Annotated in this window: 59 protein-coding genes and 3 tRNA genes (1 of these 62 only partly in view); 32 read left to right on the top strand and 30 right to left on the bottom strand. The window is 63.8% G+C overall.

The window, feature by feature from the left end:
* Positions 1 to 476, bottom strand: the 5' end (the start) of a protein-coding gene (locus GRI48_RS13460) for a polyprenyl synthetase family protein (RefSeq protein WP_160677341.1). The gene continues 544 nt to the left of window position 1, outside the view; only the first 476 of its 1020 coding nucleotides appear in the window; it begins with the start codon at positions 474 to 476; its stop codon lies beyond the left edge, outside the window.
* Positions 477 to 545: 69 nt separating this feature from the next.
* Here GRI48_RS13460 and GRI48_RS13455 point away from each other — a divergent pair, with 69 nt between their 5' ends.
* Positions 546 to 854 carry a chorismate mutase gene (locus tag GRI48_RS13455; protein ID WP_160677338.1) on the top strand — a complete coding sequence of 103 codons (309 nt, stop codon included), beginning with the start codon at positions 546 to 548 and terminating at the stop codon, positions 852 to 854.
* On the opposite strand, the gene GRI48_RS13450 is transcribed toward GRI48_RS13455, so the two are convergent.
* From GRI48_RS13450 to GRI48_RS13435, 4 genes are all read right to left on the bottom strand, one after another.
* Positions 851 to 2218: a sensor histidine kinase gene (locus GRI48_RS13450; RefSeq protein WP_160677407.1), complete on the bottom strand. Its 1368-nt coding sequence runs from the start codon at positions 2216 to 2218 to the stop codon at positions 851 to 853. The two genes, GRI48_RS13455 and GRI48_RS13450, sit on opposite strands and share 4 nt — an antisense overlap.
* Positions 2219 to 2348: 130 nt before the next feature.
* Complete coding sequence (locus GRI48_RS13445; RefSeq protein WP_160677335.1) at positions 2349 to 3026, bottom strand: response regulator transcription factor; 678 nt, start codon at positions 3024 to 3026, stop codon at positions 2349 to 2351.
* A gap of 121 nt (positions 3027 to 3147) precedes the next feature.
* On the bottom strand, positions 3148 to 3453 hold the full coding sequence (locus GRI48_RS13440) for a PepSY domain-containing protein (RefSeq protein WP_160677333.1): 306 nt from the start codon (positions 3451 to 3453) through the stop codon (positions 3148 to 3150).
* 79 nt (positions 3454 to 3532) lie between these two features.
* Positions 3533 to 4258 (bottom strand): SIMPL domain-containing protein, encoded by a 726-nt coding sequence (locus GRI48_RS13435; RefSeq protein ID WP_160677330.1) that lies wholly within the window; start codon positions 4256 to 4258, stop codon positions 3533 to 3535.
* A gap of 99 nt (positions 4259 to 4357) precedes the next feature.
* Here GRI48_RS13435 and GRI48_RS13430 point away from each other — a divergent pair, with 99 nt between their 5' ends.
* Both GRI48_RS13430 and GRI48_RS13425 read left to right on the top strand, forming a co-directional pair.
* Positions 4358 to 6190, top strand: coding sequence for an ABC-F family ATP-binding cassette domain-containing protein (locus GRI48_RS13430; protein ID WP_160677327.1), 1833 nt, complete (start codon positions 4358 to 4360; stop codon positions 6188 to 6190).
* A complete protein-coding gene (locus tag GRI48_RS13425) occupies positions 6187 to 6753 on the top strand; it encodes a uracil-DNA glycosylase family protein (protein WP_337190840.1) in 567 nt (188 codons plus the stop codon). The genes GRI48_RS13430 and GRI48_RS13425 overlap by 4 nt, the downstream gene beginning before the upstream one ends.
* Positions 6754 to 6828: 75 nt before the next feature.
* Here the strand turns inward: GRI48_RS13425 and GRI48_RS13420 are convergent, their stop codons facing one another.
* Positions 6829 to 7326, bottom strand: a complete 498-nt coding sequence (locus GRI48_RS13420) for a DUF6456 domain-containing protein (protein WP_160677324.1) — start codon at positions 7324 to 7326, stop codon at positions 6829 to 6831.
* 113 nt (positions 7327 to 7439) lie between these two features.
* On the opposite strand from GRI48_RS13420, the gene GRI48_RS13415 reads away from it, so the two are divergent.
* Positions 7440 to 8012, top strand: a complete 573-nt coding sequence (locus GRI48_RS13415) for a helix-turn-helix domain-containing protein (protein WP_160677321.1) — start codon at positions 7440 to 7442, stop codon at positions 8010 to 8012.
* Here the strand turns inward: GRI48_RS13415 and secF are convergent.
* The 3 genes from secF to yajC are packed head-to-tail and all read right to left on the bottom strand — an operon-like array spanning position 8009 to position 10937.
* Positions 8009 to 8986 carry a protein translocase subunit SecF gene (secF, locus tag GRI48_RS13410; RefSeq protein ID WP_160677318.1) on the bottom strand — a complete coding sequence of 326 codons (978 nt, stop codon included), beginning with the start codon at positions 8984 to 8986 and terminating at the stop codon, positions 8009 to 8011. The genes GRI48_RS13415 and secF overlap by 4 nt on opposite strands.
* Positions 8987 to 8998: 12 nt before the next feature.
* A complete protein-coding gene (gene secD, locus GRI48_RS13405; RefSeq protein WP_160677315.1) occupies positions 8999 to 10597 on the bottom strand; it encodes a protein translocase subunit SecD in 1599 nt (532 codons plus the stop codon).
* Between the two features lie 16 nt (positions 10598 to 10613).
* The gene (gene yajC, locus GRI48_RS13400; protein WP_160677312.1) at positions 10614 to 10937 is read right to left on the bottom strand and encodes a preprotein translocase subunit YajC; all 324 of its coding nucleotides are present in this window, start codon (positions 10935 to 10937) and stop codon (positions 10614 to 10616) included.
* 208 nt (positions 10938 to 11145) lie between these two features.
* Between yajC and GRI48_RS13395 the strand changes: the two genes are divergently transcribed.
* Together GRI48_RS13395 and GRI48_RS13390 are read left to right on the top strand one after the other, a co-directional pair.
* Positions 11146 to 11222, top strand: a tRNA-Pro gene (locus tag GRI48_RS13395).
* A 308-nt stretch (positions 11223 to 11530) separates the two neighbouring features.
* On the top strand, positions 11531 to 12610 hold the full coding sequence (locus tag GRI48_RS13390) for a sensor histidine kinase (RefSeq protein WP_160677309.1): 1080 nt from the start codon (positions 11531 to 11533) through the stop codon (positions 12608 to 12610).
* On the opposite strand, the gene GRI48_RS13385 is transcribed toward GRI48_RS13390, so the two are convergent.
* The gene (locus tag GRI48_RS13385; protein ID WP_160677306.1) at positions 12607 to 13011 is read right to left on the bottom strand and encodes a response regulator; all 405 of its coding nucleotides are present in this window, start codon (positions 13009 to 13011) and stop codon (positions 12607 to 12609) included. The genes GRI48_RS13390 and GRI48_RS13385 overlap by 4 nt on opposite strands.
* A 135-nt stretch (positions 13012 to 13146) precedes the next feature.
* Between GRI48_RS13385 and GRI48_RS13380 the strand changes: the two genes are divergently transcribed.
* From GRI48_RS13380 to GRI48_RS13370, 3 genes are all read left to right on the top strand, one after another.
* Positions 13147 to 13449 carry a PadR family transcriptional regulator gene (locus GRI48_RS13380; RefSeq protein ID WP_237451973.1) on the top strand — a complete coding sequence of 101 codons (303 nt, stop codon included), beginning with the start codon at positions 13147 to 13149 and terminating at the stop codon, positions 13447 to 13449.
* Positions 13446 to 14078: a hypothetical protein gene (locus GRI48_RS13375; RefSeq protein WP_160677303.1), complete on the top strand. Its 633-nt coding sequence runs from the start codon at positions 13446 to 13448 to the stop codon at positions 14076 to 14078. Before GRI48_RS13380 ends, GRI48_RS13375 begins: the two co-directional genes overlap by 4 nt.
* 71 nt (positions 14079 to 14149) lie before the next feature.
* A complete protein-coding gene (locus GRI48_RS13370) occupies positions 14150 to 15463 on the top strand; it encodes a DUF418 domain-containing protein (RefSeq protein WP_160677300.1) in 1314 nt (437 codons plus the stop codon).
* Here GRI48_RS13370 and GRI48_RS13365 read toward each other — a convergent pair.
* From GRI48_RS13365 to GRI48_RS13320, 10 genes are all read right to left on the bottom strand, one after another.
* Complete coding sequence (locus tag GRI48_RS13365; protein ID WP_160677297.1) at positions 15433 to 15555, bottom strand: DUF2474 family protein; 123 nt, start codon at positions 15553 to 15555, stop codon at positions 15433 to 15435. The two genes, GRI48_RS13370 and GRI48_RS13365, sit on opposite strands and share 31 nt — an antisense overlap.
* Positions 15555 to 16550, bottom strand: a complete 996-nt coding sequence (gene cydB, locus GRI48_RS13360; RefSeq protein ID WP_160677398.1) for a cytochrome d ubiquinol oxidase subunit II — start codon at positions 16548 to 16550, stop codon at positions 15555 to 15557. Before cydB ends, GRI48_RS13365 begins: the two co-directional genes overlap by 1 nt.
* The gene (locus GRI48_RS13355) at positions 16550 to 17995 is read right to left on the bottom strand and encodes a cytochrome ubiquinol oxidase subunit I (RefSeq protein WP_160677294.1); all 1446 of its coding nucleotides are present in this window, start codon (positions 17993 to 17995) and stop codon (positions 16550 to 16552) included. The genes cydB and GRI48_RS13355 overlap by 1 nt, the downstream gene beginning before the upstream one ends.
* Before the next feature lie 74 nt (positions 17996 to 18069).
* Positions 18070 to 19824, bottom strand: a complete 1755-nt coding sequence (locus GRI48_RS13350) for a SulP family inorganic anion transporter (RefSeq protein WP_160677291.1) — start codon at positions 19822 to 19824, stop codon at positions 18070 to 18072.
* Between the two features lie 7 nt (positions 19825 to 19831).
* Positions 19832 to 20245: a DUF6691 family protein gene (locus tag GRI48_RS13345; protein ID WP_160677288.1), complete on the bottom strand. Its 414-nt coding sequence runs from the start codon at positions 20243 to 20245 to the stop codon at positions 19832 to 19834.
* On the bottom strand, positions 20245 to 20703 hold the full coding sequence (locus tag GRI48_RS13340) for a YeeE/YedE family protein (RefSeq protein ID WP_160677285.1): 459 nt from the start codon (positions 20701 to 20703) through the stop codon (positions 20245 to 20247). The genes GRI48_RS13345 and GRI48_RS13340 overlap by 1 nt, the downstream gene beginning before the upstream one ends.
* Positions 20700 to 21632 (bottom strand): MBL fold metallo-hydrolase, encoded by a 933-nt coding sequence (locus GRI48_RS13335; RefSeq protein WP_337190839.1) that lies wholly within the window; start codon positions 21630 to 21632, stop codon positions 20700 to 20702. Before GRI48_RS13335 ends, GRI48_RS13340 begins: the two co-directional genes overlap by 4 nt.
* Positions 21633 to 21765: 133 nt before the next feature.
* Positions 21766 to 22278, bottom strand: coding sequence for a hypothetical protein (locus tag GRI48_RS13330; protein ID WP_160677279.1), 513 nt, complete (start codon positions 22276 to 22278; stop codon positions 21766 to 21768).
* Positions 22279 to 22387: 109 nt separating this feature from the next.
* A tRNA-Thr gene (locus tag GRI48_RS13325) sits at positions 22388 to 22463 on the bottom strand.
* Between the two features lie 62 nt (positions 22464 to 22525).
* Positions 22526 to 22599, bottom strand: a tRNA-Cys gene (locus GRI48_RS13320).
* A gap of 134 nt (positions 22600 to 22733) precedes the next feature.
* On the opposite strand from GRI48_RS13320, the gene GRI48_RS13315 reads away from it, so the two are divergent.
* Positions 22734 to 23510: an acyl-CoA thioesterase gene (locus tag GRI48_RS13315; protein ID WP_160677276.1), complete on the top strand. Its 777-nt coding sequence runs from the start codon at positions 22734 to 22736 to the stop codon at positions 23508 to 23510.
* Positions 23511 to 23528: 18 nt separating this feature from the next.
* On the opposite strand, the gene GRI48_RS13310 is transcribed toward GRI48_RS13315, so the two are convergent.
* The 3 genes from GRI48_RS13310 to GRI48_RS13300 all read right to left on the bottom strand — a co-directional run bounded on the left by GRI48_RS13310 (position 23529) and on the right by GRI48_RS13300 (position 26426).
* Entirely contained in the window at positions 23529 to 24338 is an 810-nt protein-coding gene (locus GRI48_RS13310; protein ID WP_160677273.1) for a crotonase/enoyl-CoA hydratase family protein, read from the bottom strand.
* Positions 24295 to 25104: a winged helix-turn-helix domain-containing protein gene (locus tag GRI48_RS14380; protein ID WP_237451972.1), complete on the bottom strand. Its 810-nt coding sequence runs from the start codon at positions 25102 to 25104 to the stop codon at positions 24295 to 24297. The genes GRI48_RS13310 and GRI48_RS14380 overlap by 44 nt, the downstream gene beginning before the upstream one ends.
* A gap of 128 nt (positions 25105 to 25232) precedes the next feature.
* A complete protein-coding gene (locus GRI48_RS13300; protein WP_160677270.1) occupies positions 25233 to 26426 on the bottom strand; it encodes an LL-diaminopimelate aminotransferase in 1194 nt (397 codons plus the stop codon).
* 131 nt (positions 26427 to 26557) lie between these two features.
* On the opposite strand from GRI48_RS13300, the gene GRI48_RS13295 reads away from it, so the two are divergent.
* From GRI48_RS13295 to GRI48_RS13245, 11 genes are all read left to right on the top strand, one after another.
* Complete coding sequence (locus GRI48_RS13295) at positions 26558 to 28417, top strand: PHA/PHB synthase family protein (protein ID WP_160677267.1); 1860 nt, start codon at positions 26558 to 26560, stop codon at positions 28415 to 28417.
* A gap of 111 nt (positions 28418 to 28528) precedes the next feature.
* On the top strand, positions 28529 to 29356 hold the full coding sequence (locus GRI48_RS13290) for a phasin family protein (RefSeq protein WP_160677264.1): 828 nt from the start codon (positions 28529 to 28531) through the stop codon (positions 29354 to 29356).
* A gap of 188 nt (positions 29357 to 29544) precedes the next feature.
* Positions 29545 to 29925: an ATP-dependent Clp protease adapter ClpS gene (clpS, locus tag GRI48_RS13285; protein WP_237451971.1), complete on the top strand. Its 381-nt coding sequence runs from the start codon at positions 29545 to 29547 to the stop codon at positions 29923 to 29925.
* A 58-nt stretch (positions 29926 to 29983) separates the two neighbouring features.
* The gene (locus GRI48_RS13280; RefSeq protein WP_337190838.1) at positions 29984 to 30436 is read left to right on the top strand and encodes a DUF427 domain-containing protein; all 453 of its coding nucleotides are present in this window, start codon (positions 29984 to 29986) and stop codon (positions 30434 to 30436) included.
* 87 nt (positions 30437 to 30523) lie between these two features.
* Complete coding sequence (lptF, locus tag GRI48_RS13275) at positions 30524 to 31750, top strand: LPS export ABC transporter permease LptF (protein WP_160677260.1); 1227 nt, start codon at positions 30524 to 30526, stop codon at positions 31748 to 31750.
* Between the two features lie 6 nt (positions 31751 to 31756).
* Complete coding sequence (gene lptG, locus GRI48_RS13270; protein ID WP_160677257.1) at positions 31757 to 32857, top strand: LPS export ABC transporter permease LptG; 1101 nt, start codon at positions 31757 to 31759, stop codon at positions 32855 to 32857.
* Entirely contained in the window at positions 32854 to 33033 is a 180-nt protein-coding gene (locus tag GRI48_RS13265) for a hypothetical protein (RefSeq protein WP_160677254.1), read from the top strand. Before lptG ends, GRI48_RS13265 begins: the two co-directional genes overlap by 4 nt.
* Positions 33034 to 33087: 54 nt before the next feature.
* Positions 33088 to 34443, top strand: coding sequence for an IS1380-like element IS1247 family transposase (locus GRI48_RS13260; protein ID WP_006473457.1), 1356 nt, complete (start codon positions 33088 to 33090; stop codon positions 34441 to 34443).
* A gap of 310 nt (positions 34444 to 34753) precedes the next feature.
* Positions 34754 to 36001, top strand: coding sequence for a cytochrome P450 (locus tag GRI48_RS13255; protein WP_054588491.1), 1248 nt, complete (start codon positions 34754 to 34756; stop codon positions 35999 to 36001).
* Between the two features lie 52 nt (positions 36002 to 36053).
* Positions 36054 to 36623 (top strand): GNAT family N-acetyltransferase, encoded by a 570-nt coding sequence (locus tag GRI48_RS14535; protein ID WP_337190837.1) that lies wholly within the window; start codon positions 36054 to 36056, stop codon positions 36621 to 36623.
* A gap of 76 nt (positions 36624 to 36699) precedes the next feature.
* Positions 36700 to 36957: a hypothetical protein gene (locus tag GRI48_RS13245; RefSeq protein WP_160677248.1), complete on the top strand. Its 258-nt coding sequence runs from the start codon at positions 36700 to 36702 to the stop codon at positions 36955 to 36957.
* A 76-nt stretch (positions 36958 to 37033) separates the two neighbouring features.
* Here GRI48_RS13245 and GRI48_RS13240 read toward each other — a convergent pair whose 3' ends face one another.
* A complete protein-coding gene (locus tag GRI48_RS13240; protein WP_160677245.1) occupies positions 37034 to 38125 on the bottom strand; it encodes a fatty acid desaturase family protein in 1092 nt (363 codons plus the stop codon).
* Between the two features lie 120 nt (positions 38126 to 38245).
* On the opposite strand from GRI48_RS13240, the gene GRI48_RS13235 reads away from it, so the two are divergent.
* Together GRI48_RS13235 and GRI48_RS13230 are read left to right on the top strand one after the other, a co-directional pair.
* Entirely contained in the window at positions 38246 to 39424 is a 1179-nt protein-coding gene (locus GRI48_RS13235) for an N-acetyltransferase (protein WP_237451970.1), read from the top strand.
* Positions 39425 to 39558: 134 nt separating this feature from the next.
* Positions 39559 to 39990: a response regulator gene (locus GRI48_RS13230; RefSeq protein WP_160677242.1), complete on the top strand. Its 432-nt coding sequence runs from the start codon at positions 39559 to 39561 to the stop codon at positions 39988 to 39990.
* 263 nt (positions 39991 to 40253) lie between these two features.
* On the opposite strand, the gene GRI48_RS13225 is transcribed toward GRI48_RS13230, so the two are convergent.
* Positions 40254 to 40991: a cyclic nucleotide-binding domain-containing protein gene (locus GRI48_RS13225; RefSeq protein ID WP_160677239.1), complete on the bottom strand. Its 738-nt coding sequence runs from the start codon at positions 40989 to 40991 to the stop codon at positions 40254 to 40256.
* Between the two features lie 152 nt (positions 40992 to 41143).
* Between GRI48_RS13225 and GRI48_RS13220 the strand changes: the two genes are divergently transcribed.
* On the top strand, positions 41144 to 41938 hold the full coding sequence (locus GRI48_RS13220; protein WP_160677236.1) for a response regulator: 795 nt from the start codon (positions 41144 to 41146) through the stop codon (positions 41936 to 41938).
* An 83-nt stretch (positions 41939 to 42021) separates the two neighbouring features.
* Here GRI48_RS13220 and GRI48_RS13215 read toward each other — a convergent pair whose 3' ends face one another.
* Positions 42022 to 43695, bottom strand: coding sequence for a CHASE domain-containing protein (locus GRI48_RS13215; protein ID WP_237451968.1), 1674 nt, complete (start codon positions 43693 to 43695; stop codon positions 42022 to 42024).
* Between the two features lie 183 nt (positions 43696 to 43878).
* Between GRI48_RS13215 and GRI48_RS13210 the strand changes: the two genes are divergently transcribed.
* From GRI48_RS13210 to GRI48_RS13200, 3 genes are all read left to right on the top strand, one after another.
* A complete protein-coding gene (locus GRI48_RS13210) occupies positions 43879 to 44058 on the top strand; it encodes a NepR family anti-sigma factor (RefSeq protein WP_160677233.1) in 180 nt (59 codons plus the stop codon).
* Positions 44058 to 44669, top strand: a complete 612-nt coding sequence (locus GRI48_RS13205) for a sigma-70 family RNA polymerase sigma factor (RefSeq protein WP_160677230.1) — start codon at positions 44058 to 44060, stop codon at positions 44667 to 44669. The genes GRI48_RS13210 and GRI48_RS13205 overlap by 1 nt, the downstream gene beginning before the upstream one ends.
* 62 nt (positions 44670 to 44731) lie before the next feature.
* A complete protein-coding gene (locus GRI48_RS13200) occupies positions 44732 to 45958 on the top strand; it encodes an AI-2E family transporter (protein ID WP_160677227.1) in 1227 nt (408 codons plus the stop codon).
* Positions 45959 to 46045: 87 nt separating this feature from the next.
* Here the strand turns inward: GRI48_RS13200 and GRI48_RS13195 are convergent, their stop codons facing one another.
* Positions 46046 to 46657, bottom strand: coding sequence for a superoxide dismutase (locus GRI48_RS13195; protein ID WP_160677224.1), 612 nt, complete (start codon positions 46655 to 46657; stop codon positions 46046 to 46048).
* A 180-nt stretch (positions 46658 to 46837) separates the two neighbouring features.
* Here GRI48_RS13195 and glmM point away from each other — a divergent pair, with 180 nt between their 5' ends.
* The 3 genes from glmM to thiD are packed head-to-tail and all read left to right on the top strand — an operon-like array spanning position 46838 to position 49223.
* On the top strand, positions 46838 to 48175 hold the full coding sequence (gene glmM, locus GRI48_RS13190) for a phosphoglucosamine mutase (protein ID WP_160677221.1): 1338 nt from the start codon (positions 46838 to 46840) through the stop codon (positions 48173 to 48175).
* A complete protein-coding gene (locus GRI48_RS13185) occupies positions 48175 to 48399 on the top strand; it encodes a DUF1272 domain-containing protein (RefSeq protein ID WP_160677218.1) in 225 nt (74 codons plus the stop codon). The genes glmM and GRI48_RS13185 overlap by 1 nt, the downstream gene beginning before the upstream one ends.
* Complete coding sequence (gene thiD, locus GRI48_RS13180) at positions 48396 to 49223, top strand: bifunctional hydroxymethylpyrimidine kinase/phosphomethylpyrimidine kinase (RefSeq protein ID WP_160677215.1); 828 nt, start codon at positions 48396 to 48398, stop codon at positions 49221 to 49223. The genes GRI48_RS13185 and thiD overlap by 4 nt, the downstream gene beginning before the upstream one ends.
* Here the strand turns inward: thiD and GRI48_RS13175 are convergent.
* A complete protein-coding gene (locus tag GRI48_RS13175) occupies positions 49205 to 50080 on the bottom strand; it encodes an LOG family protein (protein WP_160677212.1) in 876 nt (291 codons plus the stop codon). The two genes, thiD and GRI48_RS13175, sit on opposite strands and share 19 nt — an antisense overlap.
* A gap of 179 nt (positions 50081 to 50259) precedes the next feature.
* Between GRI48_RS13175 and GRI48_RS13170 the strand changes: the two genes are divergently transcribed.
* Positions 50260 to 51963, top strand: coding sequence for a hypothetical protein (locus GRI48_RS13170; RefSeq protein WP_160677209.1), 1704 nt, complete (start codon positions 50260 to 50262; stop codon positions 51961 to 51963).
* A 327-nt stretch (positions 51964 to 52290) separates the two neighbouring features.
* Here the strand turns inward: GRI48_RS13170 and GRI48_RS13165 are convergent, their stop codons facing one another.
* Positions 52291 to 52656, bottom strand: a complete 366-nt coding sequence (locus tag GRI48_RS13165) for a PRC-barrel domain-containing protein (RefSeq protein ID WP_160677204.1) — start codon at positions 52654 to 52656, stop codon at positions 52291 to 52293.
* A gap of 252 nt (positions 52657 to 52908) precedes the next feature.
* On the opposite strand from GRI48_RS13165, the gene GRI48_RS13160 reads away from it, so the two are divergent.
* Positions 52909 to 53574, top strand: a complete 666-nt coding sequence (locus tag GRI48_RS13160; RefSeq protein WP_160677201.1) for a CPBP family intramembrane glutamic endopeptidase — start codon at positions 52909 to 52911, stop codon at positions 53572 to 53574.
* A 101-nt stretch (positions 53575 to 53675) separates the two neighbouring features.
* On the opposite strand, the gene GRI48_RS13155 is transcribed toward GRI48_RS13160, so the two are convergent.
* Positions 53676 to 53876 carry a hypothetical protein gene (locus tag GRI48_RS13155; RefSeq protein WP_160677198.1) on the bottom strand — a complete coding sequence of 67 codons (201 nt, stop codon included), beginning with the start codon at positions 53874 to 53876 and terminating at the stop codon, positions 53676 to 53678.
* Positions 53877 to 54303: the final 427 nt, after the last annotated feature.

Raw genomic sequence — 54303 nt, 5'->3', positions numbered from 1 at the left:
TCCGCGATGACAGCGCTGGCATTCGACAGGATCTTGAGCACCTTGAGGCTGCCGTCCTCGGTCATCAGCTCGAAAGCGCGGCTGAACAGGAAATCGCCGACCAGGATCGTCGCCGGATTGCCGAACACGATATTGGCCGCCGTCTTGCCGCGCCGCAACTCGCTACCGTCGACGACATCGTCGTGCAGCAGCGTGGCCGTGTGGATGAACTCGACTGCCGCCGCGAGCTTGTGGTGGCGCGCACCATTGTAGCCGACCAGTTCCGCACCGGCGAGCGTCAGCATCGGGCGCAAGCGTTTGCCGCCCCCGGAAATCAGGTGGCCGGCCAGTGCCGGAATGAGCGGAATTTCGCTCTGCATCCGGTCGAGAATCACGGCGTTGACCGAGTTCATGCCATGCGCCGTCAGCGCCAGCATCGGGTCGAGCGACGGTGGCCGGTCGCTTCGTTGCGGCAGGGGGACGATATCCGCACTCATCGTGGCGACGGCCATGGGGACATGCGAAGCGCTTGGCAAGCCGTCAATTACTGCTAGCTAGCGTGCGACATGACCCACGCTCCCGAAAATCGAACCGCGCCCGACGCGGTGCTCGCCGGCTATCGCAAGAGCATCGACAACATCGATGCGGCGCTGGTGCACATGCTTGCCGAACGGTTCCGGATCACCCAGGCGGTCGGAGAGTACAAGGCGAAGGTGGAATTGCCGCCCGCCGATCCCAACCGCGAGAAGAACCAGATCGAACGGCTGCGCAAGCTTGCGGAGGAGGCCGATCTCGATCCCGAGTTCAGCGAAAAGTTCCTTCGTTTCATCATCGAGGAAGTCATCCGCCACCACGAACGCGCGCGCGGCGGCTAGTCGTCGCCGGTGTCCGCGTCGTCCGGGGCGGGTCCGCGCGGCAACGTCAGGATGACCATCAGGCCGCCCAGGTCCTCGCTCTCGTCGAGCACGACCGACCCGCCGTATATTTCCGCGACATCGCGCACGATCGCCAGGCCGAGGCCCGTGCCCGGCTTGCCCGTATCGAGCCGGGCGCCGCGATCGAATATCCTTGTGCGCTCGTCGGGCGGAATGCCGGCCCCGTCGTCCTCGACCCAGATTACGCAATCCTCTGAAGCCGGCTCCGCATCGACCGTCACGAATACGCTGCCGCCCCCGTATTTCGCCGCGTTCTCGATCAGGTTGCCGAGAATCTCGTCGAGGTCCTGTCGCTCGATCCCGACGCGCGCCTGACGATTGCCGGCAATGTCAAAGCGGCCTTCGGGATAGAGCCGCTCGACCGCCCGGCGAACCGCCTCGGCGCTTTCGCACACCGGCGTCGATGCAAGGCCCACGGCTCGCCTGCCGACCGCGCGAGCGCGGGCGAGATGATGATCGACGTGACGCTGCATGGTCCGGGTCTCGCGGATGACCGCCGCGCCGAGATCGGGGGAGTTGGCGGTAGCCGCGTTGGTCAGCACCGTCAGCGGGGTCTTGAGCGCGTGCGCGAGATTGCCGGCATGGGTGCGCGCCTCTTCGGCCTGGCGCTGCGAATGCGCCAGAATGCCGTTCAATTCCTCGACCAGCGGTTGCACTTCGAGCGGCAGCGGATCGGTGATACGGTTGGTCCCCTTGCTGCGCATGTGCTGGATTGCCGCGCGTACGCGTCGCAACGGCGACAGGCCGTACCAGGTCTGCAGCATCGCCATCATCATCAGGCCGAGCGCCAGGATCGCGAAGCTCCAGACGAGGATCGAGCGTATTCGAGCGAGCTGCGCGTCCAGTTCGCCACGCGCGGAGGCAACGGCAAAGGTCCATCGCGCATCGCTGTCGGGCAGGATGACGCTGCGCTCGACGATCCGCAGCGGCTCGTTGTCGATCTGGCCGCTATCGTAGAAATGCGGTTCGTTGTCGAAGTGGTCGCCGCGCAGTTCGAGCGGACTGTCCCACAAGGACCGGGAGAGAGCCGGTTCGAGCGAGTAGGAGGAGTAGCCTTCGCGCCCGTCGGCGCTGATCTGGTAATAGAGGCCGCTGTTGGGCTCGAGAAAGCGCGGCTCGCCGATCGGCCGGTTGAAATAGACTTCGCCGTCCGGACCGATCTCGGCCACCACGAGCATCGCGTTGAGCAGATATTCGAGCTGGTCGTCGAAATTGTTCTCGACCATGCGGGTCAGGGTCCGGTCGAGAGCGAAACCGCCGGCCAGGAGCAGGATGCCGATCCACCCCGCCGCTATGAGCATCATCCGGTTGGCAAGGCTGCCACGGCGCGACAGCGGCGAGCCTAGCGTCGCAGGTTCGCCGTCCGTCTTCTGCGGCGACACCCCGCCGCCCGCGGATGCATCCACGGAAGCGGCAAGCGCGTCCTTCGCGTCGTTACGCCCGGGGCGCTTCGTCGGGGTCGTCGAGGCTGTAACCGAGGCCACGGATCGTCGTTATCACTTCAGCGCCGAGTTTCTTGCGGATGCGGGTGACGAAGACTTCGATCGTGTTCGAATCACGATCGAAATCCTGGTCGTAGATATGTTCGATGAGTTCCGTCCGGCTGACGACTTTGCCCTTGTGGTGCATCAGGTAGCTCAGGAGCTTGTACTCCTGCGCGGTCAGCTTGACCGGCTCGCCCTTGAGCGTGACGCGGCCGGAGCGCGTGTCCAGCCGGACATCCCCGGCAGTCAGTTCGGAGGAGGTATTGCCCGAAGCGCGGCGGATCAGCGCCCGCAGTCGCGCGATCAATTCCTCGGTCTGGAAAGGCTTGGCGAGATAATCGTCCGCGCCCGCATCGAGGCCCGCGACCTTGTCCGACCAGCTGTCGCGCGCGGTCAGCACAAGCACCGGGAACTTGCGGCCTTCCTTGCGCCACATGCCGAGCACCGTGAGGCCGTCGATTTCGGGCAGACCGAGATCGAGGATCACGGCATCGTAATCTTCGCTCGCGCCGAGATAATGTCCGTCCTCGCCATCGGTGGACAGGTCGACCGCGTAGCCGTTCTGTTCGAGGGTCGACTTGAGCTGCTGGCCGAGCGTGGGCTCGTCCTCGACAATCAGGATTCTCATTTAGGCTTTACCCCTGCCTCGCGCGCCCGAATATCCGGACGCGGCATTTCGTTCATGTAGATGAACGCGTCAACCTGAACGAAGTTTCTCGCCGCTTGCGGGAAGCCCGCCGTGGAGACGATCAACGGCTGCGGCGCAGGATGCGGCCGGTCCGCGCGTCGACGTCGACGTACATCACCCGGCCGTCGCGGATGAACTTGAGGCGGTAGGCCATGGCCGTCGAATCATAGGCCGGACCGAGATATTCGGCGCCGCCCATGCTCGGCAGGACGCGCTTCTCGATCTCGCGCAGCGGCAACACGTTGCCGGCGCGCATTTCCTTGCGCGCTTCGCCCTGGTCCGATTTCGAGGGCTGCGCGATCGCAGGCGCGACCGCACCGCCCAAGCCGAGAGCGACAGCGAGAGAAAAGGCGGCGAGGGACTTCATGACGACCTTGTGACTAGTCGCAGTCCATTGAACAAGTTCTGAATGTCCCTGGTCGCCTCCCGTTCAGCTACCTGACCTTTCAGTTTACCATTTCGTATTTCACGCCGAGCGTGACGGCGGTACCGACTTCGCCGGGTTCGATCGGGGTCTTGGCCTCGGCCCGCACGGCACTGACCGCGATCGCGTCGCCCGACACAGGCATCGGCCCGTAGCTCTGGAAAGTCTCGGAAACCTCCAGCAGCCGCACGCCGCGGTAGCCCGCCATGCGCGCGAATTCCTCGGCCTGCAGCTTGCCGCGCTGGAAGGCGTTCTTCCTGGCCACGGCCTTCGCTTCCATGTCGTTCTCGAGCATGAAATTCGGACCGTAGATGTTGTTGGCTCCCGCCCCGACCAGCGCGTCGAGCACCTCGCCGGCGCGCTTGAGAACGCGCAGCTTCACGTTGACCTGGTTGGTCACGTCGTAGCCGACGAAGGTCGGCTGCTGGCCGTCGTTGCGATACTGGTACTGCGCGTTGAGGTTGAAGTTCGACGTCTGGATGTCCTTGCGAGCTATGCCGAGCGAGCGCAGCTTCTCGATCAGTCGGTCCATCTGTTCCGCATTCTGGCGCACGGCCTCCTGCGCGGTTTGCGCGCGCGTGGTCACCCCGGCGCCAACCTGCGCCACGTCGGGTGTGCTGCGGACGATTTCCTGGATGCTCAGTTCGACAACCGGATTGGCAACCTGCATCTGGATTTCCGCGGCCTGGGCAGCAGCCGGCAAGGCCATGGCGCTGGTTGCGAGCAATACGAGAGCGGGACGGATCATCTGGTAACTCCTGTTGTTTGCAGCGCGGCTGCACGTGGCGCGATTACGCACGGGTGAACCGGCTTGTTCCGCAGCGTTCCTGCCACTACTTGCGCGGCCATGGCACAGCCCCCCATCCTCAGCCTCGAAGGCATCGCCCTGCAGCAGGGCGGCAAGTGGCTGTTCGGCGGCGCCCCCGGCGACGAGACACGCGATCCGCTCGACCTCCACATCGGCCCGCGCGACAGGCTTGCGCTGATCGGACGCAACGGCGCGGGCAAGACCACGCTGTTCCGCCTCATCAAGGACCGGATCGAGCCCGATCGCGGGATGCGCAAGGTCAAGCCCGGGATGCGGATCGTGCTGCTCGAGCAGGATCCCGACTTCACCGGCTACGAGACCCTGATGGACTGGGCGCTCGCCGAAAATCAGGGAGCGGGCGAGCATCCGCCCCAGCCGCACGAGGTCGAAGCCATCGCCGGCCAGCTCGGCATCGAAATGGCGACACCATGCAAGGGCGCGAGCGGTGGCGAGAGACGCCGCGCGGCCATAGCACGCGCGCTCGCGCAGGACCCCGACCTGTTGCTGATGGACGAGCCGACCAACCATCTCGATCTCGCCGCGATCGACTGGCTGGAGGACTGGCTGACCCGCTACAACGGCGCCTTCCTCGTCATAAGCCACGACCGGACCTTCCTGAAGCGGCTCACGCGCGCGACACTGTGGCTCGACCGGGGCAGCATGCGGCGCAAGGAAGTCGGCTTCGGTGGCTACGAGGCGTGGGAGGAACAGGTCTACGCCGAAGAAGCGCGCGCTGCCGAAAAGCTCGACGCCAAGCTGAAGCTCGAAGCGCACTGGCTCGAGCGCGGCGTGACCGCCCGGCGCAAACGCAACCAGGGTCGCCTCGAAAAGCTGTGGCAGATGCGCGAACAGCGTGCCGCGATGATCTCGGGCGGCGGGACGGCCAAGCTGAAGCTGGCGACCGAAGAAGATTTCAAGTCGAAGTCGGTCATCGTCGCGGAGAACATCTCCAAGAGCTACGACGATCGCACGATCATCAAGCCATTCTCTCTCCGCGTCCAGCGCGGCGACCGGATCGGCATCGTCGGCGCAAACGGCGCGGGCAAGACCACGCTCCTGAAGATGCTGACCGGCGAGCTGGAGCCCGACAGCGGCAGCGTGACGATCTCGAACAAGCTGACAGGCGTGATGATCGACCAGCAACGCAGCCTGATGGCACCGGACAAGACCGTCCGCGACGTGCTGGCCGAGGGCGGCGACTGGATCGACGTCCAGGGGCATCGCAAGCATGTCCAGGCGCACCTGAAGGACTTCCTGTTCGATCCCGGCATCGTCGATACCAAGGTCGGCATCCTGTCGGGCGGGGAACGGTCGCGGCTGCTGCTGGCGCGCGAATTCGCGAAGGCTTCGAACCTGCTCGTGCTCGACGAGCCGACCAACGACCTCGACCTCGAGACTCTCGATCTCTTGCAGGAGGTCATCGCCGATTACGAAGGCACCGTGTTGCTGGTCAGCCACGATCGCGACTTCCTGGACCGGACAGTTACGATCACGCTCGGGCTCGACGGGACCGGCCATGTCGACGTGGTCGCGGGCGGATACGAGGACTGGGCGAAGAAACGCCGCGAGCCGACGCAGCGCAAGGCCGCGTCCGGTTCCGACGCGGCCAAGCCCTCGCCACCCCCGCCTCCGGCGCCCAAATCCTCCAAGCTCTCCTACAAGGACCAGCGCGACTACGAGCAACTGCCCACCCGTATCGAGGAACTGGAAGCTGCCATCGTCAAGGGCGAGGCGATCCTGGCCGATCCCGGTCTCTACACCGCCGATCCGCAGAAATTCGCCACCATCTCCAAGGGAGTGGAGAACGCCCGCGCCGAGAAGGACGCGGCCGAAGAACGCTGGCTGGAGCTCGCAGAGCTGGTCGAGGGGTGAGCCTTCACCGGCGGATCGCTGCCTGCACGGTGTGCGCCGAACATCTGCCGCTCGGCCCAAGACCCATCGTCCAGTTCTCGGCAACCAGCCGTATCGTCGTGATCGGCCAGGCTCCGGGCCGCATCACCCACCACTCGGGCATCCCTTTCGACGACAAGGCGGGGGAGCGGCTGGCCGACTGGCTCGGCGTCGATTTCGACACGTTGCATGATCCGGCCCGTATCGCGATCGTGTCGATGGGCTTCTGCTATCCGGGCAAGGCCTCGGGTGGCGACAAACCTCCGCGCCCCGAATGCGCGCCGAGGTGGCACCAGGCGATCTGGGACGAACTGCCCGAGGACCGGTTGACGCTGTTGGTCGGAGCCTACGCGCAGACCGCCTACCTGCCCCAGACCCGACGGTGGACCATGCGCGAACGGATCGAGCGTCATGCCGAGTTTCTGCCGCGCTTCCTGCCCTTGCCGCATCCGGCATGGCGCAGCACGCTGTTCATGCGCGACAATCCCTGGTTCGAGGCCAAGGTCCTGCCTGAATTGCGCCGCCTCGTTTCCGAACGCCTGTAGGGGCGCGGCAGGATTCCCCACCGGCTAACCCGTCGGGATGGAGCACATGGAGCGCGGTCATTACAGCAAATCACCTCACCCGCCGATGCGGTAGAAATCCGCCACCCGGTCCAGCGCGATCCTGAGAACCAGCTTGCCCGAGCGCGCCGGCCATTCGAGCGATTTTTCCGCAGCCGGCAGACCTTCCCCGGCGCAGACCACGCGCCACAAGATGTCCGACAGTCCCTTGCCCGCTTCGGCGAGCGCGGCATCGAAACGTTCGCGCGCCGCCATCTGCCGTTCGGTCGGCGTCAGGCCCGCTTCGCCCCCCTGCCCCCTGATTCGCACCGGGTCCCAGCGCATCGTCACGCTCGGCCCCAGTTGCGCGCGCTCGTAATCGGCGCGCAGCCGCTCGCCCCCGTCGAATTGCCGGTCGGACAAATGGCCGCGCGCGTGCAACCAGGTGAGCGGCGATTCCGCGAGGTTGATCGTCACCGACCGCGTGCGCTTCTTTGCCCCGCCGCCGGCGCCCCTGCGCGGCCCTTCGCTGGTCAGTTCGCGTTCGACGAGATGGCGGTTCGGGCGGTCGGTCATGGCGCATGGCTCCTGTCACTGGCGGGAGCGGGCGCTTGCCAAAGCCGATCGGGTGTAGGAAAGAGAAACCAGATAGGTTAGTTCGCTGTTCGAGCGAATACGAGGGGCCGACGATGATCAATCGCATCCGCGACATCCGCAAACAGAAGGGCATGACGCTCGCCGAACTGGCCGAGGCCTGCGATCCGCCGACCACGGCGCAGACGATCGGCCGGCTCGAAACCGGCATGCGCAATTTGTCGATCAAGTGGATGGACCGGATCGCCGATGCACTGGGCGTCGATGCCGAGGTACTGGTTCGCTCGGAAAGCGCAGGCCACCCGCAGGTCGTGGCGCAGCTCTACGCCGCCGGGCCCGAGGCGCTCGACACCCCGCGCGACGCGATCCTCGCCACCGATCTCGGCAGCGAGGGAATGCTGGTCGTGCTGACGATCGAGGAAAGCGTCGGCGAATTTCGCCCCGGCGACCAGCTGTGGCTGCGCCAGATCGATCCGGCAGACGCCGGTCGTGCGATCAACCGCGACGTGCTAGTGCCGCGCACCGGCGGGCGGTTCGCCTTCGGGCGCCTGATCGACCGGCAGGGCTCACTCGTAGGAGTGCTGCCGCCCGGCTCCGGGCAGAAGCAGCAGGTGGTCGATGCGCCCGCCTGGATCGCGGTCGCCGAAATGCTCGTCAGGAAGCTCTAGGCCTCGCCGCGGGCAATCCGGTCCTGCTGATCGGCCTTGCTCTCGCTCGGGACGAAACTGTCCGACTTGACGCCGAGCCAGATCAGGATCGGCGCGGCCATGTAGATCGAGCTGTAGGTACCGATGAAGATACCTAGCACGATCGCGGCAACGAGGCCGAACAGGCTTTCCGGCCCGAAGAACAGCAGCGGGATCAGCGCGACGAGCAGCGTCAGCGACGTCATCACCGTACGCGCCAGCGTCTCGTTGACCGAAAGGTCGAGCAGTTCGGCCAGCTGCATCTTGCGGTACTTCTTCAGGTTCTCGCGGATGCGGTCGTAGACCACGATGGTGTCGTTCAGCGAGTAGCCGATGATCGCAAGGATCGCGGCGATGATCTGCAGGCTGAATTCGAGCTGGAACAGCGCGAACATCCCCAGCGTCAGCGAAACGTCGTGGACCAGCGCGAACAGAGCGCCCACGCCGAACTGCCATTCGAAGCGGATCCATATGTAGAGCGAGATCGCCGCCATCGCGGCTAGCAGTGCGAGCATCGCCTTGTCGCGAAACTCGCCCGCGACCTTGCCCGAGACCGTGTCGTTGCCGTCCCGTCTTACCCCGGGATAGCTGCCTTCGATCTCGCCGATGACCCGATCGCCGATCGCGGTCGCCGCGCCGGGGGTGTTCTCGACCTCTTCGGGCAGCGGTACGCGGATGGAAACCTGGTTGGCATCGCCGAAACGCTGGATGACCGGGTCGCCGTAGCCGAGCGCACCGATCTGCTGGCGCAGGTCCGCAATGGGCGCTTCCGCCCGCTCGGTGAAGGTGACGCGCACTTCCTGGCCGCCGGCAAAATCGACGCCGTAATTGAGGCCCTGCGTGAACACGAGGCCCCAGCTGGCGGCCATCAGCAGCAGGCTGACGACATAGAAGGGCACCCGCCAGCGCAGGAACCGGATGTTGGTGTTCTCGGGAACGAGCTTGAGCAGACGCATGACCTTGCCCCCTTACACGTTGATTTCTGTCGGCCGCGCCCTGCGCAGCCAGCCGGCGACCCACATGCGGGTGAGCACGACGGCGGTGAAGACGGAGGTGAACAGGCCGATGATCAGCACGACGGCGAAGCCGCGGATCGGGCCCGAGCCGAAGATGAACAGCAGCACGCCGGCAATAAAGTTGGTGACGTTGGCATCGTAAATCGCGCGGCTTGCCTCGCGGTATCCGTTCTCCACGGCTGCGACCACGCGCCTGCCGCGCCTGCGCTCCTCGCGAATACGCTCGTTGATGAGCACGTTGGCGTCGACTGCTGCACCGATCGTGAGCACGATACCGGCGATGCCCGGAAGCGTCAGCGTGGTGTTCATCACCGCCATGATGCCAAGAAGCATCAGCACGTTGAGGACCAGCGCGAAGGTCGCATACACGCCGAAGCGGCCATAGACGGCGATCATCAGCAGGATGACCAGCACCGAGCCGATCGCCATGGCGACGAGGCCCTTCTGAATCGAATCCGCGCCAAGGTCGGGGCCGACGGTCCGTTCCTCGACCACGGTCAGGTCGACCGGCAGAGCACCCGAACGCAGCGAAATCGCCAGCGCGTTGGCGCTTTCGGTCGTGAAGCTGCCCATGATCTGGGCGCTGCCGCCCAGGATCGGCTCGTTGATGTTGGGTGCCGAAAGCACCTTGTTGTCGAGGATGATCGCGAACGGCTTGTTGACGTTCTCGCTGGTCAGCTTGGCGAATTTCGCCCCGCCCTGCTGGTCGAACTGGATGTTGACCACGGGCTCGTTGTTGCGCTGGTCGACGCTCTGCTGGGCGTTGACGAGCTGGTCGCCCTTGATCCCGCCGAGACGCTTTACCGCGATCGACGTGCCTTCGAACGGCGATCCCTCGACATAGGGAAAGATCTGGCTGCCCGGAGGGGCAATGCCCTGCGCTACGTCGGACGGCAGCGCGTTCTGGTCGACGAGCTTGAATTCGAGCTTGGCGGTCTGGCCGAGCAGGGCCTTGAGCTGGTCGGGGTCCTGGAGACCGGGAACCTGCACCACGATGCGGGTATCGCCCTGGCGGATGATCGTCGGCTCGCGCGTGCCGAGCGCGTCGATACGCTTGCGAACGACCTCGGTCGCGCTGTCCATCGCCTGGGTGACGGCGTTCTCGATGCCGCTTTCGGTGGGGACGAGGACGATGCGGGTCTCGTCGACCACGCTCATGTCCCATTCGCGCACCAGGCCGGTGCCGTTGATCGAGGGCAGCAGCAGTTCGCGGACACGGTCTACGTCGCTGGCGTTCTCGACCATGAAGCTGAGGCGGCCGCCGCGCGTGGAGACGTCGCCGATGCGAACCCGCGGTTCGGCGTTGCGCGTCACCGAGCGAACGGTCTCTTCCATGTTTTCCAGCCGCTGCGCGCCCACCTGCGAGGCGTCGGCCTCGAGCAGGATGTGGCTGCCGCCGGCAAGGTCAAGGCCGAGGTTGACCTCGGGATCGGGCAGCGATGCGGGCCAGCGCACGCCGGCGATCGAGGAGAGCGAGGGAATGGCGGCGGAGATCAGCACCAGCGTGATGATCCACAGCCAGGCTTTCTTCCAGGTCGGAAAATCTAGCATGTCGGTCGCGCTGGGCTCAGTCGTTGGCCGCCGGGGTGCCGCCCGGGGGAATGATGTCGCCGATCGTCGACTTGACCGCCTTCACGCGCACGCCCTGTGCCAAGTCGATCTCGGCATAGTGATCGTCGACCTTGGCGACCTTGCCGACCAGTCCGCCGGCGGTGACGACCTGGTCGCCCTTCTTCAGGCCGGCGACCTTGGCCGCATGTTCCTTCTGCCGGCGCATCTGCGGACGGATGATGAGGAACCAGAAGATCAGCACCATGCCGACGATCGGCAGCCACTGGATCCATGCGGGCGGTGCATCGGCACTGGCCGCGGCGGCGAGGAAATCGAGCATGAGGTCTGGCCTGTAATACGTGAACCGGTGAGCCGGGAAATGTGTCGGCGGGCGGGCTTTTCAAGCCACCCGTGGCACTCGCCATCGGCAATGGTGCGCGCGCCTAGCACCGATGCGGGCGCAGGGCAACGCAGCTTGGTACGGGATGGACGCGGCGCGCTTGCCTTGCGCTGAACGCGCCCCTATAGGCCCGCGCATCCACTGGTCTCGGGACGTGGCGCAGTCTGGTAGCGCACTATACTGGGGGTGTAGGGGTCGCTGGTTCGAATCCAGTCGTCCCGACCAGTGGTTTCAATCCCTTACCCTACATCGTGACTTCGCTTGTCTCGGCGACTGCGCGTAGCAAGCGCGGCACCCAAGCGGCGACACGATGACCGCTCCATCCGAGCGATGTGTCAGGCCGACAGCGTCTTCTTCATTGATGAACCCTTGATCGGACGCCAGTTCTGCACACTACCCTTTGTTTATTGCCTGTAAGTGCGCGCTGTGGGACATCACGCGCGGAGCAAACGAGCAGTCGAACGGAACTGGCAGTCGGCCTTTGCTGAAATCGAGCGAATGTTCTCCGATAGCGTAAAGGCGTGAGATCTCAGATGAGTCCGGCAGCAATTAGGCGCTTTCAGCTTGGCAGGGTCGGCACTGCCGAAGAGCGGGACACCCTTCCGCTGGGGGAGGAACGCGCCCTCCAATCGGCGGGAGCCGCATTTCATGCGCTGGCGGATACGATGCCGCAAATCGTCTGGTCCACATTGCCGGACGGCTCGCATGACTACTTCAACGCGCGTTGGTACGAATTTACCGGCGTACCGGAAGGCTCGACCGATGGAGAGGGCTGGGCCGGCGTTTTTCACGAGGACGACCAGCCAGTAGCCTGGAAGCACTGGTCTCACAGTCTCGCCTCTGGCGAACCTTACGAGGTCGAGTACCGCTTGCGCCGCCACGATGGCGAGTACCGCTGGATGATCGGCAGGGCACTTCCCATCGTCGATGAAGCCGGAGTGATCCAGAGGTGGATCGGCACGTGCACCGACATCGAGGATCAGAAGCGCATCTCGCTTCAAAACGAAGTGCTGAGCCAGGAGCTAAGCCATCGTATCAAGAATATCTTCGCTATCATTTCCGGGTTGATCAGCCTCACTGCCCGAACGAGCGAAGCTTTCGCGGAACCGGCCAGCAAGCTGAAGGAGCGCATTGCCGCGCTCGGAAGGGCGCATGAATTCGTCCGCCCGCACACCGAGAAATCGCGACCATCGGTCGGTGAAGTCACGCTGGCTGCATTGCTGGAGACGATCTTCGAGACCTATCCTGCATTCTCGGAAGGTCGGATCGAAATCAGCGGGCCACAGATCGAAGTCGACAGCAAGGCCGCGACGCCGGTAGCCCTGGTATTTCACGAGCTGGCCACGAACTCCATGAAGTACGGCGCGCTCAAGCACGACCATGGCCACGTCCGGATAGATATCGAGCAGAACGAGAACGAGGTCGCGATGCGATGGGCGGAGACTGGCAGCGCGGGCAGGCCGGATGAAGAACCGGAACCCGGCTTCGGTACCCGCTTGATCGACATTGCCATCAGGCAGCAACTCGGCGGCACCTTCCAACGAAAGTGGACCGACGACGGCATGACGCTCGACATGCAGGTCAAGCGAAGCCGTATCGCCGCAACGGGCTAGGATTGGTCGAAAAGGCGAAGCTGCTCCGGTGGACTGGGATTTTCCCCTCTGCGAACAGCCATCAGGTAATTCAGTACGTCCTTGAGAATGGTGAGACTGACCGGTTTCTCGACCGCTCCCAAGGCTCCGTCGACGCCATCTCCCAGTTGAGCAGGGTTTGCCGTTACGAAAATCACTTCGGCACCGAATTCCTGGGCCAGGCGCGCACCGACGACCGGTCCGGTCGCACCATCGGCGAGATTGACGTCGACCAGGGCGACATCGATTTCCGCCGACGCACGCGAAAGCGCGGTTTCGAGGTCGTCGGCGGTACCGACGCACTCATGACCGAGATCGCGCACGACCGACTCCATCTCCATGGCGATCAGGAACTCGTCTTCTACGATGAAAACTCTGGTCATGGGGCCTTCGGATTCGGGGTTGTCGGGTTATCATTTGACATGACGATGGTGAGCGTCTCGGGTTCCGACGCTCTGCCCGAATTTGCTCGCAAAAACAGGATTGCGCCGATAACTCTACATATGTAAGAGAATCGAATGGTTCGTACCCGACGCCCCTCCCCGCAGATGCTCGCAGTCCTCGCAGCACTGTACGATCAGGCCCCGAAAACCATTCACGGATACGATTTGATGCAGCAGACCGGGCTGAAGTCGGGCTCTCTCTATCCGATCCTGATGCGGATGAGCGACCAGGGTCTCGTCTCCTCGCAATGGTGCGAGCCCACTGCGCCGGGGCGGCCTCCGCGCCATGCCTACCGCCTGACGGCAACCGGCCTCGCCCTCGCGCGCGAAGTCAGGGCGGATCCGGGTTCGTTCGGGCTTTCGGGCGCACGGGCATGAACGGCTCGATCGCCGGTGCAGTCATGAAGCTCGCCATGGCGGGCCTTGGCACCCATCGCAGCGAATGGGCAAAGGCGATGCGCGCCGAATTCGTCATGGCGTCGCAGGCTGGCGAAGGACTGTCGTTCGCATTCGGCTGCCTGGTGGCTGCGTGGCGTGAATTGCCGACATCCGAGGAAGGCAGGCTCGCGCTTTCGCGCTACACTTTCTCGCTCGGGTTGCTCCTGCCAGCCGCGGCTATCTTGCTGACGGGCCTGTGGTTCGGCTACCCCTGGGTAGAGCCGCCCTACGCCGATGGCATCGCAAGCTTTGCCAGGATGCCGACCGGGCAGACGACGACCCTCAACGCGGGCAATGCCTTCGCAATTCCGTGGCTGGCGATCTTGCTGCTGCTGCGGGTGGCAGGCCTGGTCCTGGTGGCATGGTTCGCGGTCGAGGCCGAGTGGGACAAGGCTGCGGCCATCCAGCGCGCAGGCGCGGCGGCGACCATTACGCTCACGCTGCTTGCCGGCATCGTCGTTGCGGACTTCACCTGCATCATCCTGCCGACATTCGCCCTCGGCATCGAGGTACTGGCGACCGTCATGCTGCGCCGGTGGCACGAAGGCCCCCACCGCGCGGTGGCATAGGCGGTTTCGATCTGGTCGCGCGCGGCGACGCGTGCGGCAATCCCCCAAGGGCAGCAAGGAGTGACGGCACGATGATCGAAAACCAAGTCGAAACCCTTGCCGAGCCCATCTCGGCGTCCGACAACCAGCGGCTGCCGAGCCTCGATTTCATTCGCGGAATCGCGGTGATGGGCATCCTGGTCGCCAACATCGTTGCCTTCGGCCAGCCGCTGTCCGCCTATATCTGGCCCGGCGGATTCCTGACTGACCACGGGACGGTATCGAACTGGCTGTGGGTCGCCCAACTGACCCTGATCGACGGCAAGATGCGCGGCCTGTTCGCGCTGCTGTTCGGGGCAGGCATGATCCTGTTTCTCGACCGTGCCCGGACGCGGAACAGTGGCCGCTGGCTCCAGGCCCGGCGCCTCGTGTGGCTGTTCGCCTTCGGCTACGCGCATTTCCTTTTCATTTCGAAGACCGACATCCTGACCGTGTATGCAACCTGCGGCCTCATCGCCCTGCTGTTCGTGAACTGGCGACCGAAGACGCAACTATGGGTCGGTATCGTGATCTACCTGCTCGGCGCGGTGAAGGATGTCGTGGTCTGGGGCAGGATGTATGCGATATCGTCAGGAGGCATGGCGGAGGCGCCGGGTGGCATGTCGGACATGGCCGCCGAAATGCGCGAGGCCGGCCTCGCCGACAGTCAGCTCGAAACCGCACTGATCCAGGCTGGCGATTACGGCGGCTGGGTGGCGCATAACATCGCCGAGCACTGGTCGCAGCCGCTGCTGTCGTGGTTCCAGAACGGGCTGGAGATCATCCCGTTGATCCTCATCGGCATGGCGCTGTACCGGCTCGGGCTGTTCGACGGACGGCTGGATCGGCGCCGCCAGGCGCGTTGGGGCTGGGTCGGTCTGCTCGTGGGGCTCGCAGCGACGCTGGCGATCGCACTGTGGACGCTCGGCGAGGGTCTCGACTACCTGGCCGTGCTCTGGTCGTACGATGGCACGTCGAGGGTCGCCAGCCTGCCGATGGTCTTGGGGCTCTCAGCACTGCTGGCATTATGGGGACCGCACGCCAACGGCTGGCTCGGCACCCGGACTGCGGCGGCGGGCCGGATGGCGTTTTCGAATTACCTCGGCACCTCGATCCTGATGCTGTTCGTCTTCCACGGCTGGGCTCTCGGACTGTTCGGCGAACTGACCAGGCCGGCCCTCTACGGCGTGGCGCTGGCGACCTGTGCGATAATGCTCGCCTGGTCGAAGCCTTGGCTCGCGCACTACCGCTTCGGCCCGCTCGAATGGTTGTGGCGCTGCCTGACCTATGCGCGCGTATTTCCGATCCGACGCAACTCGCCCGGATCGCACGAAGTTCAGGGCGCGAGCCACCAGCGCAGCGCGTAGGCCACCGTGCCCAGCGCAGCGACGCTTACCGCCCAGATACCGGCCATCCACAAGAGCCGCTGCCACAGCGGCGACGGGGACGCATCGCGCATCAGTGATACCCCTCGTCGCCGACCTTGCCGCGGAACACCCAATAGGCCCAGGCGGTATAGGCGATGATCAGCGGCATGGTGATCGCCACGCCGACCAGCATGAACATCTGGCTGCTCTCCGGTGCGGCCGCATCCCAGATCGTGATGCCCGGCGGCACGACATAGGGCCACATCGTCACGCCGAGACCGGCCATCCCGAAAAAGAACAGGGCGATCGAAAGCCAGAAGGGCTTGCTGTGCCGCTCCACCGACAGCGCGCGCAGCAGGGCAACCGCGACCACCGCTGTCAGGATCGGAACCGGCGCGGCGAACCAGATTTCCGGCGCGGTCAGCCAGCGCGACGCGTATTCGGCATTGAGGAACACGTTGTAGAGCGACACCGCGCCCATCAGCGCAAGCGTGGTCCAGGCGGCCCGCTTGGCCAGCGCGCGCGCATGATGCTGGCTCTCGCCGTCGAGCTTCCAGACGAGCCATGTCGCGCCCAGCAGCACGTAGCCCGCCACCGTGCCGATGCCGGTGAGGAAGGTATAGGGCGTGAGCCAGTCGAACCAGTCGCCGGCATAATCACGCCCCTGCACCTCGATCCCCTGCAGCAGCGCACCCAGGATCATTCCTTGCGCCATGGCGGCGACGAGGCTGCCGGCAGTGAATGCGAAATCCCAGTATCGGCGGTGCCCGGGATCGCGCCAGCGATACTCGAACGCCACGCCGCGGAAGACGAGGCCGAGCAGCATCGCGATCACCAGCGGATAAGTCGCTGGCAGGATCACTGCATATGCGAGCGGAAACGCGGCGAAGAGCCCGCCCCCGCCCAGCACCAGCCAGGTCTCGTTGCCATCCCACACCGGCGCGATCGAGTTCATCGCCCGGTCCCGCTCCGGCCCGACCTCAAATGTCGGGAAGAGAATGCCGATGCCGAGGTCGAAGCCGTCCATGACTACGTAGGCGAAGACGGCAAACGCGATGATGAAGGCCCAGATTACCGTGAGGTCCATCATTCTGCCTCCTCCCGGTTACGGGGCAGCTCGTCCGGATCGCCCGGGTTCTGCGTCGGCCCGGGCGTGATGCCGGCGGTACGGATCGGCCCTGTGTCGCCGCGCTTGACGCCCTTTTCGCCGGTGTGTGGCACGCCGCGCATCAGGTGGAGGATGTACCACACCCCTGCCCCGAACACCGCGAAATAGACCACGACGAAGGCCAGCAGCGATGTTGCGACGGCAGGCGCGGCGAGCGGACTGGCGGCATCGTCGGTCCTCAGCAGGCCGTAGATGACATAGGGCTGGCGTCCGACCTCGGTCGTGATCCAGCCGGCGATGACCGCCACGAAACCGCTCGGCCCCATGACCAGCGCGGCGCGGTGCAGCCAGGTCCAGTCGTAGAGGCGCTTGCGCCAGCGCGCGACGAGGCTCCACAGACCCACGCCGAGCATGGCGAAGCCCAGCCCGACCATCACGCGGAAGCTCCAGAACACGATACCGACAGGCGGCTGCTCGTCCTCGGGAATCGTGTCGAGCCCGGCGAGAGGCGCGTTCGGATCGTGCTTCAGGATCAGGCTCGATGCCTTGGGAATCTCGATCGCGTAGCGCACCGTCCTGCTCTCGCTGTCGGGTATGCCGAACAGGATCAGCGGCGCGCCATCCGGGTGCGACTGGAAATGCCCCTCCATCGCCATCACCTTCTGCGGCTGGTGCTCGAGCGTGTTGAGGCCGTGCATGTCGCCTGCGAAAATCTGCACCGGCACGACCAGCGCGGCCATCCACATCGCCATCGAGAACATCGTGCGGGCGTGTTCGTTCGCGCGGTCGCGGAGCAGGTGCCACGCCCCCACCCCGCCGACAACGAAAGCGGTGGTGAGATAGGCGGCGAGCACGGTGTGCACGAGCCGGTAGGGAAAGCTGGGATTGAACACGATGTCCCACCAGCTGCCGCCGGGCAGGAACTGGCCGTTCGCGCCCATTTCGAACCCGGTCGGCGTCTGCATCCAGCTGTTGACGGAAAGGATCCAGAAGGCGGAGACGAAAGTCCCGAAAGCGACCATCAGCGTGGCGAGAAAATGCAGCTTCTTGCCGACTTTCTCCATCCCGAACAGCATCACTCCGAGGAAGCCGGCCTCGAGGAAGAACGCCGTGAGCACCTCGTAAGCCATGAGCGGGCCGATGACCGGCCCCGCCTTGTCGGAGAACACCGACCAGTTCGTCCCGAACTGGTAGGACATGACGATTCCGCTGACGACGCCCATGGCGAAGGCGATCGCGAAGATCTTGAGCCAGTACTTGAACAGGTCGAGATAGAGTTGCTTGCCGGTCTTCAGCCACAACCCTTCGAGAACCGCGAGAAAACTCGCCAGCCCGATCGAGAACGCCGGGAAGATGAAGTGGAAGCTCACCGTGAAGGCGAACTGGATGCGGGCCAGTACCAGGGCGTCTAGCTGATCGAACATGGTGCGCGGACCCTAGCGCATGGGCATGGCTGCGGCCATTGCGTTGCACGCAACCGCGGTTGCGCTCGCCAGGATCAGATCAATCCGCGTGCCATGTCGCCCGGCTCGCTGCGATCCCGGCCATCGTCGGCCAGCGCGTGCGCGAAGGCGCGTGCTTGCGAAAGCCACACCTGCCCGCCCAGTTCCTCGACGAAATGGGTGCGTTCCAGCCGGTCCATCACCGGGCCCTTCACCTCGGAAAGGTGAAGCTTGATTCCGCCATCGGACAGCCGGTGGTTGATCGCTTCGAGGCTTTCGAGACCGGAAGCGTCGATTGCGTTAACCGCGCTGCACATCAGGATGACGTGCCGCAATTCGGGGTGCTCGGCGACCTGCTCCATAACGAATTCCTCGAGCCAGTGGGCGTTGAGATAGGTCAGGCTTTCGTCGATGCGGAGCGAGAGCACGTGCGGCGCGGTGAAGACCTTGTGCCGCGCGATATTGCGGAAATGCTCGGTCTCCGGCACGCGCCCGACGATCGCGGCGTGCGGGCGGCTCGCGGCCCACAGGTAGAGCAGCAGACCCACCGCGACCCCGGCGATAACGCCGAGTTCCACGCCCGCCAGCAGCGTGATCGCGATTGTCGCGGCGTGGGCGGCAAAGTCGGCCTTGGAATAACGCCACAACTGGCCCGGCGTCTTCATGTCGACCAGGCTCAGCACCGCGACGATGATGGTGGCGGCAAGCGTCGCCACCGGCAGCGAATACAGCAGCGGCGTGAGAAACAGCGAAGCGAGCGCGATGCCCACCGCGGTGAAGGCTCCTGCCGCAGGCGTTTCCGCTCCCGCGTCGAAATTGACTGCCGACCGGGCAAATCCCCCGGTGACCGGATAACCGCCCGAGAAAGCACTCGCGATATTGGCCGCGCCCAGCCCGACCAGTTCCTGGTCTGGCGAAATCCTCTGGCGGCGCTTGGCGGCCAGCGTCCTGGCGACCGAGACACTTTCCACGAAGCCGATGATCGAGATGAGAAGCGCCGGAACCCACAGCTGGCCGATCAGCGCCAGGTCGGTCGACGGCATGGCGAAAGGCGGCAAGCCCTGCGGCACTTCGCCCACCAGCGCGACTCCCTTCGCCTCGAGGTCGAAGGCGATCGCGCCGAGGATGGTGAGCATCACGGCCACCACTGGCCCGGCCTTCGCGACGATATCCGCCACGCGCGGCGCAAGCCCCAGTCGTTGCAGCGCGGGCTTCGCTCCGGTGCGGACCCAGAAAAGGAACAGGGTGGCCGGAATGCCGACCGCCAGCGTCCACGGGTTCGTATCGCCGATTGCGCCCGCCAATGCGCCGAGCATGTCGGGCCAGTTGTCGCCGCCCGCTTTCACGCCAAGGATGTGCTTGAGCTGGCTCGTCGCGATCAGCAGTCCGCTCGCCGTTATGAAACCGCTGACGACGGGGTGCGAGAGGAGATTGGCGAGAAACCCTGCGCGCAGCAATCCAAGGACAGCGAGCATCACGCCGGACAGCGCCGCCAGCGTGATCGCCGCCTCCAGGTATTCGGCCGTTCCCTGCGCGGCCACCGCCCCCGCGGCGCTCGCCGTCATCAGGCTGACCACCGCGACCGGCCCGACTGCGAGCGTCCGGCTGGTCCCGAAGATCGCATAAGCGACCAGCGGCAGGATCGAGGCATACAGCCCGACCACGGGCGGAAGCCCCGCGAGCAAGGCGTAGGCCAAGCTCTGCGGGATCAGCATGATGGTGACGATGATTGCCGCCACCAGGTCATTGGTCAGAACGCCGGTATTGTAAGTGCGCCCCCACTCCAGGATCGGCAGGTAGCGCGCGAGCATGGCGGCGTCAGTTGCCTAGCGTCGTCTTGTGCAGCAGGACGCCTGCCGCCATCGCGGCGACGAAGATCGCAGCGGGGACGAACGCCGTGGCAAGCGAGGCGATCGCCGGGCCGGGACACAGGCCGGCCAGCGCCCAGCCGACACCGAACATCGCCGAGCCGCCGATCAACCGCGCGTCGAGATCCTTCGTGCCCGGCAGGCGGAATTCGACATCGAGCAGCGGCCGCGCCATTTGCTTCTGGATCGCCCAGGTCACCGCCATGACGAGCACGGCGCCGCCCATGACGAACGCCAGCGTCGGATCCCAATCGCCGAACAGGTCGAGGAAGCCGCGCACCCGGAGCGGGTTCATCATGCCGGACAGGGCCAGCCCGAAGCCGAATAAGGCACCGGACAGCAGCGATAGTAAAAGTCTGCCCATCACCACCCTCCTCCGAGCGCATTGACCAGCGCGACCGTCGCGATGCCGGAAACGATGAAAGTCCCCGTCGCCACCAGCGATCGGGGCGAAAGGCGCGACATTCCGCACACGCCATGCCCGCTCGTACAGCCCGAACCCAGCCGCGTGCCGAAGCCGACCAGCAGCCCGCCTGCGATCAGCCAGCCAAAGCCCGGAGGAAAACTCGCCTCAACAGGGCCGATCGTCGCGCTGAAGGCGAGCGCCCCGACTACCAGACCGGCCACGAACAGCGCCGCGATCGGCCACGGCGGGCTACCGCGCTCGATCCCGGACGCGCGCGCGAACATGCCGGACACGCCCGCGATGCGGCCGAGGCCCAGCAGCATGATGGCCGCCGCGAGCCCGATCAGCAGCCCGCCGAGAAAGCCCTCGACCGGCTGCGCTTCGGGAAACCCCGGCAAGGCGAACCCGGCGATCATACCGCGTTCACCGGTATCTTGATGTAGCTGACACCGTTGTCTTCCGGCTCTGGCAGCCTCCCGCCGCGGATATTGACCTGTACGCTCGGCATGATGAGTGTCGGCATGGCCAGTGTCCGGTCGCGGCTGGTGCGCATTTCGACGAACTGGTCCTCGGTGACGCCGTCTTTCACGTGGACGTTCTCCTCGCGCTGCTGCTTCACGGTCGTTTCCCACGCGTAGTCGTCACGCCCGGGTGCCTTGTAATCGTGGCACAGGAACAGCCGCGTCTCGTCCGGCAGCGACAGCAGGCGCCGGATCGAGCGGAACAACTCGCCCGCATCTCCGCCTGGAAAGTCTGCGCGAGCGGTGCCGAAGTCGGGCATGAAGATCGTGTCGCCGACGAAGGCCGCATCGCCCACGATGAAGGCCATGTCGGCCGGCGTGTGGCCGGGCACGTGCAGCGCGATGCCCCCGAGCTTGCCGATGGCGAAACTCTCGCCGTCTTCGAACAGGTGATCGAATTGCGATCCGTCGCGTTCGAAATCCGTGCCGGCGTTGAACAGCTTGCCGAAGACTTCCTGGACCCGGATGATGTCCTTGCCGATCGCGAGTTTGCCGCCGAGCCGCTCCTGCAGATAGGGCGCGGCAGAAATATGATCGGCGTGGGCGTGCGTCTCGATCAACCATGTGACCGTCAGGTCGTTCGTCTTCACATATTCGATGATGCGATCGGCCGAGCCATTGGACGTGCGACCGGACGCCGCCTCGAAATCCAGCACCGAGTCGATGATGGCCGCCTCGCCTGTCGCGGGATCGCTCACCACGTAGGTGATCGTATTGGTCGCTTCGTCGAAGAAACCGGCGATCGTCGGACGCAGGGTCGCGTCCGCCGCAGCCTTGCGGACCTGTTCGGCTGCCTGGTCGCGCGCGGGGTCGGTATCGGTCACTGCAGCCTCCAATCCTGTCGGCCCTCAATGTAGGGCTGACCTGCCTTGCACTCAAGGATGCGACCCGCTGAAAGCCGCTCACCTACTCACAACACGTCCGGCGCAAAGGATTTTCCTACTGGCCGGCAAATGGTTAGCAGGCCCTTGCCTGCGCAGCGTTGCCGATGGCGACCGCATTGTCCGTCGAGCCCATCCGGCCAGCGTCGCTTGCCGAGCCGATGGCCACCGATCCGCCAAAGGATTCCGCCTGGTAGCCGCCGGAGAAAGAGCCTAAACCGCTCGCCTGGGCTGAGGCGCCGAGCGCGGTCGACTGGGCCCCGTTGGCCTTTGCGAGCGCCCCGAACGCGCTTCCCTGCGCCAACAGCACATCGGCATCGTAGCCGACTGCCGTACCGTTTGCCGCGCTGACGCCCGCGGCTGCACCGATCGCGGTGGATTGCAGGGCCAGCGTGGCGGTGGAGGCACCGGTTCCGCAGGCGAGCGAAGAATCCGTCCCGCCGGAACTTGCGCCGCCATCGCCGTCGGCGATATCGCTCGGGTCGTTGTTCTCGTCGAGAATACACTCTTCCGCCTGCACCGCCTGCGGCGCGAACTGCGCGGCAATGGCCAGAACCAGCAGTCCGGCAGGCACATATCTCGATCCCATTTCTCGGCCTCCCGCGGCACCCTTCCGAAGACCCGGAAAGCAAGGCCCGACATTAGGGACGGCTGTGTGAGATAGCGTTAAACGCTTGAAATGTATGATCAGGATCGAGTGGTGCCGCTTACTGGACTCGAACCAGTGGCCCCATCATTACGAATGATGTGCTCTACCAACTGAGCTAAAGCGGCACTCTCGTCTTTCCGCCCCTATCGGCACTGCAGCGCGGCTGCAATCCCGATCGTCGGGGTGATGGAGGCCCGAGCCGGAATCGAACCGGCGTGCAAGGATTTGCAGTCCTCTGCGTAACCACTCCGCCATCGGGCCTCATCCCGTACGCCCCATCGGACCGCACGGCGGAAAGGCCCCCTAGCGATTCTCGATTGGCATGGCAATCGCCGGTTGGGGCCTTACGTTACGTCAGTCTGGACGCGGCCCGAATGGTCGCTATGCCCGGCTGCATGAACCCGAGTAATCTCATCGAACCGATCCCGGGCAAGGATGGTATGGTCCACCTGCCCGACGCAGAGAACTGGATGCAGGGCCGTACCCTGTACGGTGGCGCATCCGCGCTGGTCGCATACACCCATGCCACGCGGTCGCTGCCGGACCTGCCGCCCTTGCGCGCGGCGCAGATCGGCTTCGTCGCGCCGGTCGGCACCGACCTCGATATGCGGACGGCGATCGTACGCGAAGGCCGCAACGTGACGCAGGTGCGCACCGAACTGTTCAGCGAAGGCAAGCTGGCGCTGACGGCACTGTTTCTCTTCGGCGCCGCCCGCGAGCCCAATGCCGTCCACCCGTCCGATGCGCCCGCCGACTGGCCGGGGCCGCCCGAGGATGGCGAGCCTGTCGCGCCGCCCGCGCAGAAGCATTTCATCGGCAATTACGAGCTGCGGCGTGCGCAGGATCATCAGGGACCGGGCTATCCGGAAGTGCGCCGGTGGATCCGCTTGCGCGATGCGGGCGATCTCGATCCGATGTCGCACCTGGTACTCGTCGGCGATACGCTGCCTCCCGGCGCGATGCGGGCGATGCAGCGGCAGGGCCCGCTCAGTTCGATCAACTGGTCGTTCAACGTGCTCGACACCGAGCCTGCCACGCGGGACGGCTGGTGGCTCGCCGCGAACACCAGCCAGCATGCCGACGCAGGCTATTCGAGCGAGCGGCTGCGTTTGTGGAATGCGGACGGTAGACTGATGCTCGACGGGATGCAGGCGGTGGCGATCTTCGGCTGATCGCCACCGGCCAGCCGGTTACACGTCGGTGTAGTTGGCCTTGCGCTTCTGCATGCCCGCCATCACCGCCTCGATCTGGTTGGGCGAGCGCATGATCGCGTGCTGTTCGCGGCTCTCTTCCATCAGGAGGTGATCGGTCTTCTCGTCGAACATCGCATTGACGAGCCGTTTCGAACCGCGGATCGCATGCGGATTGCGATCGGCGATCTCGGTCGCGATGGCGGTTGCCCGCTCCAGCGGGTTTTCCTCGACGTGAGTGGCGAAGCCGTATTCGCCTGCTTCGACCCCGCTGAATTCGCGATTGGTGTAGATCAGTTCGCGCAGGACATCGTCGCGCGCCGTCCCGCGCCACAGGGCAAAGCCACCCATGTCGGGGACGAGGCCCCACTTGAGTTCCATGATCGCGAGCCGCGCATCGGGCGCGACGACACGGATATCCGCCCCGCTTGCGATCTGGAAACCGCCGCCGAAGCAGACGCCGTGTACCGCCGCGACCACCGGGACCGGCAGCTTGCGCCACTGCATGGCGACCTGTTGCGCGCGATTTGCATTGCCGTGAGTGCGATCGACGAGTGTCTGGCCGCCTTCGGTAGTCCGGTCGTCGGAAAAGTTCGACAGGTCCAGCCCGGCGCAAAAGCTGCGGCCTTCGCCCGACAGCACGACCGAGCGCAGGCCCTTCATTTCGTGCAAAACCTGGCCGGCTTCGATCAGCCGATCGAACATTTCGTTGTCAAGCGCGTTCATCTTGTCCGCCCGGATCAGGCGGACTTGCGCCACCCCGTCGTCACCGAGATCGATCGTTACCCGTTCGTTGGGCTGCAGCTGCATGTGTCTCTCCACTGGCAAATTCGCGCGTATCGTTGCCGATGCCGCGGAGCCTGTCCAGCGCTTGTTCGCGCGCTGCGCCGAATGCGAAGAACGACGAGCCGCCGTCCGCCGCCAACCGGTAGCCGCCGCGTGGATCGGTCACGATCAGCCAGCATGCGCGGGAGATTGCGAGCTTGGACCGCAGGCGCGAAATATGAACTTCGACCGAGTTGGTTTCCGGGTCGTGATCGATGCGCCAGACATCGGACAAAAGCTCTCGTCGGGTGACCCGCTGGCCGGGCGTTTCCGCAAGCCGCCACAAAAGGGCGAATTCGCGGGGATGGAAGCCAAGCCATTGTCGATCGATGCGCCCGTCACGGTGGAACAGGTCGAGCGTGACGGGGCCGGCCCGGCGATAGCGCTGCATGGCCGACGCATTTTCGGCGATGCGCAGCGCGCGTGCGGCGAGTTCGACCATCGCGACGTTGATCGGCAGGACCTCGCCATAACCGTAGGCGAGCAGGGCCGCACGATCGTCCGGATCCTCGACGCCGATCACGATCGTCCAGCGCCGGTCCGACAGGTCGCGCCAGTCCACCGGGCGGCTGGCGGCGCGCCAGTCGAGCAGCACCGGGCATTCGGCGCTGTCGATGACGGTTCCGCGCATCTTCAGGGTTTCGGGATCGGGCAGCTCGTCGCTGTCCCCGAGCAATTCCCACCCGAGATAGCGCAAGTCCCACCTGGCCGGAGGACAAACCGATTGAGACAACCATTGGAACTGCGTCATGTGTGCCCCTTCGCAATCCCCACCCGCGCATATCTGATGCACATTCGAGTAAATTCTGGAATCAGGAAGAACACCTAAGCAACCCCCGTTGTTCGCGGCCAAGGGCCGCCCGCGTCACGCCGTCAGGGTCATGCCGCCTCGCTGCTGGCTGTCCCGAGAAACCGCTTTATGTTGCGGGCGGCTTGGCGCAGCCGCTGCTCGTTCTCGACCATGGCGATGCGGACGAAACCCTCCCCTTCTTCGCCGTAGCCGACTCCGGGAGCGACCGCTACATGTGCATCGGTAAGCAGTTTCTTGGAAAACTCCAAGCTTCCCATATCCTTAAAGCCATCCGGCAAGGGTGCCCAGGCGAACATCGAGGCCGGTGGAGGCGGAATATCCCACCCCGCGCGGCCGAATGCCTCGACCATCACGTCGCGGCGCTTGTGATAGAGCTTGCGGTTGCTTTCGACCATGTCCTGCGGGCCGTTGAGCGCAGCCGTCGCCGCTGCCTGGATCGGCGTGAACGCGCCGTAATCGAGATAGCTCTTCACCCGGGTCATGGCGGCGATCAGCTGCCGGTTGCCGACCGCGAAGCCCATGCGCCAGCCGGCCATGGAATAGGTTTTCGACATCGAGGTGAATTCCACCGCGACTTCCTTGGCGCCCTTGACCTGCATGATCGACGGCGTCGGATTGCCGTCGAAATACAGTTCGGAATAGGCGAGGTCGGAGAGGATCCAGACCTTGTTCTCGCGCGCCCAGGCGACCAGCCGCTCGTAGAAGGCGAGGTCGACCACTTCGGCGGTGGGGTTCGACGGGTAGTTCACCACCAGCACGCTCGGGCGCGGGACGGTGAAGGCCATCGCGCTTTCGAGCGCCTTCCAGTAATTTTCATCGGGCGTCGTCGGTACGGAGCGGATGGTCGCACCCGCGATGATGAACCCGAAGGTGTGGATCGGATAGCTCGGGTTGGGCGCGAGCACGACGTCGCCGGGCGCGGTGATCGCATTTGCGAGGCTTGCGAGCCCTTCCTTGCTGCCCATGGTGACGACGACTTCGCTCTCGGGATCGAGGTCCACGCCGAACCGGCGTCCGTAGTATTGCGCCTGCGCACGGCGCAGACCGGGTATCCCGCGCGACTGCGAATAGCCGTGAGCGCTGGGCTTGGCCGCCACTTCGCACATCTTGTCGATGACGTGCTGCGGCGGCGGCTGGTCCGGATTGCCCATGCCGAGATCGATGATGTCCAGCCCCGCCTGGCGCGCCGCGTGCCGCATCGCGTTCACTTCGGCGATGACATAAGGCGGCAGTCGCTTGATGCGGTAGAAATCGGTGTCCATCGGATCCTTCTTCGGTTGGGCCTGCAACACCCGAAAACAGGGCAGGACACAATTTCTAAGGCATTAGCGGTCGCGGGCAAACGCCTAATTCGCTATCGCTTTCCCAAGCAAAGCAATTTTCGAGGCAGCGCATGGCAGACCGGACCGACAGCACGACCACGATGGAAAGCCCGTTCGCGGCATTCTTCGACATGCAGGGCGAGGCGATGCGCGAAATGTTCGGCGACGTGTCCCCGCAGGACGCCTTCGCCGGGACCGACTGGTCCTCGGTCGCGAACCGGCTGCAGGCGCTGTGGCTCGATTTCGTGCGCGAACAGTCTGCACAGGCGATGGGCAGCAATCCGTTCGACCCCGCGCAGTGGATGACGCTCGCCAAGGGGCTGAGCCAGGCGGACCCGATGGCCGTGTTCGCCGCCAACCAGAAGCTCGTCCACGATTCGGTCGACCTGTGGCAGAACGTGCTGGGCGCGGGCATGACCGGTGCGAAGACGCGCGAGGCTGACGAGGCGCCGGCCCTGCCGCACAAGGATCGCCGGTTCGCCGATCCGGCGTGGCGCGACCATCCGGCCTATGCGCTGCTCCACCAGACGTATCTCATGCTGGCGGAATATTTCACCACTGTCGCGCGCGAGATGAGCGGCGTCAGCCCCGAGCACAAGCAACAGCTCGCCTTCGCCACGCAGGCGCTGGTCGATGCGATGAGCCCCGACAATTTCCTGCTGACCAATCCGGTCGTTCTCCAGCGAACGATCGAGACCAAGGGCGACAATCTGGTCAAGGGCATGAAGCACCTGATCAACGACCTGCAGAAAGGCCAGCTCACGCACACCGATGCGGATGCCTTCACCCTTGGCGAGAACCTGGCCGCGACGCCCGGCAAGGTGGTCCACGAGACACCGCTCTACCAGCTGATCCAGTATTCGCCGACGACCGACAAGGTGCTGGCGACGCCGATAATCATCTTCCCGCCCTGGATCAACCGCTTCTACATCCTCGACCTGACCCCCAAGAAGAGCTTCATCCGCTGGGCGGTCGAACAGGGGATCACGATCTTCGTGGTCAGCTGGAAGTCGGCCGATGCGAGCATGAAGGACGTGATCTGGGACGATTACATCCGCTCGCAGATGGAGGCGATCGACCACGTGCGCGCGCGGCTGGACGTACCCGCCGTCCACACCATCGGCTATTGCGTGGCCGGAACGACCCTGGCCGCGACCCTGGCGATCCTTCATCGCCGCGGTGAGCAGGACAAGGTCGCCAGCGCGACCTTCTTCACCGCCCAGGTCGATTTCGAGAAGAGCGGCGACCTCAAGCATTTCATCGACGACGGGCAATTGTCGGCGATCGGCAAGCTCTCCAAGGACGGCTATCTCGACGGACGCTACCTCGCGGCGACGTTCAACGCCTTGCGCGGCAAGGACCTGATCTGGAACTATGTCGTCAACAATTACCTGCTGGGACAGGATTACCCGGCGTTCGACCTGCTCCACTGGAACGGGGACGTCACCAACCTGCCCGCGAAATGGCACAGCGATTATCTGCGCGACCTCTATCGCGACAACAAGCTCGTCCAGCCAGATGCGCTGAGCGCCGACGGCACGCCGATCGACCTGACGCTCGTCGAAACTCCGGTCTTCATCCAGGCGGGCAAGGAAGATCACATCGCACCGGCCGAAAGCGTCTGGCGCATGACCCGACACTTCAAGGGCGACACGACCTTCATGCTCGCGGGCTCGGGCCATATCGCCGGCGTCGTCAATCCGCCGGAAGCCGGGAAGTACCAGTACTGGGTCGGGGACAGCAGTGCGCCCACCCTAAAGGCCTTCGTCGATGGCGCGACCGAGCGTCCGGGAAGCTGGTGGCCGCACTGGCTGGAATGGCTCCATGCCCTCGACGATGCGACCGTGCCGGCGACCGGCAAGCGCAAGCCCGGCGGCAAGGGCGACACGGTCATTGAGGATGCTCCCGGTCGCTACGTAAAATCGCGTTAAGCTGCTGAAAATACTGCTCATCCCGGTTTATTGTGCAGTGCACAAAAAATCCTTGACTTCGCAGTTGCAATGCCTATTTTGTGCAGTGCAACAAAGACTGCGAGGACTACCATGGCTGACGAAGCCAAGAGCAAGATCGATGCCGCGACCGAGAAGGCCTATGCCGAAGCCTCGGCTGCTACCAGTGGCAAGGCTGCACCGGTAACGGCGCCCGATAAGGCTCCGGTAACCCCGGCTGCCAAGGTGGAAGAAGCCAAGAGCGAGCCGGCCCCCAAGGAAGCCGTCGCGAAGGCTGCCAGCAAGACCGTCGCGAAAAAGCCCGCCCCGAAGAAGGCGAAGCTGAAGGCGTCGACCGCGAAGAAGCCGGTCGCCCGGAAACTCGCGGCTCCCAAGAAGAAAAAGCCGGTCGCCCGCAAGGCTGCGCCCGCCAAGGTAGCTGCCAGGAAGGCCGCCGCCGCTCCCAGAACCAATACTCTTACCGAATTGAAGGACACCGTCATGGCCAAGACCAACACCAAGGATTTCACCAAGACCGTCAAGGAAACCGCTGCCGACATGCAGGCGAAGATGAAGACCGCCTACGACAAGGGCTCGGAATACGTTGCGGAAGCCGTCGAATTCAACAAGGCGAACCTCGAAGCCATCGTCGCTTCGGGCAAGGTTCTCGCCGGCGGCATGCAGGACATGGCTCGTGACGGCGTCGAAGACACCAAGGCCGTGTTCTCGACCTTTACCGCCGACGCCAAGAAGATGGCTGCCGTGAAGTCGCCGACCGAGCTGTTCCAGCTGCAGGGCGAGCTGGCTCGTCGCAACTTCGACGCGATGGTCGCTTACGGTTCGAAGAACACCGAGAAGATGATCAAGCTCGCCAACGACGCTTTCGCGCCGGTTTCGAGCCGCATGAGCGTTGCCGCCGAGAAGATCTCGAAGGCCGCCTAAGCGCTCAAGAGTTTATATCGCCCGGGGCTTCTCTCTCTCCCATTGCCCCGGCGATAGACAAGGACGGGTCGGATGCTTCGGCGTCCGGCCCGTTTCTCGTTTCAGTGCGACAGACAGGCGTTGGCGGAACTTTAACCGCATGCTGGCACCTTGCGAAACTGCCATTCCTTACGATATTGCCCAGCAAGATGACCTCCACAATTCCGATCCTCGATGACGTCCACCTGCTGCCCGTGCTGGCGGCGGGACCGGATTCGGACGATGGGGACGGGGATTCGCAGGTCGGCATCGCGACCAAGACGCGGGCCAAGCCCAAGAAACCGAGCCAGTACAAGGTCCTGTTGCTGAACGACGATTACACACCGATGGAATTCGTCGTGATGGTGCTCAAGCGTTTCTTCCGCATGGATCTCGAGCAAGCGACGCGGGTAATGCTGCATGTCCACCAGAAGGGTGTCGGCGTGTGCGGCGTGTTCCCCTACGAGGTCGCGGAAACCAAGGTGAATCAGGTGATGGACTGTGCGCGGGACAACCAGCACCCGCTGCAATGCACGCTCGAGAAGGCGTGAACCGATCCGACAGCCGCACCATCCGCAGCCCGATCCTGTCGGCGAAGGGCAGGAAAGCGTGTGGGATTACCCGCGACCGGCCATCGCCGAGCCGACCGACCGCCACATTCTGATCCGCCATCGCGGCGCGACCATCGCCGATACCATGGGTGCCTGGCGCACGCTCGAGACGAGCCATCCGCCGACCTACTACCTCCCGCCCGATGGCATCGCGATGGACCTGCTCGTGCCCAACCCGCAGCGCAGCCTGTGCGAATGGAAGGGTCAGGCGCGGTACTGGGACGTGAAGATCGACGGCGAGATGCTCGAAGCGGTCGCCTGGTCGTATCCTGATCCGACCCCGGCCTTCCGGCCGATCGCAGGATTTATCGCCTTCTATCCCGACCCGTTCGACGAGTGCCTCGTCGATGGCGAGCAGGTCGTACCGCAACCGGGCGGTTTCTACGGCGGATGGATCACCAGCCGCGAGGCGGGCCCGTTCAAGGGCGTGCCGGGCAGCCGTTTCTGGTGAAAAACGCGGTCTTGCGTCTCGGGGCATGACCCGCCACGATTTTCCCGCTATCGAACCGGCAAAGCTCGCGGCCACAAGCAGACATACGTGACATTCCTCCCAGCCATCGACCGGTATATCCTGCGCCTCACGATCGTGCCGATGCTCGGCGTGTTCGCGCTCGCCGCGTCGCTGCTGACCCTGGAGAAGCTGTCGCGCCTGCTCGACTTCGTGGCGGTCGAGGGCGGACCCGTGGGCGTCGTCTTCCAGATGCTCGCGACGCTTATTCCCGAGTATGCGAGCCTCGCCATCCCGCTGGGACTGCTGCTCGGAATATTGCTCGCCTTCCGCAAGCTCGCGACGACCAGCGAACTCGACACGCTGCGCGCCGTCGGCATGAGCTATGGCCGCCTGCTTCGGGTGCCCTACATGCTCGCCCTCGTGATGATGGCGATCAACATCGCGCTGGTCTTCTACGTCCAGCCGATAAGCCGCTACACTTACGAACAGCTGGAATACGATCTGCGCTCGGGCGCACTCGGCGCCTCGATCAAGGTCGGCGAATTCACGACGCTCAAGGACCGGATGGCGTTGCGGATCGAGGAAAGCGAGGATGACGGGCGCAAGCTCAAGGGCATCTTCGCGCGCGTCTCCAACGGCAAGGGCCAGGTCCTGTCGATCTCCGCTCGAGAAGGCGCGTTCCTTGCCACCACGGACAGCCCGGACACCATCATCCTGCGGCTGACCGACGGTACGATCGTGCAGGATACCGGATCGGTAACGCCCCGCGTGCTCAGTTTCACCCGCCACGATCTGCCGATCGACCTGCCCGCAATCGAGGCCTTCCGCGCGCGCGGCGATGCCGAACGCGAATACATCCTCCCCGAATTGCTCAGGATCGGCTGGGACCGCGGCGAGACCCCGATCAAGCGCGATGCCAGCCAGGCGAGTTTCCACTTCCGGCTGGTCGAGGTGGTGATGATGCTGCTGATGCCGTTGCTGGCGGTGGCACTGGGCATCCCGCCCAAGCGATCGACCAGCGCGCTCGGCGTTTTCGTGTCGATCGTGATGGTGGTCTCCTATCACAAGATCAACCAGTATGCCGAAGACCTCGCCGCGCTGGGCCGGTTCGATCCGGTGCTTGCGCTGTGGATACCGTTCTTCGTGTTCGCCGCACTGATCTTGTGGATGTACTACCGTGTCGCCCATGTGCCGGGCGGCCAGGCGATCGGCGCGCTGGAGACGGCGTTCGCCAAGCTCACCAAGAAGCTCAAGGCGATCTTCCGGATGAGCCGCCGCCGTCGTCCGGCGCTTGCCCCGGCACCGGCCGAGTAGCGCGCCATGCAGCTGGATTTCTTCCCCTCGCGTACGCTCACGCTGTACCTGGCGAAAATGTTCGCGGTCCGCATCCTGGCGGTGCTGGTCATGCTGGTGATCGTGCTCGCGATGCTCGACCTGCTTTCCAACAGCGGCAAGATCCTCGAGGTGCCGGGCAATACCGATAGCGACCTGTGGCGTTACGCGGGCTTGCGCGTCCCGCAGCTGATCCAGAGCTTCCTGCCCTATTCGGTCCTGCTCGCGACGCTGATCACGCTGGTGACGCTCAACCAGAACAGCGAAGTCGTCTCGATGAAGGCGGCGGGGCTTTCCGCCCACCAGGTGCTTGCCCCGCTGTTGCTGACGGGCCTCGTCGTGGCCGGCCTCAACTTCGCTTTCAACGAGCGGGTCGTGACCCGCGCCACCGCGACGCTCAAGGCGTGGGAGGCGAACGAGTTCAGACCGATCGCGGAAGAAGCCTCGGGTCCGCAGGCCAATGTCTACCTGAGCGACGGGACGGACGTGATCACGGCAGCCGCGCTCTCGGGAAGTGGCGAGAACACGGTGATGACGAACGTCACCTATTACCGCCGCGCGCCGAGCGATCTCATTACCCAGCAGGTTCGCGCACCGCGAGCGACCTTCGCGGCACCCGGCTGGCGCCTGGAAAAGCCGCGGGTGTTCGACGTCGAGACCGCGACCGAGCGCGAAGTTGCCAGCCTGGTGGTCGCCAAGGGTGTGACGCCCGCCCAGATCGAACTCGAAAGCGTCGATGCTGACACGCAGGACTTCTGGCAGCTGTCCCGTTCGATCGCCGCCTACGAGGCGGCCGGCCGGCGCACCAGCGAATTGCGGGCCAAGTGGTGGCACAAGCTGTCGGGCCCGCTGTCCTCGGTACTGATGCCGCTGCTCGGGGCGATTGCGGCTTTCGGGCTCGCTCGATCCGGCCAGGTCTTCGTACGCGCGTTGATCGGCATGGCGCTGGGTTTTGCCTATTTCGTCGTCGACAATGCCGCGCTCTCGATGGGCAGCTTCGGCGGATATCCTCCGCTGCTCGCCGCATGGGCGCCGTTCCTGCTGTTCGTCCTGATCGGCGAGACCGTCCTGATCCGGACCGAGGAATGAGCGACTTCTCGATCCGGCTGGCCCGTCCGGCCGACGGCGATGCCTTTCACGAGGTCGAGCAAGATGCTGCGACGCTGCTGAGCGAGGAGCCCTCGCTGAGGGGCGTACCGCTTCCGCCCGCCGAAAGCGCCGACAACCCACATTTCCCAAGTAAGGCGCTGATTTCGCTGTCCTGACCATTATATTTCCTATATAAAACATGGTGTTGAAGGCTGCGAGGGGCGCGTTTCATGGATCACCCAGAGGGTGCGGGCTTGCAACGGGCAGATCGGGTGGATTTCGACCCTCGCGTGCGGCTGGAATTTCGCGGCACGCAGCTCAGTTCCGACGGCGGCCTTCTGGTGATGCGCGAGCTTGATGACGCGCTCGGGTTGTCCGATTTGGCGTCAGCGGCGCTGCGCGATACTCGCTCTGGCAAGAACACGGTCCATCGGCTCGACGGCCTGTTCCGGCAATCAGTCTTTGGGCGGCTGGCCGGATACGAGGATGTCAACGACGCCAACCGTCTCGCCTGCGATCCGGTCATGCGCCAAGTTGTCGGCGGCAGAGCGGTCGATGCACAAGCGGCCTCGGCATCGCAGATGGGACGGTTCGAGACCGAGACGCTGGCTCTGGCCGGGAACCGTGCCGCGCTGGCCGACCTGAACGGGCAATGGATCGACCGGTTCCATGACCGTAACGGGCTGAAGTACATCGTTCTGGACATGGACAGCTCGGTCAGCCCGACCCATGGCGACCAGGAAGGGTCCGCCTGGAATGGCCATTTCGACTGTAGCTGCTATCACCCCAACTTTCTGTTCAACCAGTTCGGGATGCTGGAACGCTGCGCCCTGCGCCATGGCAACGTCCACAGCGCCGATGGCTGGCGTGATGTTCTCGACCCCGTCATTGCGCGCTACGCGGAGCGCGACCTTGGTGGCAGGTTCTTCCGGGCCGATGCTGCCTACGCGATCCCGGCGATCTATGAGCGATTGGAAGAAGCGCGGTTCTTCTACGCCATTCGGCTGCCCGCAAACGCGGTCCTCAAGGACAAGATCGCGCATCGGCTAACGCGCCCTGTCGGGCGGCCGTCACTGACCAAGGTCAAGCGGTTCTTCGAGGAATTCGAGTATCAGGCGGCGTCCTGGGACAAGGAACGCCGGGTGATCGCCAAGATCGAATGGCATCCGGGCGAACTGTTCCCGCGTGTCGGCTTCATCGTCACCAACCTGCCGATGGAGCCGGACTGGGTGGTGCGGTTCTACAACCAGCGCGGCACCGCCGAGCAGCACATCAAAGAGGGCAAATACGCCTTTCGCTGGACGCGGCTGTCGTGCCGGAAGTTCCGCGACAATGAGGTGCGGCTGCAACTGCACGCCCTGGCGTACAACCTGGCCACCTTCTTGCGCTGCATCGAGCTGCCCGAGGCCATGGCCGACTGGTCGTTGACCAGCCTGCAACTGAAGCTGATCAAGATCGGGGCACGTGTGGTCCGTCACGCCCGCACCATCACCTTCCAGCTGGCCGAGGTCGCTGTCACCGGCACGATGGTACGCGCCATCCTCGCCGCTATCCGCCGATTGCGAGCGCCACCGCTATGCGCATGATCGCGATCCACGCTCAAACTGAACGAAAGCGGCTGGACAGATCTGTCCGCTGCGCTGAAAAACGCCGCCCCTGGGCAAGGAAACAGCGGCTTCGCGGTCTGATCCGTCCAGATCCAGCAGTCTGCGCGACCGCAGGTGCCGCTTGCGGCAGAAAATCCTTGTCTAGCGCTCGGATACAGGCGATCTTCACCTCAAACGCCACGCCACTTGGGGAATGCAGGTATAATTGTCTTGTGCTTCCGGTCCGGGATCGCGTAAAACGGCAGCCAAACGCGGCGTGATCGCATTAACTATTTTCAGGGAGACATTCATGAACGAGCAGTTGCAAGGGGCTACAACCCAGACGGCAAGCGCCCAGCCGCTGTTCAACCCGCTGTCTCCGGACTTCATCCGCGATCCCTATCCCTCCTACGACAAGCTGCGCACGCACGCGCCGGTGCTGCATCTGCCGGCGCTGAACGGCTATCTCGTCAGCCGCAATGCCGACGCGGCGCTGGTGCTGCGCGACAAGCGGTTCGGCAAGGATTACGTCACCCGCATCACGCGCCGCTTCGGGCCGGAAGCGCTGAACGAGCCTGTTTATCGCGCGATGGGCCGCTGGATGCTGACGCAGGATCCGCCCGACCACACCCGCCTGCGCGGCCTTGTCGTCAAGGCGTTCACGGCGCGCCGCGTCGAGGACATGCGTCCGAAGATCCAGGCGATCGTCGACGACTCGATCGACCGGGTGATCGGGCAGGGCCGCATGGACCTGATCTCGGACTTCGCGTTCCGCCTGCCAGTCATCGTCATCTGCGACATGCTCGGCATTCCGGAGACGGATCGCGAAATCTTCTTCAAGCGCGAGCGCACCGGCGGCCGTCTGCTCGATCCGGTGCCGCTGTCGCGCGCCGAGATCGACGAGGCCAATGCCGCGCACGCCAATTCCGAAGCCTATTTCCAGCGGCTGTTCGATCTGCGCCGCCGCGAGCCGGGCGACGACCTGACGACTCAACTGGTTCAGGCGGAAGAGGCCGGCAGCAAGCTCAGCAACGAAGAGCTGACCGCGAACATCATCCTGCTGTTCGGCGCGGGTCACGAGACCACGGTGAACCTGATCGGCAATGCGCTGCTGGCGCTGCATCGCAATCCGGACCAGCTCGAACTGCTGAAGTCCAACCTGTCGCTGATGCCGAACGCGATCGAGGAATTCCTGCGCTACGACTCCTCGGTGCAGCTCACCTACCACGTCGCGATGGAGGATGTCGAGATCGGCGGCGTGAAAATTCCGCAGGGCGACAACGTGATGTGTCTGCTCGGCTCGGCCAATCACGATCCGGCTGTCTATCCCGATCATCCGGATCGGCTCGACATCACGCGGCCGAACGTGCGGCCGCTGTCGTTCGGCGGTGGTATTCACTTCTGCCTCGGCGCGCAGCTCGCGCGGCTCGAAGCCGAGGTCGCGCTCACGACGCTGCTGCGCCGGATTCCGAATCTGCGCATCGACGACGTGGAAAATCCGAAGTGGCGGCCGACCTTCGTGCTGCGCGGCCTCAAGGAGCTTCCGGCCAGCTGGTGAATGCGCGGCCCGGCGAAGCGCCGGGCTGAAATCCGCGTGACTCGCCTTTGCGATGTGGCATAACGTGCCGCGATCAAGCGGAGCGCGCGAGCCATGCCTGTCATCGACCGGATCAAGGATTTCCAGAACGATCTCGTGGCGATCCGCCGCGATATTCATGCGCATCCGGAAATCGGCTTCGAGGAAACCCGCACCAGCGCCATCGTCGCCGACCTGCTGGAGACCTGGGGCATCACCGGACAATTACCGGGCGATGATCAGGCGGGGCAATTGCCTGTCTGCCACGGTGAGCGACGAGGTGATCGGTTTTGCGGCTGCCGGCAGGTGCGGTCGCGAACTGCATCTCCACGAACTCAGCGTCGCGCGGGCGCACCAGGGCAAGGGGATCGGCGCCACCCTCCTGCGGGCGCTGGCGATCGATGCGCGCAACTGCGGGCTGCGCGCGATCACGCTCAACACCTTCCGCGATATCGCCTGGAATGCGCCCTTCTATGCGCGGCAGGGGTTCGTCGAGATCGAGAATTTCGAAGGCCGCGAACACTTGCGGGATTCACACGATGCGGCGGTCGACCTGGGCATGCCCGGCGACCGGCGATGCGCGATGATCAAATTTCTCGACTGAGATACGATTTCATTTGGAACTTCCGCGAATCAGTCGTATTTGCGTGCCACATTCCTGCCACAAAGGAGCTTTCGGCATGAAAAAGTTTGTTCTCCCCCTCGCAATCGTCGGCCTTTCGCTCGCGGCTTGTGACCAGTCGGAAACCACCGTCGAAGGCGACACCGCCGACATGCCGGCACCGACCGCCACCGAAACCGCAGTCGTCACCGACACCGTCGAAGTTCCGGCTGAAGGCGCTGCTGCCGACGGTTCGAGCGTTACCGTCGACGGCGCCGACGTCGATGCGACCGTCACCGAAGAAGGCGTGACCGCCACGGTCGACACCGCGAACTGATTTTCGCTTTTCGCGAATTTCAAAGGGCCGTCCCACAAGGGGCGGCCCTTTTTGCATGCGCCCGGAAGCTATCCGATCAGACGCGTCGACCCATGGTGCTGCGACCGATCCGGTAGACCAGCGCGACGAGACCGGGGTGATTGGCGCTCTGATAGGTCGAATCGATGCCCAGTTCGCGGACCAGGCGGCGGTGCGCTTCAGGCAATGAATGATAGGGCATCGAAGGCATGAGATGGTGCAGCGCGTGGTAGCGCAGGCCCACCGGTGCCCAGATTTCGGCATGCATCCCCGGCGGCGGCACATTCACCGAATCGAGGAACTGCGCGGTGACGGTCATCGCCTCGCCCTCGTTCTCCCATAGATGCGCGACCAGCGTGCGCAGCTGGTTCAGCACGGCGGTCAGCGACAGAATCGCCAGCGCCACGGCAATCGGCTTCCAGCCCAGCATCACCGCCCCGCCGATGAGCGTCCACGACCAGACCGCGCCACCCAGCTCCTGCCAGAATACGCGCGGCTTCAGCTCGCCCTCGGGCGGGCGACGGCGGAAATCGGGATTGATCGAAAGCGCCGAGAAGCGCTGCCACGTCAGTCTGCGGACTGCCGGCACGAGCGCGCCCAGCGGAACCAGCACGGCAAAGCGAAACAGCAATGCGACAGGCGCAAGCAAGGCGATCAGGACGAACAGCGGCAGGCTGTAGGGCTTCATCAGCGCAAGCGGCAGATATTCCGGATCTTCCACCGTACCGTATTGCGTACGCTTGTGGTGCAGGGTGTGCACGCCTTCGTACATGAAGGAGGGCGTCAGCAGGGGAATGCCGATCAGCAGGTTCCAGCCGAGCCGGAACCCGGGCAGCGCGTCGCGGTGGATGTGGGTGAGTTCGTGAATGAACATCAGCGCGCGGTAGAAGGCGAGCGAGGACACCACCCCCAGCACGATCATCAGCGCAGTGCTCTCGACCACAATGGCGCCGACCAGTGTGCCATAGGCAAGTGCGGCGGAAACCAGCAGATCGGTCCAGTAGATCGAACCGCGCGCCTCGGCGAGATCCTTGGTCAGGTCGCGCGCGGCACGCAGCAGCGCCTTGTCGTCGCTGGCAAGGAAATCGAGCCGCGTGGCGCGCGGTGGTGCAGCTGCGACGCTGCTGGATAGAGTTTGCGGACTGTTCATAGATAGTGTCCCGAAGCGGCCCTTATCGCACTTTTGCCCGGCAGGCCAAACGGTCCTGTTGGCAAGAGTGATCGACTGGCTTGCTTGACTTTGCCCGCCTGCCGGAGTGTGGGCTAATCCATGCTGAACGAAGGATCCGGCATGAGCGACAGCCAGATAGTGATCGAGCCCGTCTCCGGCAAGAAGGGCCGCAAGCGCTTCGTCGACCTCGGTCGCCGTTTCTCCGAGCGGTTGGAGCATTTCGTCCCGCAATTGCGCTCCGAACAGCTCGAGCTCCTCGATCCGGACAAGAACCCGTTCTTCCAGCATGCCGAAGTGCAGCTGTTCATCGCGACCCGGGCGGGCCGCGACGTCGGCAGGATTTCCGCGCACATCGACCACGTGGCGCTCGAAATGCCGTCCGAACAGGGTTTCGGGCCGGGCACCGGGCTGTTCGGCTACTTCGATGCGGAAGATGCCACGATCGCTTCCGCCTTGCTGGCCCGGGCAGAAAGCTGGCTGCGCGAACGCGGCATGGTGAAGGTTCTCGGGCCGATTTCCCTCTCGATCTGGGAAGAGCCGGGTCTTCTGGTCAAGGGCCAGGACCATGCGCCCATGATCATGATGGGCCATCATCCCGCGCACTACCAGGGCTGGATCGAGGGCGCAGGCTACGAACTGGCGAAAACCCTGTTCACCTACGACGTCGACATCACCGATGGCTTTCCCCCGCTGATCCAGCGGATCGTCCAGTCGGGCGAACGCAATGCGCGCATCACCATCCGCCCGGTCGACAAGTCCCGCTACGAGGAGGAAGTGCGGACCGCGCTCGAGATCCTCAACGATGCCTGGTCGGGCAACTGGGGTTTCGTGCCGTTCACCGAGGCGGAAATCGATTACGCTTCAAAAAAGCTGAAGCCGATCATCCACCCCGAACTTGTGATGCTGGCCGATCTCGACGGGGTGCCGGTCGCCTTCATGATAACCCTGCCGGACATCAACGAAGTGCTGGTGAAGATCGACGGCAAGCTCTTCCCCTTCGGCTGGGTAAGGATGCTGCGCTGGCTCCGCAAGCCGGTCGGAAAGCACATGCGCGTGCCCTTGATGGGGGTGCGGCGCGAACTGCACAACTCGCGGCTCGCCAGCCAGCTGGCCTTCATGATGATCGAGCATATCCGCAAGAACGCGGTCCGCGAATTCGGCACGGTCAGGGGCGAGATCGGATGGATCCTCGACGACAACCAGGGGATGATCGCCATTGCCGATGCCATCCAGAGCAAGGTGAACCGGCAGTACAACATCTACTGCAAATCGCTCTGAGCCGGCTCGGCAGCAGCCCCTTGTTGCATTCCTGCATCCCCGGGAACTGAAAGCGCAGGGGGCGGGAACTTCCCGCCCGTCCGATCCGTTCGGGGACACGTCGGCAGCTGAGGTGCCGGCACTGCGGACGAGACATGGCAAAAGCAAAGAAATCGGATCTCAAGGGCGCTGCACCGAAACGGGTTCTGGTCGTCGAGGATGATGCCATCCTCGCGCTGGCACTCGAGGACGAACTGCGTGCGATCGGAGTGGCGGACGTCGAGATATGCCATTCTACCGAGGATGCCTTGCGCGCCTTGCGGGCGGAGAAACCCGATGTACTGGTTCTCGACGTGCACCTGGCCGATCGCAACGACGGTTGGGCCATAGCGGAACTGGTCGATCATATCGGGCCCAAGCCGCCGCGGATCATTTTCTCGACCGGTGCTCCGGGCGATATTCCTGAGGCGATTGCACAGCTCGGCGCGATCATGGAAAAGCCCTACGATCCCACGCAGCTTGCCCGGCTGCTCCTGGAGCCCAAGCGCGTCGGGATCATCTCCCGCCTGCGCGCTTCGCTAACCTGACGAACGACAAGCGACGCAATGATTGGAGCGCGGTCCGCGCGTCCAATTCGCGCGCCATATTTACGCGAGTCTTGGCATAACAAGCGTCACCCAAGAAAAAAGGCCTCCGTTCTTTTGAACGGAGGCCTTTCGGGATCGTATCACCAGCCGTTTGGACGGGAGGGGGGGTCTCGGCGGTGACATAAGGAAAATGTTCGACATGAAATCGGGTTCCCGACCGATCGAAAATTTTTCTGAAGCTCGTGGTTCGGGTGTATTCGGCCTCAGATGAAGGGACGGTTGTTCGTCCCCGCGCGCTGGTATTGCGCGTAATCGCAGGCGGCATCGACGTCGGGCACGCGCAGGTTGCCCGGCTTCCACACGATCAGGCCTTCGCGCTCGAGCGAGCGCAGTGTCCGGTTCGTGTGAACCAGCGACAGGCCGAGCATGTCGGCAATCTGCGCCTGCGTGATCGGCAGATCGAGCGAGTTGTCGTCGCCGGCCATGCAGGTATCGAGCGCCCGGTCGATGAGCCACACCGCGAGGTATGCCACTCTCTCCTTCGCCGATCGCTGGCCCAGCGCCACGAGATGTTCCTCGAGCGCAGTTTCTTCCTTCGCCGCAAGCCAAGTAAGATCGTAACCCAAGTCCGTGTGCGATTTTATGAGCGCCTTGAAATCGCCTCGCTCGAAAACACACAGGCGTACGTCCAACAACGCCTCGACGGAATGCATGACTGCATCGTCGAAGGCGCCCTGCAGGCCGATGAGATCGCCGGGAAACATGAAATTGACGATCTGGCGTCGGCCGTCTTCCAGGGTCCGGTAACGGATCAGCACGCCTTCCAGCACGGAGTGCAGGTGATGCGTTTTCTTGCCCTGTTCGAGAATGATCGAACCGCGCTCTGCAGCGATATCGCCCTGCTTGTATTCCTGGATGTAGGCCAGTTCTTCCGGAGTGTGTGCGCGAAGACCGCTACACTCCTGAAGCGGGCAGTCCTTACATGCGACCGTTGATTTCACCTTGCTCCCCCATTCCCGGACAGGTGTTGATGTTTGGTCGGCAGCGTCAGCCGAAAAATCGATTTTTGTCAAATTGGCCCGGGAGGTGTAGCGGGCGGAACCAAGTAATCCGGCGGGCGTTCCATGCGCGCTATCTCAAGGGAAGGGTTTATATGTCGCTCGGCGATCAAGTCGCATCCAATCTCCCCTATCTTCGTCGCTACGCGCGTGCCCTGACCGGCTCGCAGGCGACGGGCGATGCCTTCGTGCGCGCAACGCTGGAAGCGGCTCTTGCCGACAGCGATCTGAAGGCTTCGCTCGAAGGGGGCCGCGTGCCGCTCTATCGAGCCTTCAACAAGGTCTGGGCCAGCGCCTATCTCGAAGTCGAGAGTGCCGGCGACGGCAGCGGTGGCCACGAAAGTGCTGCGCAGGACCGCCTGCGGATGATCACGCCGCTCAACCGCCAGGCCCTGCTCCTTACCACGCTGGAGGATTTCTCCATCGACCAGGCCGGCGAGATCATGGACCTCGCCCCGTCGGAAGTCGAAAGTCTGGTCCAGAACGCGGTCAGCGAGATCGATCGTGAATCGGCGACCAGCGTGCTCATCATCGAGGACGAACCGCTCATCTCGATGCAGCTGGAAGACCTGGTGAAGGGCCTCGGCCACGACATCTGCGGCACCGCGGCAACGCGCACGCAGGCCCAGGAAGTCGTCGCCAACAACACGCCGGGCCTCGTGCTTGCGGACATCCAGCTTGCCGACGGTTCCTCCGGTCTCGATGCGGTCGACGATATCCTGGCGATAGACAGTGTCCCGGTTATCTTCATCACCGCCTACCCCGAACGCCTGCTCACCGGCGACCGGCCCGAGCCGACCTATCTGGTGACCAAGCCGTTCCAAGAAGCGACGGTTCGTGCAGCGATCAGCCAGGCACTGTTCTTCGGATCGAGCCGACCGCTGGCCTGATCCGGCTCAACCGGCACATTATTGCAGAATGCAGAACGGGCGGTCCGCTGGGCCGCCCGTTTTTTATCGGTTCTATCGGAATGTCATCCCGGCCTGGAAGCCTGCTCGGGCCGCGCCCGGATCGCGAACGCGCTGCGCCGACGAAGCGGGATCAGCAGCTTGCAGGAAACGCCTTGGGGCGCGAAGACGAGCTCCACGGGATGCTTGAGTTCGTGTGCCACGATCTTCTCGAGCAGGTCGGTGCCGAAGCCGCGCGAACTCGGCTGCGAGACTTCCGGTCCACCGCTTTCCTGCCACAGCAGTTCGATGAGGTCGTCGCCCACTTTCTTCCAGTGAACCTGCACCTGTCCGCCCGCCTGGCTGAGCGCGCCGTACTTGACCGCGTTGGTGGCCAGCTCGTGCAGGGCCAGGCCCAGGGACAGCGCGTCGTTCGGCGCCACCGCAACATTGGGACCGCTGCACACTATCGCATCGCTTGAGCCATGCTGGTAGGGCAGCAGTTCGGCATCCACGATCTGCCGGACCCGCGTGGTCCCCCATTCCGATTGCGTCAGCAGGTCGTGCGTGGCGGAGAGCGCCCTGATCCGGCCTTCCAGCCCTTCGGCATATTCGTCCACGTTGGTCGCGCGGCGCCGGGTCAGCGCGGCGATAGATAGGACGTTGGCAAGCGTATTCTTGACCCGGTGATTGAGCTCGCGGGTAAGCGTGTTGCGGATCGAGTGCTGCTCTTCGAGCCAATCGAGAGCTGCGCGGTCTTCCAGCGCCTGCTGCGTCATCAGCCTTGCCACAAGCATCAGCAGGCTCCCGACGGCGAGGCCGAACAGCAGGGTCAGCATCGAAATCAGCGACAGCGACGCGTTCTTGGCCGATTCGACGACGAGCAGCATCGGGCGGTTGGCGACGGTCACGTCTTCGATCAGCGTCCGGCCACTACTGAATTCGCTCGGCAGTTCCGCGAGCAGGCGATCGGGCAATACCGCCCCGTCGTAGAGCTTGACCCCCATCCGGCCCCTCGTTTCGAGTTCGAGCGCGGAATCGAGAAATTGCTGGGCGTTGAAGGGGCTGTAAATGAAGCCTCGCAACCTGCGCTCCATGCCAGCGCCCTGGAACACCGGCATGTAGATCAGGAAGCCCGGGGCCTTGCCTTCGCCTTCCTGCAGCAGGACGATCCGGCCGGTGGCGGTCGGGGAAACCGTCCGCATCGATTCGTCCATCGCGGCACGGCGGGTCGGCTCGGAATACATGTTGTAGCCGATCGCGCGCAGGTTTCTCTGGGTCGCCGGCTGGAGATAGGTGACCGGCACGATGCGCCGCGTGGCGGCATCGGGCCGGGGCCGTATGGCTTCCAGCGCGACTCCGAAGCTCGCCATCTCGGCGCGATAGCTGGGCAGTTCGTCCGGCGTGATGGCGCGCGCCCACCCGATGCCATCCGAACCGCGAAAATCGGAATCGAGGCGCAACTCGTCGACGAAACTGCCGAACAGGCCCGGGTCGACCCGATCGGTCGTGGACAGCAACGCTGCGCCGGCACGAAGGTAGGAGGAACTGCTCGCCGCGCGCCGTTCCAGCGCGGAGGCTACTGCCTGGCCCGTTTCGCGCATCGAGGAGAGTTCGCGCTGGCTTTCCGCCCGCTCGATTACGAACACGCTCAGGATCGCGATCGCCATGACCAGCAGGAAGATTCCGACCGGGACCGCGCGCGGATAATCGACGAGTAACCGTCGCGATTTCCGCTCCGAGAGATCCTGGTGTTCCAAACGTTGCCCCGAAAGTGTGATACCGTCAGAAGACGGCGTATTGAACGACCGCGATAGGCGAGGCCGGTTGATCACCTCAGGCAGGGAACCATATAGGACGCGCATCGTTCCCCACACACTCACGGGATCGTAAAGGTGCGTCCTTCCGGGCACATTTACAAAACTAGGAAACGCGTAACCGCTATGAATGGCGAAACCGAAGGTCGTGACGAGAAAGCTGGACGGGTGCAGAAACACAGCAAGAACGGGTCTGAAAAACCTGGCTGGGCCAATGGCCTTCGCCAGCTGTACGATACTGTGGTGAACGAACCGCTCCCCGACAATTTCAAGGATCTGCTGTCGAAACTGGACGACCAGGACTGATGGCAAAACATGAACGCACGGCCACCGACAAGGCCGACTTCAAGCGCGAGTTGACCGATGTGGTCCCGCACCTGCGGGCCTTTGCCCGCGGCTTGTGCGGACGCGCCGACATGGCGGACGATCTCGTTCAGGAAGCATTGCTCAAGGCGTGGGCCGCCCAGGAACGGTTCGAACCCGGCACATCCATGCGCGCCTGGACCTTCGTCATCCTGCGCAATGCCTATCTGACGGATATGCGGCGCAACCGCTTTCGCGGCGAGTACGACGAGAACGTCGCCGAACGCATCCTGACCGCTCCGGCAGGGCAGGAGGAGCCGATCCACCTATCCGACATGCACCGCGCGCTGCTGACGCTGCCGGCCGAACGCCGCGAGGCGCTGCTGCTGGTGGGCGCAGGCGGTTTCTCCTACGAAGAAGCGGCGAACATCTGCGGTTGCGCGGTCGGCACGATCAAGAGCCGGGTCGGGCGCGCGCGTGCCGCGCTCAACTCCATGCTCGACGAGGGGTCGATTCCGCAGCGCTCGATCGACGACCAGGGAGCTCACCGGGCGATCCTCGAGGAACTCGACGAAGTGGCGATGGGCAACGGGCAAGCCGCCGCGCGCGACTGAACGGCAGGCTTGGTCGGGGACCGCTTGCCGTGAACCTTCCGGCGAGGCATTAGACAGGGGACATGAGCGACATCGACCTGCCCCCTGCTCAAGCGACCGCAAGCGATGCAGGTGATGCCGCGAGCCAGCGCGCCGGGCGCAGGCATGCCTTTGCCGAGCAGGAGCTGCGCCTCATCTCCGCGTTGGTCGTGATCCTCGGCCTCGGACTGTTCTTCGCGCTGCCATTCGTGCTGTCGATCGGCTCGGTCGTGTTCCTGCCGCTCGTCACTGCGCTGATCCTGACGATCGTGCTGTCTCCGCTGGCCGACAAGCTGGCTGGCTGGGGCCTTCCCAACGTGCTCGCCTCGCTTGCCGCGCTGCTGTTCTTTTTCGCGGTACTGTTGCTCGCGCTGGCGCTGATCCTGCAACCCGCCATGACGCTGATCGACCAGCTGCCAGCGATGGTCCAGCAGGTTTCCCAGCGGTTTGCCGAGTTGCGCAACACCTTCAGCTGGGTGGAGGACATCAACCGCGAGCTGGCCGAGCTGATGGGATCGGAAGATTCGCGCAAGGTCGTGCTCGAAGGGCCGAACATCCTGCAGGAGCTGGCGATCGCCACGCCCAGCGTGCTGCTGGAAGTCCTGCTGACTTTCCTCATGTCCTTTTTCATGATCGAGGGGCGGGTACGGGTCCGCCGCCACCTGATGCTCGACCGTGCATCCTTCGGAACGTCGATCAAGGCTGCGCGCGTCGTGCGCGAAGTGCAGGACCGGGTCGCATCCTACATCCTCACCGTCACCTGGATAAACGCCGGAGTCGGCGTGGTCGTCGCCCTGGGAGCCTGGGCGCTCGACGTCGATGCACCGGTGATGTGGGGCGGGCTTGCCGCGATCCTCAACTTCATTCCCTATATCGGGCCGTTCGCCATGATCGCCCTGCTGACGCTATTCGGGGTGGGCACGGCGGAGACGGCCTTGCTGGGCCTCATTCCGGCCCTTGCCTACCTGTCGCTGCACACGATCGAATCGAACGTGATCACCCCTTCGATCCTGGGTGCGCGGTTCACCATGAACCCGGTGCTGATCCTGATCGCGTTCAGCTATTTTACCTGGGTCTGGGGCGTGTTCGGCGCGCTTCTGTCGGTCCCGATCCTGCTGACGGTGACCGCGCTGTTCGATCATATCGGTCGACCGAACCTCATCGGCTTCATCTTTGGCGAGCCGCTGTTCGGTAGCCACCCCTTCGCCGATACTCCCGACGAACTGATCGCCGAGGCCGAAGCGGAAATCCAGGGCCAGACAGCCGCCTGAAAATCCGCCGCGTCGCGTCCCAATAGCAATAGGCCCGCCCCGCATCGATGCGGAACGGGCCCTTGCGATTTATAATCTTCGATCAGCTCAGGACGGGTATTTCCACGTCTCTCCGCGAGCGAGGTTTTCCGAAGCGAAGCTCCAGTTCAGATTGTTTTCGATGACCGCCTTCAGATAGGCCGGCCGGGCGTTCTGGTGGTCGAGGTAATAGGCGTGCTCCCACACGTCGAGCACCAGCAGCGGATTGAAATCGCCATCGGCCAGCGTGTCGGCATCATGGCTTTCCTCGATCGAGACCTTGCCGTCCTTCTCGGCGAGCCAGACCCAGCCGCTGGCGAAGTGGCCGCCGCCACGATCGGCGAGCTTGCTGTTGAAATCCTCGATCGAGCCAAAGGCTTCTTCGACCATCGATTTCAATTCGCCCGACGGGTGCGATTTCTCGGCTGCAAGCGAGTGCCAGTAGAAGCCATGGTTCCATACCTGGGCCGCGTTATTGAACAGGCCCTGCTTCGATCCGCGGGCCTTGGCGATGACCGTTTCCAGATCGTCGTCGGCCATGTCGGTGCCTTCGATGGCGGCATTGGTCTTGTCGACATAGGCCTGGTGATGCTTGCCATGATGATAGGACAGCGTCTCGGCGGAAATGGCCGGATCCAGCGCGTCCTTGTCGAATGGCAGGTCGATCAAACTGAAACTCATGAGATATCCCTTTTCTTTGTCCACCGGTGTGCGGGTTCGATAATTCAATGCATGGGCGGCCAAATCGTTGCAAGCCGCGCCGCAAGCGCTGCGGCTTTCGCGCCGACCTCTTCCCTTTGGCGGGATATGCCGCCACAAGCGCTCCGCAAGCGGCAGGACACAACAAGGAACGCCTGAAGGATGGGACGCAAGTTTTTCGGCACCGACGGCATCAGGGGCCGGACGAACGAGGATGTCATGACCGCCGAACTCGCGATGCGGGTCGGCCAGGCGGCGGGCGCGCATTTTCGCCGCGGCGATCATCGCCACCGGGTGGTGATCGGCAAGGACACGCGGCTTTCGGGCTACATGATCGAAAGCGCGCTGGTCGCGGGCTTCACCAGCGTCGGCATGGACGTGGTTATGACCGGCCCGCTGCCGACACCGGCGATCGCACTGCTGACGCGCGAGATGCGGGCCGACCTCGGCGTGATGATCTCCGCCAGCCACAACCCCTATTCGGATAACGGGATCAAGCTGTTCGGCCCCGACGGGTTCAAGCTGTCCGACGATGCCGAAATGGCGATCGAGACACTGATGGAGCGCGATCCGGAACTCGCCCCGGCGGAACAGATCGGCCGTGCGCGGCGGATCGACGATGCCTCGGGCCGCTACATCCACGCGGTCAAGCAGTCGGTCGGCGCCCATGTCCGCTTCGACGGGCTTAAAGTGGTGCTCGATTGCGCGAACGGGGCGGCTTACCAGGTGACCCCCGCGGCGATCTGGGAACTGGGCGCGGAAGTCATTCCGATCGGCGTCACCCCCAACGGGACGAATATCAATCGCGACGTCGGCTCGACCTCGCTCGCTGCGATCAAGGCGAAGGTGGTCGAGGAAGGCGCCGACATCGGCCTCGCGCTCGACGGTGATGCCGATCGTCTGATCGTGGTCGACGAGAAAGGTCAGACGGTCGACGGCGACCAGATCATGGCCCTCATCGCCACGCGCATGGCGGAAAAGCGCGAGCTGTCCGGCGCAGGAGTCGTCGCGACGGTCATGAGCAATCTCGGCCTCGAACGGTATTTGCGCGGCCTCAACCTGGCCCTGGTCCGCACCAAGGTCGGTGACCGCTATGTGCTGGAGGAAATGAAGCGCGGTGGATTCAATGTCGGGGGTGAACAGTCGGGTCACATGATCATGCTCGATCACGGCACCACCGGTGACGGCACGGTCGCGGCGTTGCGCGTGCTCGCGAGCCTGGTGCGCGAGGGCAAGCCCGCCAGCGAGCTGCTCCACCTGTTCGACCCGGTCCCGCAACTTCTCAAGAATGTCCGCTATTCCGGCGGGAAGCCTCTCGAGAACGAAACGGTCAAGGCCGCCATCGCCGATGCCGAGGCGACGCTTTCCGGCAACGGCCGGCTGGTGATCCGCGCTTCGGGGACTGAGCCGGTGATCCGCGTCATGGCCGAAGGGGACGATGCGGCCCAGGTCGAACGGGTCGTCGACGCGGTCTGTCAGGCCGTGCAGGACGCAGCCTGATGCTCGAGATGCGTCCCGACTGCGAACGCTGCGGCACGGACCTTCCCGCGGAGAGCCCCGGAGCCTTCATCTGCAGCTTCGAATGCACTTTCTGCGCGACTTGCGCCGAAAATCTTGATGACATCTGCCCCAATTGCGGCGGGGAACTGATGGACCGGCCGACCCGGGCAAGAAAGCTGCAGGAGAAATTCCCCCCATCCACCGACCGCAAGTTCACACCATGACGCGCGAGACACCGCGCGTGCTCGCCATCGCCGGGTCCGACAGTTCGGGCGGCGCCGGGATCCAGGCCGACATCAAGACGATCGCGATGCTCGGCGGATACGCGATGACCGCGATTACCGCGGTGACGGCGCAGAACACGGTCGGCGTCCAGGCGATCGCGCCGCTGGGAGCGGACATGGTGAGCGAGCAGATCGCCTCCTGCATCGACGACATCGGTGTCGACGCGATCAAGATCGGCATGCTGCACGATGCGCCGATCATCGCCGCCGTCGCCGACGCGCTGCACAAGCTGGCCCCACAGACGCCGATCGTGCTCGATCCGGTGATGGTCGCGACCTCGGGGGCGATGCTCATCGCTCCCGATGCGATCGAGGCGATGCGCGAGCGCTTGTTTCCGCTCGCCACGCTCATCACCCCCAATATCCCGGAGCTCGAACATCTCGCCGGGCGGAGCTTGAGCGACACGGATGAGGTCGCTCGCGCCGCCCAGGAAATCGCCGCTCCCTATTCGAACCACGTCCTTGCCAAGGGCGGCCACGGCGAGGGAGACCGGATCATCGACATACTGATCGGCGCGGGCGACGCGCGCGCTGTGACCTTCAACGATCCGCGCATCGACAGCCGGCAGACGCATGGCACGGGGTGCACGCTGTCATCTGCGATCGCCACGCTGCTCGGCCACGGCCAGTCGCTCGAACATGCCGTCCGGCTCGCACGCCAATTCGTGCGTCGCGCCATCGAGGTCGCACCGGGTTTCGGCGCCGGACACGGGCCGCTCGGCCATCACGCCGTCGGGCGCGGGCTTCAGCCTTCCAGTTCGTAGAACTTGGAGATTTCCGCCCAGGCTTCCTCGGCGGTTTCGCACCAGGTGAACAGGTCGAGATCTTCCTTGCTGATGGTCCCTTCCTCGGCGAAGGCCTCGAAATCGATTACCCGAGTCCAGAAGTCCTTGCCGAACAGAAGGATCGGAATCGGTTTCATCTTGCCGGTCTGGATGAGGGTCAGCAGTTCGAAGAATTCGTCAAACGTGCCGAAGCCGCCCGGGAACACCGCCACCGCCCGCGCGCGCAGCAGGAAGTGCATCTTGCGCAGCGCGAAATAGTGGAACTGGAACGACAGGTAGGGCGTGACATAGGCGTTGGGTGCCTGCTCGTGCGGCAGGACGATGTTAAGCCCGATCGATTCCGCGCCAGCGTCCGATGCCCCCCGGTTGGCAGCCTCCATTATCGACGGGCCGCCGCCCGAAGTAATCACGAACTGGCGCTTGCCGTCCTCGATGATCGACTTCTCGCTGACCATCCGCGCAAGCTTGTAGGCCTCGTCGTAGTATTTCGCCTTGTCCGCCAGCCGCTGGGCCACTGTCTTCGCCTCGTCGCTGGCATTGGCGACGAGCGCTTCGGCGGTCTCTGGCGCCGGGATGCGCGCCGAGCCGTACATCACCAGCGTCGATCCCACGCCGGCTTCGTCGAGAAGCATCTCGGGCTTGAGCAATTCCAGCTGGAAGCGGACCGGACGCAGTTCCTCGCGCAGCAGGAAATCCGTGTCGCGAAACGCGAGCCGATACGCCGGATGCTGCGTCTGCGGCGTGCTCAGCGGAGAGCTTTCCGAAAACGCCGCTTCCTGTTCGGCGCGGTAGAACTTGCGGTTTGTCAGCGTGTGGTCGTCTGTTTCGTCAGTCATGTCGCTCGCCCTAGGCGGGCGGCAAAACATCGGCAAGCCGTCGCCCCGAACATTACCGCATCGGGTGGCTAAACCTCCACTTCGGACGGGGTGGAGTGCCGGGCCCTGCGTAAACTTCCCTAAGTCCAATTGCGTAGCCGGCCGCCAGTCGGGCTGGAGCCAATGCAAAGGAGCTTGCTATGTTCGATCGAAGCGGAATCTGCGCGATGCTGGTGCTAGGGTACCTCGCCTGTAATGCTGCACCGGCCATGGCCCAGCAATGCGCAATGGACGGCGCGAGCGCTTCCGGCTCATCCACGACCGCGTCGGATACGATCGCCTGCGGGTCCGGTGCAGCCGCCCGGGGCCAGGGCGCCAGCGCCTATGGAGCAAATGCGGTCGCGCACGACAGCGCCGCAATCGCGATCGGAGCCGGGTCGGTCGCAACGCGCATGGACGACGAAGAGCCTCTGACAATCCCTGATCTGCCGCCAGGCTTTGCCGCCATGGCCATCGGTGCCCGGTCGGCGGCGGCAGGCTTCGACGCGATCGCCATCGGGCGCGGTGCGGTCGCAGGGTCAGTGACCGACACCGACGCCTCCGACGGAAGCTATGTTCTCGGCCTCGCGGATTTCGCAATGGCTATCGGCAGCCAGGCGCTCGCCGATCGCCCGTTCGCTCTGGCCATCGGGGGCGGATCGCAGGCTCATGGTATCGAATCGATCGCATTCGGACAGGACGCAGTCGCCGCGCAGGGCGCGGTGAGCGCGATCGGAGCGCGCGCGGAAGCAGCTGGATCGTATTCGCTGGCGCTGGGATCGGGTTCGAGTGCAGGTGACGAGGCTTCGGTGGCGCTCGGGTTTTCGACCATTGCGTCAGGCGTCGGGGCGACTGCGCTCGGCGGGATCGCGTCGGCCACCGGTGGCGGGGCGAGTGCGATGGGGGTGTTCGCAGATGCATCTGGGGGCAATGCGACGGCTGTCGGCCAGCGAGCGGTGGCCAGCGGCGACCAGGCAAGCGCCTTGGGGATGCGGGCCCAGGCAACGGGACAGAATGCGACGGCTGTTGGCCAGAACGCCGAGGCCGGCCAGACCGGTTCTCTGGCTGTCGGGTCGAACACTCTGGCATCCGGTATAAATGCGGCTGCCGTTGGATACCAGGCACAGGCATCCGGTGAGAATGGTTCTGCATTCGGCTATCAGGCCAGTGCCATTGGAGCGCAGGGCACCGCTGTCGGCGCACTAGCCCTGGTCAGCGGCGTCAACGCCACCGTGGTCGGCCAGTCAGCGCAAGCAGCGGGCGAGATGGCAGTGGCGATTGGCGCCGGGGCCAATGCAGTTCATGGCAATGGCGTGGCGATCGGCAGCGGGGCTGCCACGCGTGCGGCCAACCAGGTGATGCTCGGCGGGGCCGGTTCCTCGGTCGCGCTGGGCGACATCGGTGCGAGCACCGCGGCACAGGACGGCGGGCAGCTCTACATGGTGACGGTCGACAGCGCCGGCACGCTCGGCAAGGGCACGGCAGTCGCGACGCAGGCCGGTCTGGGCGCGGTCGAGACCTCGATGCGCCGGATCGCAGCGGTCACCGATGCGCAGTTCGCCGCCCTCGACGGGCGGGTGGCGAGCATCGAGGGCCAGGTCACCGACCTGTTCGACCTCGCCGAGGTCGACCGCAAGGAGACGCGCCAGGGGCTGGCCGCCATCGCCGCCATGGCGACCCCGCATTTCCCGAGCGAGGCGGGCAGGACCAGCTATGCCAGCAACGTCGCGGTCCATCGCGGCGAAGTCGGCTTCTCGGCCGGGCTCATGCACCGCTTCGAGGGCGACTTCGCGATCACCGCAGGCGCAACCTACGCCGGCGGCAGCAGCGCCACCGTCAAGGCAGGCATCGCAGGCGAATTTTGAGGTGAATCGGAACCGCGCAAGTTGCGCATCTGCGCGAGACACATTGGCGGAGGAGGCAGTCAAACAGCAAATTCTCTCTGTTTGACGAGCGTTCTCGGTGTGATTTGTCCTTAAGTCCAAAATATAATCAGTCTGCGAGATTGCACGGTCGTTTCAAATGCTTACTCCGAAAAAAAGTTTCATTTGCGGCAAAGCGTAGGAAAACATCAGCACTAAGCGGATGTCGGCGTCAAACCGACCAAGATGAAGAGTTTCGGTTCGCTCGACGAGTATACTCAAATTATCAGCGCCCCGACACCGTGCAGGGCCGAGGCGCCGATTTCGGTGTCACCAGTATGGGGTGGCGACCCAATACGAGTAGACCCTCGATTGATAATCGCGATCGAGCTGCTGCTCGCGGTCGTTGTCGCTGTACGTAGGAGCGTTCTTCAGCTGCTCTTCAGTTACGTCGAGCTTATAGCCGCCGAGCTCACTGTTGTACTTAAGCTTCTCCCATGGGAGGCTGTGAAGTTTGCCGCCCATTCCTAGAAAAGCGCCAACTGACACTTCGACATCACGAGCCTGACCTGACAGCTTGTCGATCATGATCCGTTGTACGGATCCGATCTTGTTGTTTTCTTTGCCATACACCGAGGTACCCTCTACCCGGTCACTGCCGATCAGTGAATGGTCTCTGGTTTTTTCGTCAAGCATACTCCTTCTCCATTGCTCTGGTTTTGGATCGAGGAGTTACCGAACTGAAAGAATCAGGAGGGCAACTCCTCACCCAAAACAACGAATAAGGCATGGGATTGTGCCGAGAGTATCAAGGTGGTCAGTTCCGCTATCGGGCCTCCGTAATACCGCAGCCTCACGACATTCGTGCAGCAGGCTCGTCCTGCTTCGATTATCTGATTGCCATTTCTGGCACAGCACGGGTAAGCCGCCGCGATCTCAAGGCATTTGATGCCGCCTGAAAGCGGTTTGGAGAAAATTGTGCTCGGCAAACCAGCTCGTGCAATTCTGGTTGCTCTATTCTTCGCAGGTGCCCTGGCAGCGCCCATACCCTTCCCGTTTAAAGTTCCCATAATCGCCGCGATAGCCTTGATCTGGATCTGGATAGAAGATCGAGGTCTTGCGCCAGTTGGTCTGACACTCCCGCGCCGACCTGGGAGTACGATGCTGTGGGCCGCAGGCGGCGCACTTGGCGCCACTCTGATAATCGGTGAACTCATTCTTCCGCTGATAGAACGGGTGTTCTCAATTGAGACCGATCATGCTGCTTATGGACCATTGAGAGGTAACGAGCAGGCAGCGCTACGCCTATGGGCATACGCGATGTTTAGCGCGGCTGTCGCAGAGGAAATTATCTATCGCGGATTTCTTTTGCATCAACTTTCGCGGATTGTTCGCCAAGGCAACGCTGGCCGTTGGGCAGCTATCTTGGTTGGCGCGATGGCCTTTGCCATTCCGCATTATGCCCAAGGACCAGTCGGATTAGCGTCAGTATTTCTCGTCGGGGTGCTTTTCGGCTGGATCTTTTTTCGAAGCGATCGAAACTTGTGGAGTCTTTTCCTCGCACACGCACTGGTCGACACTTGGGGAATCTATTCGCTGTATCGTGGTTGGTAGCTTCGATCGGAGCAATAGCAGACCATGGATTATCCGCCATTGGGCATGAACCGACATGTCCAATGAAGCAGTGCATAACGCGGTCGTATTTTGGAGTGCAGTCAGGACTCGGAGTTCGGATTCCCAATTTTTCTCAAACGTTCAGCTTGAGTCTTCGCTCTTTCAATCGCAGATTGAGAACAATCCGCTTCAGCCAGATCATCAATTTCATCCGCTGCCTTATCTAGCAGGCTTTTAAGTGCGCGCTTCTCTTGCTCCGCATTCTGAAGTTTGTGCTGAAGTGTGCGTTTCTCGTCATCCATGTCGAAAGCCTTGAAATTTCTGCGAGCAAGAGTTCAAGATGGCCAGCATTTCGCAAGTTGCCTCTAGTCAGCAAAGAGATGGCCATCTCTAGTTATGGCCAATTATATTTGCTCGCGGTCCCCATTCTGGTCAAGTTCATCCATAATCTCGACATCTTGCATCGCATCTGCGTGCCTGAGGTTGACCTCGTTTCTGGGGATCACTGTCATTCTGCCGTCAGTTTCAAAAATCACCCAATTTGCCTCGTCCTTATCCATCGTTCCGTGTTCACGAAGAACTGATCGAATTCCATCTTTGGATACTCACGTCTCGCTCATTGCTTTTTCCAAGAATACGCCATTGTGAGTGAGTGACCTTCCCCCAAGAAAGTGGTCCATTTTGAGAGTTAGAGAACCGGCTATTTACGGCTTGAAAGGAGCTGCTGAA

Origin of the sequence: Qipengyuania oceanensis (genome assembly GCF_009827535.1) — a bacterium.
GTDB lineage: Bacteria > Pseudomonadota > Alphaproteobacteria > Sphingomonadales > Sphingomonadaceae > Qipengyuania_C > Qipengyuania_C oceanensis.
This window is presented reverse-complemented; position numbering and strand designations above follow the sequence as displayed.

Coding starts and splice junctions, on each gene's coding strand:
- GRI48_RS13455 (WP_160677338.1), top strand. CDS start 546: ATGACCCACGCTCCCGAAAATCGAACCGCGCCCGACGCGGTGCTCGCC.
- GRI48_RS13450 (WP_160677407.1), bottom strand. CDS start 2,218: ATGATGCTCATAGCGGCGGGGTGGATCGGCATCCTGCTCCTGGCCGGC.
- GRI48_RS13445 (WP_160677335.1), bottom strand. CDS start 3,026: ATGAGAATCCTGATTGTCGAGGACGAGCCCACGCTCGGCCAGCAGCTC.
- GRI48_RS13440 (WP_160677333.1), bottom strand. CDS start 3,453: ATGAAGTCCCTCGCCGCCTTTTCTCTCGCTGTCGCTCTCGGCTTGGGC.
- GRI48_RS13435 (WP_160677330.1), bottom strand. CDS start 4,258: ATGATCCGTCCCGCTCTCGTATTGCTCGCAACCAGCGCCATGGCCTTG.
- GRI48_RS13430 (WP_160677327.1), top strand. CDS start 4,358: ATGGCACAGCCCCCCATCCTCAGCCTCGAAGGCATCGCCCTGCAGCAG.
- GRI48_RS13420 (WP_160677324.1), bottom strand. CDS start 7,326: ATGACCGACCGCCCGAACCGCCATCTCGTCGAACGCGAACTGACCAGC.
- GRI48_RS13415 (WP_160677321.1), top strand. CDS start 7,440: ATGATCAATCGCATCCGCGACATCCGCAAACAGAAGGGCATGACGCTC.
- secF (WP_160677318.1), bottom strand. CDS start 8,986: ATGCGTCTGCTCAAGCTCGTTCCCGAGAACACCAACATCCGGTTCCTG.
- secD (WP_160677315.1), bottom strand. CDS start 10,597: ATGCTAGATTTTCCGACCTGGAAGAAAGCCTGGCTGTGGATCATCACG.
- yajC (WP_160677312.1), bottom strand. CDS start 10,937: ATGCTCGATTTCCTCGCCGCCGCGGCCAGTGCCGATGCACCGCCCGCA.
- GRI48_RS13390 (WP_160677309.1), top strand. CDS start 11,531: ATGAGTCCGGCAGCAATTAGGCGCTTTCAGCTTGGCAGGGTCGGCACT.
- GRI48_RS13385 (WP_160677306.1), bottom strand. CDS start 13,011: ATGACCAGAGTTTTCATCGTAGAAGACGAGTTCCTGATCGCCATGGAG.
- GRI48_RS13380 (WP_237451973.1), top strand. CDS start 13,147: ATGGTTCGTACCCGACGCCCCTCCCCGCAGATGCTCGCAGTCCTCGCA.
- GRI48_RS13375 (WP_160677303.1), top strand. CDS start 13,446: ATGAACGGCTCGATCGCCGGTGCAGTCATGAAGCTCGCCATGGCGGGC.
- GRI48_RS13370 (WP_160677300.1), top strand. CDS start 14,150: ATGATCGAAAACCAAGTCGAAACCCTTGCCGAGCCCATCTCGGCGTCC.
- GRI48_RS13365 (WP_160677297.1), bottom strand. CDS start 15,555: ATGCGCGATGCGTCCCCGTCGCCGCTGTGGCAGCGGCTCTTGTGGATG.
- cydB (WP_160677398.1), bottom strand. CDS start 16,550: ATGGACCTCACGGTAATCTGGGCCTTCATCATCGCGTTTGCCGTCTTC.
- GRI48_RS13355 (WP_160677294.1), bottom strand. CDS start 17,995: ATGTTCGATCAGCTAGACGCCCTGGTACTGGCCCGCATCCAGTTCGCC.
- GRI48_RS13350 (WP_160677291.1), bottom strand. CDS start 19,824: ATGCTCGCGCGCTACCTGCCGATCCTGGAGTGGGGGCGCACTTACAAT.
- GRI48_RS13345 (WP_160677288.1), bottom strand. CDS start 20,245: ATGGGCAGACTTTTACTATCGCTGCTGTCCGGTGCCTTATTCGGCTTC.
- GRI48_RS13340 (WP_160677285.1), bottom strand. CDS start 20,703: ATGATCGCCGGGTTCGCCTTGCCGGGGTTTCCCGAAGCGCAGCCGGTC.
- GRI48_RS13330 (WP_160677279.1), bottom strand. CDS start 22,278: ATGGGATCGAGATATGTGCCTGCCGGACTGCTGGTTCTGGCCATTGCC.
- GRI48_RS13315 (WP_160677276.1), top strand. CDS start 22,734: ATGAACCCGAGTAATCTCATCGAACCGATCCCGGGCAAGGATGGTATG.
- GRI48_RS13310 (WP_160677273.1), bottom strand. CDS start 24,338: ATGCAGCTGCAGCCCAACGAACGGGTAACGATCGATCTCGGTGACGAC.
- GRI48_RS14380 (WP_237451972.1), bottom strand. CDS start 25,104: ATGACGCAGTTCCAATGGTTGTCTCAATCGGTTTGTCCTCCGGCCAGG.
- GRI48_RS13300 (WP_160677270.1), bottom strand. CDS start 26,426: ATGGACACCGATTTCTACCGCATCAAGCGACTGCCGCCTTATGTCATC.
- GRI48_RS13295 (WP_160677267.1), top strand. CDS start 26,558: ATGGCAGACCGGACCGACAGCACGACCACGATGGAAAGCCCGTTCGCG.
- GRI48_RS13290 (WP_160677264.1), top strand. CDS start 28,529: ATGGCTGACGAAGCCAAGAGCAAGATCGATGCCGCGACCGAGAAGGCC.
- clpS (WP_237451971.1), top strand. CDS start 29,545: ATGACCTCCACAATTCCGATCCTCGATGACGTCCACCTGCTGCCCGTG.
- lptG (WP_160677257.1), top strand. CDS start 31,757: ATGCAGCTGGATTTCTTCCCCTCGCGTACGCTCACGCTGTACCTGGCG.
- GRI48_RS13265 (WP_160677254.1), top strand. CDS start 32,854: ATGAGCGACTTCTCGATCCGGCTGGCCCGTCCGGCCGACGGCGATGCC.
- GRI48_RS13260 (WP_006473457.1), top strand. CDS start 33,088: ATGGATCACCCAGAGGGTGCGGGCTTGCAACGGGCAGATCGGGTGGAT.
- GRI48_RS13255 (WP_054588491.1), top strand. CDS start 34,754: ATGAACGAGCAGTTGCAAGGGGCTACAACCCAGACGGCAAGCGCCCAG.
- GRI48_RS14535 (WP_337190837.1), top strand. CDS start 36,054: ATGTGGCATAACGTGCCGCGATCAAGCGGAGCGCGCGAGCCATGCCTG.
- GRI48_RS13245 (WP_160677248.1), top strand. CDS start 36,700: ATGAAAAAGTTTGTTCTCCCCCTCGCAATCGTCGGCCTTTCGCTCGCG.
- GRI48_RS13240 (WP_160677245.1), bottom strand. CDS start 38,125: ATGAACAGTCCGCAAACTCTATCCAGCAGCGTCGCAGCTGCACCACCG.
- GRI48_RS13235 (WP_237451970.1), top strand. CDS start 38,246: ATGCTGAACGAAGGATCCGGCATGAGCGACAGCCAGATAGTGATCGAG.
- GRI48_RS13230 (WP_160677242.1), top strand. CDS start 39,559: ATGGCAAAAGCAAAGAAATCGGATCTCAAGGGCGCTGCACCGAAACGG.
- GRI48_RS13220 (WP_160677236.1), top strand. CDS start 41,144: ATGTCGCTCGGCGATCAAGTCGCATCCAATCTCCCCTATCTTCGTCGC.
- GRI48_RS13210 (WP_160677233.1), top strand. CDS start 43,879: ATGAATGGCGAAACCGAAGGTCGTGACGAGAAAGCTGGACGGGTGCAG.
- GRI48_RS13205 (WP_160677230.1), top strand. CDS start 44,058: ATGGCAAAACATGAACGCACGGCCACCGACAAGGCCGACTTCAAGCGC.
- GRI48_RS13200 (WP_160677227.1), top strand. CDS start 44,732: ATGAGCGACATCGACCTGCCCCCTGCTCAAGCGACCGCAAGCGATGCA.
- GRI48_RS13195 (WP_160677224.1), bottom strand. CDS start 46,657: ATGAGTTTCAGTTTGATCGACCTGCCATTCGACAAGGACGCGCTGGAT.
- glmM (WP_160677221.1), top strand. CDS start 46,838: ATGGGACGCAAGTTTTTCGGCACCGACGGCATCAGGGGCCGGACGAAC.
- GRI48_RS13185 (WP_160677218.1), top strand. CDS start 48,175: ATGCTCGAGATGCGTCCCGACTGCGAACGCTGCGGCACGGACCTTCCC.
- thiD (WP_160677215.1), top strand. CDS start 48,396: ATGACGCGCGAGACACCGCGCGTGCTCGCCATCGCCGGGTCCGACAGT.
- GRI48_RS13175 (WP_160677212.1), bottom strand. CDS start 50,080: ATGACTGACGAAACAGACGACCACACGCTGACAAACCGCAAGTTCTAC.
- GRI48_RS13170 (WP_160677209.1), top strand. CDS start 50,260: ATGTTCGATCGAAGCGGAATCTGCGCGATGCTGGTGCTAGGGTACCTC.
- GRI48_RS13165 (WP_160677204.1), bottom strand. CDS start 52,656: ATGCTTGACGAAAAAACCAGAGACCATTCACTGATCGGCAGTGACCGG.
- GRI48_RS13160 (WP_160677201.1), top strand. CDS start 52,909: ATGCCGCCTGAAAGCGGTTTGGAGAAAATTGTGCTCGGCAAACCAGCT.
- GRI48_RS13155 (WP_160677198.1), bottom strand. CDS start 53,876: ATGGATGACGAGAAACGCACACTTCAGCACAAACTTCAGAATGCGGAG.